Below are 57,671 nucleotides of genomic sequence, written 5' to 3' on the forward strand. Positions count from 1 at the left end.
TACAGCGCTTTGCGCTGTATCGGTGGACAGTAGGAAAAGATCCCCCCTTGCCCCCCTTAAAAAGGGGGGAATAGGAAAGTCCCCCTTTTTAAGGGGGATTTAGGGGGATCAAGATGTCCCACATAACAGCGAAAACTGCTGTAAGTAAACCAATGTCTAGGTCTAGCTAAACTTGCCGCTAGTAAATTTTCATCTCGAATCCCTAAACTTCCTCCATGCTGCTCAATTTGAGCCTCATGGATCGCTCGTACAACTTCCTCTGAAATCCATAGCGGTTCAGCCACTAAGCTAACTCCCGTAATGCTTTTCTATATTTCTGACTAATGACTTGATAAGCAGACATCGCTACATCAAAGTCTGCCTCACTAGAGGGTGTGGCTTCATCGGGTTTAGTGTCTTCAATTTCTGGACTCAGAGAGCGCAAAACCTCTAAGACTTCTGATAAACACTCATCAGGCAATTGGTTCACTAAGGCGATAATATCTTGGCGTATGGATTGAGTCATGTTACTTGATTTTGGAACTAATACTGTGGATACGATCATTATAGTAAACCTAAATGAGTTATGTAACGATTGCCCCTCATCCCCCTACCCCCTTCTCCCGCAGGAGAAGGGGATTGATGCCGAATAATTCTGACCCGATGAATATCGATTTAACTATTGAGTCTATGTAAATCCTATTGCCAAGAGCCTTGCTCGCAGTCTAACAAGCGATTTAAGATAGATAAATCATCTGGCTTATTTCCCTGGCGAATTTTGTCTTCCATACCCACATTCACTAACTCTAGCATTAAGCGAACGGCAAACGCTTCTTGCACTTCATCTTCTATGGTTTCTGGATCTACATCTTCCAAGTTTTCTAAATAAGACTTGAGATGATTCCATTCAAATTTTTCCATCAGTTGGTTAATCACATAAACTTGCTCCGGACGAGCAGTTTTCATTACTGTAGAGATGGGTTGTTTCAAGATTTCTTGAATTTCTGCCTCTGATGCCTGTTGTCGGAGCCAATTCTCGGAAGTGGATAGGGGTAAATCAATCGATTCATTGTCTACTTTGGCAAAGGCATGGGCTTCTATGTAGGAGATGCGACCATCTTGATTATAATCAGCAGAAGGTGCTTTTTCTCCCGTGCGCTTTTGACCGCTTAAGCCTGCAAAAAAGCTAGAACTATAATCTTTATAGTCGGCTTCATTCACTTCTGGAGTGCAACCAACAGAAGGCAGGGTTTCTACGGTAGCAAAAAAACCGCATCGCGTTTGCTGGGCGACTGGATTTTGAGGATTCCCACCTTCATAGATCATATTGGCAAAGGAGCCAGAATAGCATTGAGCCATCATGGTAACGACTGGCTTTTTAACGGGAATGAGATCTAAAAGTTGGGCAAATTCTTGGACGCTAACTTCCTGCCGATTCCACAATAGAAAGGTGTTATTTTCGGTATTTTCTTGATTTTTTAAGCCATGTCCGGTAAAATAGAGAAATAACCCTCGATCGATAGATTGAGCGAGAGGAGATTGGAGCCAAGTCACTAAGTTATTGAGAGTTGAAGACCCATCTAAAAAAGGAATTTGTGGGATTTTGAATTGTTCTCGCTCGCTCTCATCCAGATAACGGACAGTGGGCTGTCCATCATTGCCATTGGCAAAGAAAAAAGAAGCATCTTGTTCTGGGTTATAGCCCAAATGTTGCATAATCCGTTGAAAATAAAGGACATTTTTTTCTAAGGCAATTTCGTTGGTGGCAGGATTTGCACCGCCAGCAATGACAAGAAAATTGGGAGGTTGCTGCAAAGATTGGCAAGGAGTTGATGGAGGAGAAACGGGGAGAGCATGGGGGGAACTAATGGCCAGTGCGGATAAAGGGGTGAGGGTAGCGGACAATAGATGAGACCAAAACATAACCGGAAGCTCTGAGCAAATAACAAATGATTTCCATTGTGCCCAAAATTGTCCGGACTAGGAAAGCCGATCTCAGGAAGGAAGGAGCCAAACCCTGTAGCATAATAAAGGATGTGCTGAGAGAACTCGATTATGACCGATCGCCGATCGCCCTCAACCCCAGAAAATCCCTATTTCAAGCGCCTACAGCTTTATATCTACCTGACTCCAGTCGTCGGCTGCATTCCCGCTCTATGGACGCTCTATCGCAAAAACGGCGATCGCCAAACCCAACTCACCTGTCGATTAGCCGTCATTCTCGCCCTGAGTTGGGCGATCGCCATCAGCTTCCTCAACAGCAGCGCCAACAGCTCCGAATCCCTCCATCTCCCCCTACTCATCACCAGCAGCACCCTCACCTCCGGCTACTTCTTCCTTAACGTTTGGTTAATGATTCGCCTGTGGAGACACCAAAACATCCGCATTCCAGGGATTTCTGACCTCGGCGATCGCCTCCCCTAACCGGAACAAAAACCGACCCTAATCTTCAAGTGGTGTCAACCAGTGGTGAGAAACGCAATAATATGTAACAATTGCGGCTGAATCCCAAACGAGAAGACAGCAAACCCCTTCTCAATTCATCTCTAATTCAAGTGTGAGGAAATCCGTGTCCATCCATCAAACCTCTAATCGCAAGACAACCGCCAACTCTCACCCCCAACCCATCCCCAGACCCGTTGGCAGTGGTTTGCGATGGCTCTCCATTGGACTAGGACTAACTGGCATTGCCCTATTATCCGCCACCGCCGGGGCCCTATTAGCCGTCTCCTTAATTAGCACCCCCTTAATGCAAAGCAAGCTTACCCCAGAGCAAGCCGCCATTTTTGGCAAAGGAGAAAAGATTTCCTCCGGGAACAACCTGCAATTACCCGAACTTACCCGCCCCGTCAACATCATGATCCTAGGGGTCAAAGTCCTCACCTCAGACGTAGACACCCCCCCCGAAGAAATCGCCGATGTCGGATATCATGCCCTCGTCAACTCCTTTGAAGGACTCAGCGATACCATGCTCATGCTGCGGTTTGAACCCAGCACCCACAAAGTCACCCTGCTCTCCATTCCCCGCGACACCCGCACCTGGGTCGAAGGCCATGGTCTCGTCAAAATCAACGCCGCCAACTACCATGGAGGCCCAGCCCTCAGCGCCAGCTCCATCAGCGAACTACTCGGAGGAGTTGGCATTGACCGCTATGTTCGCATCAACGTTCAAGGAATTGAAAAACTCATCGATGCTTTGGGAGGAGTCACCGTCCATGTACCCAAAGACATGAAATACCAAGATGATAGCCAACACCTCTACATCAACCTCAAAGCCGGAACTCAACACCTAAACGGCTCCCAAGCCCTACAATTTTTGCGCTACCGCTACGACAACCTAGGCGACATTGGGCGCATTCAAAGGCAACAGATGTTTATGCGAGCCATGATTGAGCAAACCCTCAGCCCAGCCACCATCGCCAAATTACCGAAAATCCTTTCCATTGTTCGCTCCCATATTGACACCAATTTAAGCGTCGAAGAACTCCTCGCCCTAGCTAACTTTGCCGGTCAGACCGATCGCTCTAAAATGCAGATGTTACTCCTACCTGGACGATTTAGCGAACCCGAAGAATTCGATGCCAGTTACTGGGTTCCCCAATACAGTTCTATTGACGCGCTCATGGCCGAGCATTTTGATTTTGGCTATGACGGCTATGAAGACTATAGTGACTATAACGATTATCAGATCGATCCGACTCACTTGGCGATCGCCATCCAAGACACCACCGGCCAACTCGAATCCGTCGATCAACTCTACACATGGTTAGAAACCCAAGGCTACTATAACCTCTACGCCACTGACTCCTGGAGCGACCCCCTCACCACCACCCGCATCATTGCCCAAGACGGCAACATCGAAAGCGCCAGAGCCATTCGCAACGTCCTCGGATTCGGAGAAGTGCGAGTTGAAAGCACCGGAAATTTACAATCCGATGTCACCATTCAACTCGGTCAAGACTGGTTAACCCAAACAGCTCAACAACCTCTCCTCAACTCCACCCCCTCCTATAACTCCTATCCTGAATCCCAACCCCATTCAACTTGGTAATAGGGAGAGAGGGAGCATGATTGCCATTCCCCATTATCCATTACCTAGTGACCCATTACTGCTGTATTGTAATAAAGAGGTGAAAAACGACTGCCCAACTAATCAAACTCCTACGGAACTCTCTATGGCTATTGGATATCTTGCCTTTGTTCTTCATGCCCATCTTCCCTTTGTTCGTCATCCAGAAAGCGACTATGTATTAGAAGAAGAATGGCTCTACGAAGCCATTACTGAAACCTATATTCCCTTAATTCATGTTTTTGAAGGACTCAAACGAGATGGAGTAGACTTCAAACTCACCATGAGCTTAACTCCCCCCTTAGTCTCCATGCTCATGGACCCCCTCTTACAAGAACGCTATGACCATCATTTAGCCACCCTGCAAGAATTAATTGAAAAAGAAATCGATCGCTACAAATATCACGGACACCTAAAATATTTAGCGGAATTTTATGCTAAAGAATTCGCCAATACTCGTGCGACTTGGGAGAGATACCAAGGCAACTTAATCACCGCCTTCAAGCAATTTCAAGATAGTAACAATCTCGATATTATCACCTGCGGCGCAACCCATGGTTACTTCCCCTTAATGAGAATGCGCCCCGAAACCGTTTGGGCCCAAATTAAAGTCGCTTGCGATCATTATCAGGATGTCTTTGGCCAACTTCCTAGAGGAATTTGGTTACCCGAATGTGCCTATTATGAAGGGGTAGAAAAACTACTTGCCGATGCCGGATTGCGCTATTTTCTCATTGATGGCCATGGAATCATGTACGCTCGTCCCCGTCCCCGCTTTGGAACCTACGCCCCCATTTTTACCGAAACTGGAGTTGCCGCTTTTGGCCGAGATCATGAATCTTCCCAACAAGTTTGGTCATCCCAAGTCGGTTATCCTGGAGCGCCAGAATATCGAGAATTTTATAAAGATTTGGGATGGGAAGCCGAATATGAATATATTAAACCCTATATTTTGCCCAATGGACAACGGAAAAATATAGGTATTAAATATCATAAAATTACCGGCCGTGGCTCAGGCTTATCAGAAAAAGAACTCTACGATCCTTATTGGGCAAGGGAAAAAACCGCCGAACATGCGGCAAACTTTATGTTTAATCGGGAATATCAGGTACAACATCTGTACCAGATTATGCAACGTCCCCCGATTATTTTATCCCCCTATGATGCCGAATTATTTGGTCATTGGTGGTATGAAGGGCCCTGGTTTTTAGATTATATCTATCGCAAAACCTGGTTCGACCAAAACACCTATGCCATGACCCATTTATCCGATTACTTAAATGCCTATCCTACCCAACAAGTGTGTCGTCCAGCTCAGTCAAGTTGGGGGTATAAAGGCTTTCATGAATATTGGTTGAATGAAACCAATAGTTGGATTTATCCCCATTTACACAAGACTGCCGATCGCATGGTAGAACTGAGTATACGCGAAGGAGGCGATCGCCTAGAAGAAAGAGCCATTAACCAATGTGCCAGGGAACTCCTCTTAGCGCAATCCTCTGATTGGGCGTTTATCATGCGAAGCGGAACCATGGTTCCCTATGCCAACCGGCGCACCAAATCCCACTTAATGCGCTTTAATAAACTCTATGACGATGTAATCGCCGGAACCGTTGATAGCGGTTGGCTCGAAAAAGTCGAGCATATGGACAATATATTTCCCAACATCGATTACCGAGTGTATCGACCGAGGTAGAAAAAGTCCCCCTTATTTAAGCAGGGGGATCGAGAATTTTTAATTCATATGAGGCGTTAAAATGACTCATTTGACTCTAGACCTAGAAACCGTCAACTTGACGGATGATCAATATTATCAGTTGTGCATCAAAAATAAGCATCTTCGCTTGGAATGTAATGCTCATGGAGATTTAGTGATTATGCCTCCCGCAGGTGATGAAACCAGTAATCGTAATGCGGGAATCACCGCTCAACTGTGGTTATGGAATGAAGACCAAGAATTAGGTGTAGTCTTTGACTCTTCAGCCGGTTTTACCTTGCCGAACGGGGCAAAACGATCTCCCGATACCTCTTGGATTCCCCTAGAAAAATGGGAAAAAATCCCGTCAGAAGAACGGGAAAAATTTAGTAAGATTTGTCCTGATTTTGTCGTCGAGTTAATGTCCCCCAGCGATTCATTGAAAACGACCCAAGAAAAAATGCAAGAATATTTGCATAATGGAGCCAAATTGGGTTGGCTGATCGATCGCAAGCAAAAACGAGTAGAGATTTATCGACCCGATCGCGATGTAGAAACCTTAGACCATCCTTCTGAGTTGTCAGGAGAAACTGTATTACCCGGATTTGTCTTGAAATTAGCCAAAATTTGGTAAATCCCTATTCCCCCATCAAACCATCATCTTCAGTTCATCAGAAGCCTGATTGAGTTGCTCCGTTTCCTGGCGGGTTTGGCGAATGGCAACAACCACCTGTTGAGCGCTATGATTGAGGTCATTCATGGTTTTGACAATATCTTGAACAGCGATCGCCTGTTGTTGGATATTCAGAGCAATCTGCTGATTACTAATCACCATATTATTCACCGCTTCCGTCACCCCCGAAAACGCTTGAGAGGATTGTTTGGCAATCGTCAGACTCGCTTGTACCCGTTCCGTTCCCTCCCCCGTCGCTTTAGCAGTAGCTTCTACCGCGCTTTGAATTTCGATCACCAAATGGTTGATTTTATCCGCAGAAGTCTTACTCTGATCCGCCAACTTCCGAATTTCCGCCGCCACCACTGCAAACCCCTTACCCGACTCTCCTGCTCGCACCGCTTCCACCGATGCATTCAAAGCCAACATATTCGTCTGATTCGCAATATTACTCACCACTTGGGAAATCGTCCCAATTTGATTATTTTGCTCCCTTAAGCGGGACATTTGAGTGGCTATTTTCTCCACCTTCTGTTGAACTTCGATCATCCCTTGCAACGTTTCCTCCACCGCTTGATTCCCAGTTTCTGCCACCGTTAAAGCTTCTTGTGCTGCCACAGATGCATTTTTAGCTTGATAGGTACAGTTTTGGGAAGAAACCCCCAACTCTTCCACCGTTGTCGTCGTTGAATTCACCGATCGCGCCTGAGTATTGACCGTTTCTTCTTGTTCAGTTACCGTATGCAAAATCTCTAGAGTCGATTGGGTAATGAGATTAGACGTTCGATGAATTGAACGAGAAATACCCTGAGCAATTAAGCCCACAAAAACAGCCGCCAGTCCTCCCAAACCAATGGATAATAAAAGGAGTCCATTTAACAACAAACCTAAAGAGTCGTCAATTAATTCTTGTTCAGAAACGACTAAACTTTCATACATATTATGAAGATTTGTATTAATTTGCTTGAAGTTTTCATGAATCAGTTTCCCACTCTGGTTAATAAACAGTGAGGTGGCTTGTCCCCGTTGTTGCTGTTGGACTAAATTTGCCATCTGATTGCTAATTTGGTCATAGTTAGCAATTTGTTCACTGACTTCTTTCACGTTCTGTTTGAGTTGACTAATTTGGCTCCATTCTGTATCACTGAACCGGGATTGAAACGGTTCTATATTCTGATAAATGATCTCTAAGTCATTCAGGGTTTGCTCAAAAAAACGTTCCCCTTCTCGATCGTAGTCTAAAAAAAATGGTTCTGGTTGGATCAAATAACCTCTGATCGCGTTAGACATTTGTAAATGAGCGATTTGTAGATGATGAACCTTGTCCGTCAAATCAGACGAAAAATTAAGTCTTTGGAAATTAACAGCGATTTGCTGTGCAACCCCCGATCCCCACAATGTTGCAATGATTAAGGCAGCTACCGGAAGCAAATACCCTAATAAAATTTTGTGTTGTACTTTGAGCCGATTCGATTTCTGCTTCATGGGGAGGACTCCTGTAGATAAGATTTAGAGAGGTCTGGATAAAAGTTTCTCACGACTGGCTTGAAGATGCATAGGAGAAACAGAATCAGCCGGATTTTTCTTCAAGACTTCCTGAAAACAGTTTATAGCCGATTGAAATTCTTGTTGATTGAGCGCTTGTAGGCCTTGTTCAAATAGATCTTTGGTTTGGACAATTTCCGGGTCTAAGATTTGGGTTTTTGTGCCTAGAATTTCGTATAAATAAATTCCTTGTTGTTTGCCGCGAGGAATGGCAAAATCGATGCAGCGCAGGAGAAAATAATCGGGATCGGGATACTGTTGCTGTATGGCATCAATTACGGCTTTACTGGCGATCGCCGGGCAACCGTAGACTTTTGTCAATCCCTCAATCCGTGCTGCTGTATTCACCACATCCCCAATCACCGTAGAATCCATACGGTTATTGCCTCCCAGAGTCCCCACAATGCCCACTCCTGTATGCAAACCAATCCCGATTTGAATTGGCTCTTGCAGTCCCAAAACTTGACGATTTTGGTTAAACTCCTGCAACCGTTGACGCATCATCACTGCGGCTTTCAGCGCATCGCTACTATGGTGATGGGGGCGATCGAACACGGCCATAATCGCATCGCCTAGAAACTTATCAATAAACCCCTGATGGCTAGAAATGGCTTCACTCATCTGAGTAAAAAACACATTTAACCAAGCAAAAGTTTGTTGAGCAGCTTGGTTTTCCGCAATTTGAGTAAAATCGCGAATATCACAAAACAAAATCGTTAACTCTTCTTCTGTCCCATTCCCCAATTGAATCGAGTCTAACCCCTGGGGCGCAATGCGTCGCAAATATTGTTCTGGGACAAATAAATGAAACTTTTCCGAGAGATTCTCATTAATATTCCAAGCGGCTGACAACTGTTTTTGATTGCGTTCTTTGTTTTCTTGGTTAGCCTTATTTTGACGCAACTGGGACAAGCGTAAAATACTCGATATCTTTGTTAACAATAGCTCCGTATCAATGGGCTTGGTAATATAATCATCCCCCATCAAGTCCAGCGCCCTTAACCGAGAATCATCATCATCAAGGGCAGTCAAAAAAATAATCGGAACCCCTTGCAGAACTTCATCCTCGCGCAATCGACGACAGACTTCATACCCATCCATCCCCGGCATCATAATATCTAACAGAATCAAATCCGGATGCATCTGAGCCGCTAAACTCAAGGCCTGCTCGCCGGAACTCGCTGTTTGGATTTGATAGCCTTCGAGATCGAGTAACTCTTCCAGGAAAAAAATATTACTCGGATCGTCATCGACAATCAAAATGTGTTGAACAGGATTTTGCATCTGTTAGTTCCCAACCTGCCGCGCCAGAATTCTGTTGCAGCCTAGTAAATGCGATGCCCCCAACTGGTGGATCAGCTTCTGACTGAGGAAACTAACCCCTCCTACTCTTAATTATTAACGATCCATTCTCTACAATCAACAATTACAGCACTCCCATTACTCATTACTCATTACTCCTTGTGCTGAACCTGGTGAATCATGTCCACTACCTCCTCAAACTCCAGAGGTTTACTCAAATAGCCATCCGCTCCCGCTTGCAGACACTGCTCGCGATCGCCAGCCATTGCCATCGCTGTCACCACAATTACCGGAACCTCTTTCCACAGGGGATGGGCCTTCAAGCGCCGCACCAACTCCAAACCATCCACTTCTGGCAACTGTACATCCATCAAGATTAATTCGGGTAAATTTTGCTGCGTCACCAACGAAGACTCAATGGTATGTACCATCATTTGACCATCACTAATCAACTCCACGCTGTAGCCTTCCAACTCCAGGATCTCAGAAATCAAGGCTTGATTATAGGGTTGGTCTTCTACAACTAACACTCGCTTCCCATTCACAGCTTTAGGAGGATCGCCCACCGGATGTGCATTGTGTTCCGAGTCGCTATCTTCCGTATATAAACGACTCATCCCTGTCAGGGGTAACCAGACGCGAAATATACTGCCTTTTCCCTCTTGAGACTCAAAAGAGAGAGTTCCGCCATGGAGTTCAGCCAGTCGCTTAGTCAGGGAAAGACCTAAACCGGTTCCTTCATGACGACGGGTTAAAGACGAGTCAATTTGTTGAAAGGGACGGAAGAGGAGATGCTGTCGATCTTCAGGAATACCAATGCCCGTATCTTGGACTTCTAGACACAGATAGGGGGTACTCTGGTTAATGGGAGAGCGATCGCAGCGATGTTCTTGAGCCAATTCTTGCCCATAACCTAATCGACCCTTGAGTTTAATTTCCCCCTTTTCTGGGGTAAACTTCACTGCATTCGAGAGCAAGTTGACCAAAATTTGGCGGATACGCCGTTCATCGAGCAAAGCCTGATCTAAGCGATAATCCAGTTCTAGGGAAAGAATTTGCCGTTTTTTATCCGCACGGGGTTGGATCATCTTTAGGCAATCTGTACAGAGCTGATGAATTTCCAAAATTTGGAGATCCAGTTCTGTCTTACCCGCCTCTATTTTCGATAAGTCCAGGATTTCATTAATCAGAGAGAGCAAATGTTTCCCGCTAGAGGCGATCGCCTTCACATGATTTTGTTGCCGCTCATTCAGTTGACCAGAGCGCTGCCGCAGCAATAAATCCGAGAAGCCTAAAATACTATTGAGCGGCGTTCGCAATTCGTGGGACATCGAAGCCAGAAACTCCGATTTCAGTTGCGATGCTCGTTCTAAATCTTGATTAATTTCATGCAGTTTTTCTTGTGCTGTTGCCCGTTCAATGGCCACCCCCAACGTCCGACAGGCTGCTTTGAGCATATCCTGTTGGGGAGACATTTGAAGTTCATGCAGATTCTTTGATTCTAAGGTTAACACCCCAATTACCCGACCATCAGAGGTGGGAATGGGAAAAATCCCCACTTGGCGAATTGCTGGATTGCGGAAAATTTCTAGGGCTTGGGGATGGTGACAGTAGTCTTGAATAAATAAAGGTTCTCCAGTCCGCACGACTTCCCAGAGCAGACCTTGACCTTGGGGAACCCCTTGTTGTAACAAAGATTCCATTTCTGTGACCACGGGTTCACCGCAACTGGCGATAAACTGACCGGCAATATTATTGGTTAAGGGGCCGGCCAGTTGTTCTTCTCCTTCCCCGCTAATCACTTTTATGTCCCCAAAAGCCGAGTCCATGGTTTCTACTAGGTAATTGAGGGCATATTTACCCATTTCTTTCAGAGATACTGAGGTTTGCAGCCGTTCATTGAGACCGAGCAGGAATCGTAGACGCTTGACCTCTGCATTTAAGCTCGATTGCATCAGAGCCGCATGTTTGAGGGCTTGGCGATCGCCCGTTACATCGCGGAAAATCAGTAACCTTCCTTGATTTGAGGTAATAGTCGTTGAGATTTCTAGATGAATGCCATTGGACTGTTCCACTTCAATGGCTCCATTAGTTGCTGCTGCGCTGATGAGTCTCGATTTGAGTTCTTGGCATTGCTCTACAGTCCAGTATCCTTGCTGGATCAGGTTACTAATGACTGTTTCCAGATGGGGTTGTTTTTGGAGAGATTGGGGATCGACTTCCCACAGTTGAGCCAGTTTTTGGTTAAACAAGACCAAATGATGGGAAGCGTCAAATAGGGCGATCGCATTGTCCACTTGGGACAAAATTAATTCCTGTTCTTCTTGGAGACGCTTTAGATCCATAGGGTTGGGTTTTGGGGCAACGGGTTTGGGAGATACAAGCATGGTATTTTCTACCCAATGTACTCAACTGATGCTATACATATTCACATAATTTAACATTTTCTTGGGTGAGGGCAATCTAGGGGCGATCGCGATCTCGATCACACCCATAGTTTTACAAAACTTCATAAAACCATAAACTTAGCAACTAAAATTAGTGATTTTTTATATCAATTCCCTAAAAATTTAAGAAAACATCAATACCAAATTAAACAACCAAAAGCTTGTCAAAAAAGGCTTAATAAAATTTACTGAAAATCTTTATAAAATTTTGGAATTTTTATCTCATTAAGCGCTTCAATAGAAACTATAAGAGAACCCAACATTCAACACAGACGTATGCAATCTTCAGTCGCCCCTCCCACCTCAGACCCAAAAAACACCGCCTCTAAACCTGCGGCCAAAGACAAACGCTTCAAAGCCCTAGATGTGACCATGAAGCGCAATCAATATCGCCAAGATGCCCTGATTGAAATTCTGCACAAAGCCCAAGGAGCCTTTGGTTATCTCGAAGAAGAAGTCCTAGAATACATCGCCCGCAGTCTCAAACTCCCCCTGAGTCGAGTCTACGGAGTCGCCACCTTCTACCATCTCTTCTCCCTCAAACCCTCTGGCGCTCATACCTGCGTCGTGTGCATGGGAACCGCCTGCTACGTCAAAGGAGGAGACAAAGTATTAGCCGCCCTAGAAGACCATACCGGCGTTCATTCCGGAGAAACCACCCCCGATGGTCAAGTTTCCTTGGTTACCGCCCGGTGTATCGGAGCCTGCGGCATCGCTCCAGCCGTAGTCTTCGATGGTCAAGTCGCTCCCCAACAAACCCCAGAATCCGTGATTGAGCGGATCAAAGGCTGGCAAGAGTAGAGGGATGGGGAGATAGGGGGATGGGGAGATAGGGGGATAGGGGGATAGGGAGATGGGGAGGATGGAAACTATTCCCTCTTGCCTCTTGCCTTTTGCCTCTTGCCCCTCGCCTTTTGCCCCTTGCCCCTTGCCTACTCCCTCACAAAAACCAATTACGGAGAACATCATATGGAATTTAGCGAACTGCAAGAACTCGCCGAACAAGAGAAACAAGCCCAGAAACCCACCAGAGTCCATTGTTGTACCTCAACGGGATGCCAAGCCGCGCAATCTTTAGCCGTTAAAAAAGGCATGGAACAAGCCGTTAAAGACCAAGGCTTAGAAGAGGAGGTGCAGATTGTTGGCGTAGGCTGCATGGGATTTTGCGGTCAAGGGCCCATTGTTCAGATCGATTCAGAAAACTCAGAAGCAGCCGATGGACTTTACTACGAAAAAGTCACCCCAGAGCAGAGCCACTCCATTATCGAAGGCTTAAAAGGAGGAGCTGTGACCGCCCATCAAGGCGATCCCAATCATCCTTTCTTTAGTCGTCAATTCCCAATTGTGCGGGAATATAGCGGTAAAATCGACCCCGAAAAAATTGGGGATTACCTCGCCATGGGCGGCTATCAGTCCCTGTATCATGCCGTCTACGAAATGTCTCCAGAAGACGTGATCGCAGAGATTACCAAAGCGGGACTGCGGGGACGGGGGGGAGCCGGTTATCCCACCGGCTTAAAGTGGGCCACGATCGCCAAAATGCCCCCCGGCCAAAAATACGTCATCTGTAACGCTGATGAAGGCGATCCAGGAGCATTCATGGATCGCTCAGTTTTAGAGAGCGACCCCCATCGTATTTTAGAAGGAATGGCGATCGCCGGATACGCCGTCGGAGCCAACCAAGGCTACATCTACGTCCGCGCCGAATATCCCCTCGCCATCAGCCGCCTAGAAAAAGCCATCCGACAAGCCAAACGCCAAGGCTTCCTCGGCTCCGGCATCCTCGGTTCATCCATAGACTTTAACATCGACATCCGCGTAGGCGCTGGAGCCTTTGTTTGTGGAGAAGAAACCGCCCTCATCGCCTCCATCGACGGCGGACGCGGTGTCCCCCGTCCCCGTCCCCCCTATCCCGCCGTTTCCGGACTCTGGGAAAAACCCACCCTCATTAACAACGTCGAAACCCTAGGGAACATCGCCCCCATTATCCGCAACGGTGCAGACTGGTTTGCCGGGATTGGCACAGAAAAGAGCAAAGGAACCAAAATCTTCTCCCTCACCGGCAAAGTGTGCAACAACGGCTTAATTGAAGTTCCCATGGGGATTACCTTACGGGAAATTGTCGAAGTCATGGGTGGTGGAGTGCCCGATGGCGGCCAAGTGAAAGCCGTGCAAACCGGCGGCCCCTCTGGCGGTTGTATTCCCGCCGAATATATGGATACCCCGGTAGACTACGACTCCCTAACTAAACTCGGTTCCATGATGGGTTCAGGAGGGATGGTCGTCATGGATGACTCGACTAACATGGTACAAGTCGCCCAGTTCTACATGGAATTTTGTCAGGAAGAGTCCTGTGGTAAATGCATTCCCTGCCGCACCGGAACCGTGCAAATGCACGAACTGTTAACCAAAGTGATTAAAGGAAAAGCCAAACCTGAAGACCTGGAAAAACTCGAACAGCTCTGTCAGATGGTGCGGGTAACCAGCTTATGCGGGTTAGGCATGAGTGCGCCCAACCCCGTTTTGAGTACCTTGCGCTATTTCAAATCTGAGTATGAGGAATTCTTAGCCCTGACCCATTGAGGAATGTATAGATCCCCCCAACCCCCCTTAAAAAGGGGGGCAGTAGAGAAAGTCCTGTAAGTCTCAATTAACCAATTCCCTGTTGCCTCATTAAGGAGTGAAATTAGTTTATGTTTTGCGAACAATGCGAACAAACCGCCAGTGGTCAAGGATGTCACCAATGGGGCGCTTGTGGGAAAAGTCCAGCCGTCAATGGCGTGCAAGATCTGTTGGTGTATTGTCTGAGAAGCTTGGCTCCCGTTGCTCTCAAAGCGAAAGAGTTAGGATTATCGACCCTAGAAGTCGATCGCTTTACCTGTGAAGCGCTGTTTACTACCATGACGAATGTCAACTTTGACAAACGCTATTTTGCCAATTTAATCCGTCATGCGATCGCCCTGCGGGAAGACCTCAAAGATCAAATTGCCCAATCTACAAGCGTTGAGTGGCCCGAAATTGCCGAATATCAACCCGACTTTACCGAGAGCTTAGTCGAACAAGGAGAAAACCTCACCGCTCGCTTGCTAGAGTCCGCCAAAGGCAACCCCGATATCTTTGCCCTCAAACTCCTGGTACTCTACGGAGCCAAAGGGATGGCCTCCTATGCCTTCCACGCCTACGAACTCGGTCAAGAAGACCCAGAAGTTTACCAGTTTTGCCATCAAGCCTTACATGCGATCGATCGCGATAACTTGAGTTTAGAGGAGTGGGTAGCCCTAGCCCTGAAAGTAGGAGAAATGAACCTCAAAGCCATGGCTTGCTTAGATGCCGGTCATACCCAAACCTACGGTCATCCGGTTCCCACGACTGTTCCGCTCAACTCCAAACCGGGTCAAGCGATCCTAGTTTCCGGTCACGACATTAAGCAACTGGCGGCACTACTGGAACAAACCTTAGACAGTGGTATTACCGTTTATACCCATGGCGAACTGCTCCCGGCCCATGGCTATCCCCAGCTCAAAGAGCGATATCCCCATCTGTACGGTCACTATGGCACAGCCTGGCAAAATCAAACCCGCGACTTTGCCAAATTCCCCGGCCCGGTGGTCATTACCACCAACTGCCTGATGCCTCCCCATGAAACCTATGAGGAACATCTGTATACTGTCGGCCCGGTAGGTTTTCCTGGCATTATCCATTTACCTACCATCGATGACACGGTGGACTATAGTTTGGTGATTTCCAGAGCCAAAACCATGAAAGGCTTTACGGAAGAAACTGAACCGCGTCAGGTGATGACGGGATTTGCTCGCAATGCCGTCTTAAGCGTGAGTGACACCATCATTGATGCAGTGAAACAGGGCAAAATTCGCCATTTCTTCCTGGTGGGGGGTTGTGACGGGGCGAAACCCGATCGCAACTACTATACGGAATTTGTGGAACAAGTGCCCCAAGATTGTGTGGTGATGACCCTCGCTTGTGGCAAATTCCGCTTCTTTGACCAGCAACTGGGAACCATTGGCGATATTCCCCGCTTATTGGATGTGGGCCAATGTAATGATGCCTATTCTGCCATTCAAATTGCCTTGGGACTGGCGAATGCTTTTGAGATGGATGTGAATCAACTGCCCTTATCTATGGTGTTGTCTTGGTACGAGCAAAAGGCGATCGCCGTCTTACTGACTTTACTCTATTTGGGAATTAAGGACATCCGCCTAGGGCCCACCCTACCCGCGTTCTTGACTCCCAATGTGTTTAAGTTGCTTGCGGATACCTATAACCTGCAACCCATTTCTACCCCAGAGGCAGATCTGGCAGCCTGTTTAGCAGGGTAGGGGGATGGGGGGATGGGGAGACACGGGGATCAACAGATTACCTATTCCCCATTCCCCATTCCCCATTCCCTATTACCCATGCCCTAATTTTGGAGAATACTATGTCTGTAAAAACCCTAACCATTGATGGAATTGATGTGGCCATTGAAGAAGGTTCAACCCTTCTTGATGCAGCCAAAGAAGCAGGGGTTGAGATCCCGACCCTATGTCATTTAGAAGGAGTTTCGGATGTGGGCGCTTGTCGCCTCTGCTTGGTGGAAGTGAAAGGGATTCCTAAGTTACTTCCCGCTTGCGTGACTGAAGTCTCTGAAGGCATGGAGGTCAATACGCAAACCGACACCCTGAAAGAGTATCGGCGCATGACCGTTGAGTTGCTGTTTGCAGAAGGCAATCATATGTGTGCTTTTTGTGTCGCTAATGGCAACTGTGAACTTCAGGATGTGGCGATCGCCGTCGGTATGGATCATTCCCGCTTTGAGTATCGCTTCCCCAACCGCGAGGTGGATATCTCCCATTCCCTATTTGGTATCGATCACAACCGGTGTATTCTCTGTACTCGTTGCGTGCGAGTCTGCGATCAGATAGAAGGGGCCCATGTCTGGGATGTTTCTGGACGGGGAGGTACAGCTAAAATCATCTCTGGTTTAAATCAACCTTGGGGTGAAGTGAATGCTTGCACCTCCTGTGGTAAATGTGTCAATACTTGTCCTACGGGGTCAATTTTCCGCAAGGGAACGACTACCGCAGAGAAAGAAAGCGATCGCGAGAAACTAGAGTTCCTAGTCAACGCTCGCACTAAACACCAATGGACAAGATAGGTTCAATTAAAAATTAAAAATTAAAAATTAAAAATGATTGAACCTTGTGCAAGTTCCTCGGTTGGTGAGTGTGGATTCGAGTAAATTACAGGAGAGAAGAACATGGCAAAGATTAGAATGGCAACGGTTTGGCTGGCAGGATGTTCGGGCTGCCATATGTCCTTTTTGGACTTAGATGAATTCCTATTTGATATCGCTGAAAAAGTCGATATTGTTTATTCCCCCGTTGGCTCAGATATTAAGGAATATCCAGAAAATGTAGATGTCTGTTTAGTCGAAGGAGCGATCGCCAATGAGGAAAACCTAGAACTCGCCCTCAAAGTGCGCGAAAGAACCAAGATGGTGATTTCCTTTGGAGATTGTGCCGTTACCGCCAATGTTCCTGCCATGCGGAATATGTTAGGGGGGACGGAACCGGTACTGAAGCGCTGTTATTTGGAATTGGGAGATACTACCCCCCAACTGCCCAATGAACCCGGAATTGTGCCAGTATTACTCGATCAAGTCCGCCCCCTCCATGAAATGGTTAAAGTGGATTTGTTTATTCCCGGATGTCCTCCTCCTGCCGATCGCATCAAAGCGGCGATCGCACCTTTATTAGAAGGGAAAACTCCAGTCATGGAAGGACGGGAAATGCTGAAATTTGGCTAAACCATCCCAAAAGCTCGATCCCCCCAACCCCCCTTAAAAAAGGGGGGCAGTCAAAAAAGTCCCCCTTATTAAGGGGGATTTAGGGGGATCATTTATAGACCAACCCAAAACCCTGTAGGGGCGGGTTAATCCAGATTTAGGCATCCCACCCAGGTTTGAAGTAAACCCGCCCTAACCCCATTCATCCCCACCCCAAACTCAGAAAAAGGAGAACACCAAAAATGAGTAAAAAAGTCGTTATCGATCCCGTAACCCGTATTGAAGGTCATGCCAAAATATCCATCTTCTTAGATGATGCCGGAGAAGTAGAAAACGCTCAATTTCATGTGGTCGAATTTCGCGGATTTGAGAAATTCTGTGAAGGCAGACCCATGTTTGAAATGGCGGGAATTACGGCGCGAATTTGTGGTATTTGTCCCGTGAGTCACCTGTTAGCCTCCGCAAAAACAGGGGATAAAATATTAGCCGTACAAGTGCCTCCAGCCGGTGAAAAACTGCGACGGATGATGAACTTGGCCCAGCTAACCCAATCCCATGCCCTGAGCTTTTTCCATCTCAGTAGCCCCGATTTCCTCTTGGGTTGGGAGAGCGATCCAGCGACTCGAAATGTATTCGGTTTAATGGCAGCCGATCCCGATTTGGCGCGGGAAGGGATTCGCCTGCGGCAGTTTGGACAAAATATCATTGAACTGTTAGGGGCGAGAAAAATTCACTCGGCTTGGGCAGTTCCGGGTGGGGTGCGATCGCCTCTTTCGGAAGAAGGTCGCGCTTGGATCAAAGACCGCCTACCGGAGTCTCGCACCGTCACAGAGAAAGCTTTGAGTTTGTTTAAGCGCCTATTGGATAGCGAGTTAACCACAGAAGCAGAAGTTTTTGGTAAGTTCTCCTCCCTGTTTATGGGCTTAGTTGGGGCTGATGGCAGTTGGGAGCATTATGGCGGCCATCTGCGCTTTATTGACAGTGAGGGCAATATCGTTGCTGATAATTTGAGCGAGGATGATTATCAAGACTTTATCGGCGAAGCGGTGGAAAATTGGTCTTATCTGAAATTCCCCTATTACAAACCCCTGGGATATCCCGATGGTATTTATCGGGTTGGGCCTTTGGCAAGGTTGAATGTGTGCGATCGCGTGGGAACGCCGAATGCTGACCGAGAATTGCAAGAAATGCGCGATCGCGCCGGTGGACGAGTTGCCACATCTTCCTTCTATTACCACTATGCTCGCTTGATTGAAATTCTCGCTTGTCTGGAAAAACTCGAAGAATTAGTTGACGATCCTGATATCGTTTCTTCTCGCTGTCGTGCCACGGGAGGCATTAATAAACTCGAAGGAGTCGGAGTCAGTGAAGCGCCCAGAGGAACCCTTTTTCATCACTATAAAGTGAATGAACAGGGCTTAATTGAGAAGGTTAATCTGATTATTGCCACCGGTCAAAATAACCTGGCGATGAACAAAACCGTAACTCAAATTGCCAAACATTATATCCATGGCAATGAGATCCCCGAAGCCATGCTCAACCGCACAGAAGCCGGTATTCGTGCCTACGATCCCTGTCTGAGCTGCTCTACCCATGCGATCGGTCAAATGCCCTTGCATCTAGAGTTAGTCCGACCCGATGGTAGCATTGCCCACCGGCTTTATCGCGATTAAATTCTAGCGCTGGTCAGAAACCGAGTTTCTCTTGTCTGTTATTCGATCGCGGGGGGTGTGCCCTCTCCCTATATCCCTCTCCCACAGGAGAAGCGCCGTCCTGAGCGCAGCAGAAGGAGGGGTAGGGGGATGAGGGCAATATTTTTGGTAAATTGAGAAGCGCATAACCTACGGAGCAGCCGTTATGGGTGAGTCATTACCAACCAAGAAACCAAAACCAGCGATCGCCTGGACGATCTCGATACTCTGGCTGATCGCCATCGGCTTCATTGCCGTACTCTGGAACTTGGGCAATATGGGTTTAGTGGATGAAACCGAACCCCTGTTTGCTGAAGCAGCGCGGCAAATGACCGTTACGGGAGATTGGATCACGCCCTATTTTAATGGTGAAACCCGGTTTGATAAGCCGCCCCTGATCTATTGGTTAATGGCACTCTCTTATCAGGCGATCGCCGTCAACCCTTGGGCAGTGCGCCTCCCTTCCGCTCTAGCTGCCCTATTCCTGAGCGGGTTTGGATTCTACACCCTGCGCCGCTTCGGTCGTTCCCCAGGACAAACCCAACCCTTTTGGATCGCCGGTTGCATTGGCGGAACCCTGATCGTACTTAATGTGCAAACCATTGCCTGGGCGCGGATGGGAGTCTCGGACATGCTCCTGAGTGCCTGCATGGGTTCGGCTCTGTTTGCCTTCTTCTTTGCCTACGCCACCCCAGAACAGCCCGCTAAACGAAACTGGTATCAAGCCTTTTATATCTTCTCCGCTCTAGCAGTCCTCACCAAAGGCCCTGTGGGTATCGTCTTGCCCGGCTTAATCATTCTCTGCTTTTTAGCCTATATGGGCAACCTGAAACTCGTCTTAGGGGAAATGAACCTGAAGATGGGTTTACTGCTGTTTTTTGGCTTGACACTCCCTTGGTATATCCTGGTGACTTGGGCGAATGGTTGGGACTTTATCAACTCGTTCTTTGGCTATCACAACATCGAGCGCTTTACGAGTGTTGTGAATAATCACTCTGCTCCCTGGTATTTCTACATTCCCACGATTTTTGTGGGCTTTTTCCCTTGGTCGGTTTATCTGCCGGTGGCACTGTTCAAAACCCGATTTTGGCAGCGTCGCGCCTGGTTACGGCAACCTCGCAGTCACCATTTACCGATCTTTGCGTTCTTCTGGTTAATCTGTATTTTTGGCTTCTTTACCATTGCTGTCACGAAACTGCCTAGCTATGTTCTTCCCCTGATGCCCGCTTGTGGTATTCTCGTGGCTCTGGTTTGGAGCGAACCGGCAGCCGGAAACCCGAAAGCCTCCAATCCTGGGCTATTCTGGAGTGGTGTAGCCAATATTATCCTGTGTTTGGCGATCGCCGCGATCGCACCCTTCACGGTTCCCTTATTAGGTCATGATGCTGCTATGCCCAATTTGGGCATCACGTTGCAAGAGTCTGGCTTGCTCTGGCAAACTGCGGGACATTATGCGATTTTGGCGATCGCCCTGGCGATCGCCCTACTGGGGAAATGGTGGCGCGGTTTATGGACGGTTAATGCGATCGCCTTTGCCGCCTTTATGATCCTCCTGGTGACTCCCATTACTGCGATCGTCGATCAACAGCGACAACTTCCCCTACGGGAACTCGCCCAAACCGTCACCGAAATCCGACAACCGACCGAACCCCTCGTGATGATCGGTTTTTGGAAACCCAGCCTCACCTTTTATACCCAAAATACCGTTATTTACGGTCATCATTCCCAACAATCCCTCGTTACCCTTGGCCAACTGATCCAAGACCCGGAAACTCCCGACACCCTGCTCATTTTAGGAGAGGTCAAAACCTTCAACAGCATGAAATTTACACCCGAACAGTATCAAATTCTAGACCAACAAGGGGTCTATCAACTGGTGCGAATTAGTAAAGCCGAAGTGATTAATACCCTCAATAAGAATATCCAAAATGCCAGCGTCTTAATGGCTAATTAAGATAGCCAGAATATTCTCTTTATATGTTATGGTAATAAGGACTAATTTTTAAAAAAACCTAGTAAAAATGGTTGCCGTAATATCAGAACATATTCAGATTCTCCCTGGACTCTGTGGTGGCCAGCCTCATATTGCTGGTCACCGGATAAAAGTCCAAGATATTGTAATTTGGCATGATGATATGGGCATGAGTCCTGATGAGATTGTCTATCATTATCCGTCAATTACTTTAGCTGATGTCTATGCCGCTTTGACCTATTATCACGATCATCGCGAAGAAATTAGGCAACAAATTCGCTCAGATCAAGCATGGGTTCGCCAAATACAAGAGCAGAATCCCTCAGTCCTGAAAGAAAAATTAAAGAATCGTAATGCCCCAGGAAATTCAGTTTCATTTGGATGAAAATGTTAGTTATGCAGTGGCTGAAGGTCTACGACGGCGAGGAATTGATGTAACGACTTCACCCCAAGCTGAACTCATGGGTTGTTCAGATGAGGAGCATATTGCTTTTGCAGTGAAACAAGATCGAGTTATTTTCACTCAAGATGCAGATTTTTTGCGGCTTGATAGAGCAGGAATAAATCATAAAGGAATTGTGTACTGCCAACAAAATAGTCGTTCTATTGGTGAAATCGTGCGTAGTTTGATTTTAATTTGGGAGTATTTAGATACAGAAGATATAGATGGAAAAGTTGAATTTATTTGACGCTGTGCAAATAAAACCTCCACCGTCATTTTATGATTGCCTATGATAAAGGACAATGATGTGCGAAGGTAGGCGAATGGGTCAGCAGAGAACAACACACATAAGCCGATGGATGAGTCGGGCGCTCTTAAGTATAATCGCGGTTTTTCTCGTTACTTTGAGCGCTTCTTCTCATACAGCCAAACCCTCCAGTTATGCTCTCAGTCTGGAAGCGCCCTTTAATCAAATCGGGTTTTATCCTACGGTGCAATCGGTCGATTCTCCCTACTATCGCAGCACGGGAGAATGGTTAGGGCGGTTGATTTTGCCCTCTCGTGAAGACTTAGAAACCATTACTCCCACTTCGTCAATTCCCGATTGGACTTGGATTGAGTTGTATCATACGCCACCGGAGGCGAAGGCTTGGGAAGGGAAAACGGTGCGCTTAGAATGGCGGGACGATCCGAGGGTTGCTGAGTATGTAGAAACGGTTACTACGGATGTGCAATTGAGCGATCGCGCCCTAGAAAGCTATCATAACGGCAATGTCATCCCCACCCGTCTCAATAATCGCAGCCAAGTTGGCCCCCTCCAATCCCTGGCCGGAGCGCGTTCCCAAGACGATCTAATCGTCCGTCTCCATGAAGTGAATTTTGTCTCTAATCCTCCAGATTCAGCCGTTTTGCAAATCGCTCTAGAACCGATTCAAGTCACGGGACGCTTTTACGGCTTAGTGAAAATACTTGAACCCCTTCCTTCAACTTGTGCCGAAAATCAGCCTTGTCCTACTGAAAGGTACAGAGTCCAACATTACAATCCAGCCACGGGAAACTTTGACGGCCCGGAGGGACAAGTTCGTATTCCCCAGCAACCCCAGGATAATAATGGTCGCTGGTTATCCACTCCCCAAGGTATCGAAAACTCTCCTGCGGGCAAGAAAGGATGGTATATCTATGGAGCTAGGGACGAACAAGGACAATTTATTGTACAAGGAATTAGGCCGCGATCGCTCCTTGAACTCTATCCCGATCGCATCCTGCTCGGAACCCAAACCAGCCTCGACTATATCCGACACTACAACTGGAAAGACACCCCAGAGCGCAAAGGAACCACCCAAAGTATCCTCCTCTCTCCCAGTGCCACCCGTCCAGAACAAGCCGTGCAATACTGGAACGAAGGAGATTATGCGATCGTCATGCACCTCTTTGGCGGAATTGGTGGCGAAAACGGAGAAACCATCACTGCCGGAACCGTCACCGGTCATTTTGCCTACGGAATTGCCCAAGTTGTCCGCGACCCCTTCACCCAAGAGCTAGAATTTGACATCCTCTATCAGCAAGTATACGCCCACAATCCCAACGCCATTATCTCCGGAACCCACACTTGGACAAACTATATGGGAAATCTGCAACGGGGATGGTTAGGCACTCGCCCCGTTTCCGATGTCCTGATTAAACTCGATGCCTTAACCCAAAACTATAATTTTGACGGTGAAATCATCTCCCCCATCCGCGAATTTTGGATACAACTGCAAATCATGATGGCTCGGTATCGCACCGGAGACGGAACCGGAGTTGCACGAGTCACCCCAGCCACCTCCTGCGTGCAAGATTCCAGCCAAGCCCTCTACATCACCATTGAGCAAATTAAACAACAAATGCTCGATAACCCCAAAATTGTCACCTGGTTACGCGCTCATCCTAACGACCCCCAAACCCAACGTTTATCAGAATTAGTGAAATTAGGAGAAAACCTAGTTAACCTTCTCGCTCCTCAAGGCGTTGTTCGCGAAGATTGGAAACAAAACGCCCAATTTTTATCCGGAGTTAATGCTCGCAATGGATTTATCACCGATCAAGATTTATTCAATGCCCTATTAAGTTGGCAAACCTTACTCCCTCGCCAAGCCTACGATCGCATGGCTAAACTATTCTTAGATCGAGGATCGCAACTATGGTTTTTACGCACCAATCAAGTGGGAGGATGGGACAGCACCATAGAACCGGTTGCCCCTACGGGAATTTTAGGCCAATTTCCCATCCTTTCCACCCTAGCCAGTCGGGTTTTACTCTCCTTAGCTCGGCCCACCTGGCGAGATGGGGGGATCTTAATTTTAATGTTGGGCGGATATGCTTTTATTGCCATAGCATTAACCTGGTTGTATAGCTTTTGGCAATGGCTCAAGGGCGCATCTTTCCGGCAATCTTGGCATCAAGTGGGGGCAGCTTTTTTGAGAACGGGTCAATCTCCACCCAGTTTCTGGAAACGCTTAAAGATTCTGATGATTCCAGTAGCTCTAGAAGAGTTGATTTTCCGGGTGTTGTTGCTTCCCCATCCCACGGACTGGATACCCACTCAAGAAAGGTGGTTATTCGCCTTAGTCAGCCTGATTCTTTATCTGTTTTATCAGGTGCTTAGGATTTGTTTCGGGTCTCAACTCCCCTTAAAACTTGTGCCAGTTGTCTTGCTCTTGAGTGCCACGTTAGGAGCGGTGTGTATTCTCACGTATGATCTAACGGGTTCATTTTGGGTGATTTGGGTGTTGCATGGATTAATTCGACTTAATCCATTTCAGCTCCAGCGCAAAGGGCTATAATTAAAAATCTAGGGAGCCAGCTATAGTCAATTTAAATAAAAATGAGATATTATGTAATATCAAATCTATTTATTTACGCTTGCTGTTCTCTGTAGGGGCGGGTTATATCAAGTTCGCTTATTCATGTCCGCGAAGCGGAAATACCCTAATTAAAAATCCAGGGAGCAAGATGCTCCCACTCCAGTCATATCAAAGAATTCGAGGAGTGCGGGCATCTTGCCCGCTTCTTAACTCCAGTCATATCAAAGAATTCGAGGAGTGCGGGCATCTTGCCCGCTTCTTAACAAATTTTCATGTCCGCTTGCGGAAACCCGCCCTCCCCCCCCACCAGGTCTCTAAAGTACACAGAAAGTAGCAACTATTTAAGGATTTGATATACAGCGCTTTACGCGGTAATGAGGTGCAGTAGTAAAAGATCCCCCCTAACCCCCCTTAATAAGGGGGGAATAAGAAAGTCCCCCTTTTTTAAGGGGGATTTTCCGCAAGCGGACATGAAAGGGGGATCAAAGTGTACCGCATAGCAGAGCCAACTGCTGTAAGTCAAGGTGTAAGGTGGGCAGTGCCTACTTGTTGGTGTCTCACTGTTAATTGAATCAACTATAAAATCTAGGGAGTGAGACGCTCCCACTCCAATAATACAGTCCGCAGGACAAACATCTTGCTCGCTCATTGTTTGCTCTACAAAGGAAAATTTTCCTGTAAGAAAGCTTCAGCCTGAGCGCGGTTTGTGAGTTCTCCATCTAAGGTCATCTCTAGCAGTTGATCCAAAATTACTTTAAATTGACGACCGGGTTTATAGCCCAATTGTTTTAAGTCATTCCCATTCAAAATGGGCTTGACTTGGGCGAATTTCCACAAATATAACCAGATCTTGTGCCGGAGAAGTCGGGGACTTTGTACCATGACTAAAATTAATGTGGGGAAGCGATAGGGCTGGAGAGTATTAACGATTTGGCTGGGGGATTCACAGGTGGGTAAATGGGAGAAAATGTCGATTTTTGCGGTTTCTAAATCCTTGAGGCGTTCGATACTTTCGGCAGGGAGTTGGAAACCGGAAGCAACTGGATAGCGGTATTCGGGGGCAAGATAGGCAATCATGACTTCGAGCAATAATTGCCAAGGGGGGCATAGTCCAGGGGGTTTAAATCGGTGTAAACATCGGTCTACTAAACTCAGTTGTTTCCAGAGTTGGGGAGTGAGTTCTAAGCTGGAGTGAATGCATTTAAGTGCGTCTAAATTTCCGAGCATTTGAATGGCTCTTTGCCAATAGTTGGCTTCTAGGATGTAGTTGAGTTCGTTTTTGAGCCGGGTTTGGAGGGCTGGCGCTCGGTTATTTTCGGCGATAGAGAGATCATACACGCCACTGGCGATCGCATAACGAATATAGCCTTCGGTTTGTCCTTCTAAGCGAAACCCCAACCGCACGGCAAACCGCACAGCGCGATAAATGCGGGTGGGGTCTTCAATAAAGCTATTAGCATGTAATACGCGGATTAACTGGGCTTCTAAGTCTAAAATACCCCCAAAGAAATCTAATACTTCACCAATGCGGGGAGGCGTTAGGCGCAAGGCTAGGGCATTAATGGTGAAGTCACGACGGTATAAATCTTGGCGAATTGAGCTGGCTTCTACCTCCGGATTAGCCGCAGGATAGGGATAAAATTCTGTCCTTGCTGTAGCAATATCAACCCAAAGATTGCCTAATTCTGGGTGTTTATGCCAGAGCAAGGCGGCCGTTTGGAATTGCCCGTGGATTTGCAAGCGAGCGCCCGGATATTTTTGCTGTAGGACTTTGGCTAACTCCACTCCAGCTCCTGGTTGGGCGGCGCGATGGTAGCCATCCACCACTAGATCGACATCCTGAAGGTCAATGGTGGTATCGGCATCTGCGAGGAGTAAATCCCGCACTCCTCCACCCACCAAGTATAAATGCCAACCTCTTTGTTCCGCCGCTAGGGCGGCTTGTCGCAAGACTTCCTGTAAGGTGTAGCTCAAACTCTCCCGTACCATTTGCTTCATGGTTTCTGGCAAATAGCAGGATTTGAGGCGATTGACTTGTATTTGTGACCCGACTTGCTGCCCGGTTTCCTGAAGATGAAATTGGCGCAAGACATCACTACGGGTGACAATTCCTACTAAATTGTCCTCTTCTAATACGGGTAAGCGACCAATATCATAGGTGACCATTAAGGCCTCAATTTCTGGCAGTTGGGTTTCTGGGGTGATGGTTTTCAGATGGGGAGTCATGTAGCCTTTGACGGGAGCATGGGAAAAGCCATGATGGAGGGCAATATCGAGGTCACGACGGGAAATAATGCCGACGAGTTGTCCTTGGGGATTGACAACGGATAATCCGGAGTGACCATAGCGTAATAAAATACGCTGGGCTTGGGCGATCGTTGTTTCTGGTAAGATGGTTCGCACGGGGGAAGACATCAACTCCCGCGCAGTGGGTGCAGTGGGCACTTGCTCTTTGAGGTTTTGCACCAGCTCGGCAAAAATAGGTTCAATGTTGGTTCCTCGCAGGGTGAGGGAGGCAGCTTGAGCATGACCCCCTCCTCCGAGGGGGGCAAACAGGCGCTGGAGATTGAGGGGAGGATGGGAAGAAGAACGACATTTACGACGGGAGCGACCAATGACGGTGAGTCGTTTTTCTGCTCCTACTGGATACCATGTACCGAAGAGTAGGGCATCGGTATGGGTTAATCCCATGAGTTGGGTGGCCACACTGGATAATCCGGGTATAAATTCTGCTGTGGGTAAGAGAACCCAGGATAATTGATAGCCTTGTTGGGTCAGGGTTTGCAGTTGCTCTAGGGCGAGGGTGAGCAGGTCTTGCAGTTGGGGGGATAATCCGGGTTCTACATATTCTCCGATTACGGCTAAACTGGCTCCTTGGGTCATTAACCAGGCTAGGGCGAGGGCATCTCTGGGGGTGCTGGAGTCATAGGTGAGGGAACCGGTATCGACATGAATGCCTAGGGCCATGACGGTGGCTTCTGCGGGGGTGAGTTCTAGGGAGGGCAGGGCTTGCAGACGCTCGACAATGAGGGTGGTGGTTGCGCCGACGGGTTCGAGGATGGAGTGGGTGAGGGGAAGGTCGGTCGGGGTGTCGAGATGATGGTCGTAGAGTTCGATGTGTTGCAGATGGGGTAAGTCGAACCAATCAGAGACGGGCCCGAGGCGATCGCGTTGTTGGGTATCGACTACGATTAAACTGCGGATGTTTTCCACATTCACCGAGCGGCGCTCAATTAAGGCATACTCATCCCGATAGAAGGCTAAGAATTCTCTAACGGTGGGATGACATCCCCCTGTCAGCACCACCTGAGCGCCCGGTTTGAGCCGCGTTAACCCTACTGCTGCCCCTAATGCATCGAAGTCTGCGGTGGTATGGCATAAAATTAAATCCATAACGCTACTTGGTGGTCATGGTATGCACACCATCCCAGGACTCTGGCGGAGGATTATCTAAATACACCTGAGCGCGTTCTAAGTGAATATTAATGGCTTTATCTGTAGGATCAATCATTTGCGCTTGCTCAAAATAGTCGAGTGCCTGGCTAAAGTCCCGATGGATATAGGCAGAGCGCCCTAAATGGTATAACTCTAGAAGCTGTTTCTGCTGGGAGTCTAGAGCTACATCCTTATCACCCAGCACTTGATAGATACTGACGGCTTCATTTTTGCCTTTGACTCGAATTTTATCCAGTTCTCTGACCCAAAGGCGATCGCCACACAACTTATAAGTATTCTCGCTAATAATAATATCACAGCCATATTCCTTCGTCACACCTTCCAAGCGAGCGCTCAAATTCACCCCATCCCCAATCACCGTATAATCCATCCGCTTACGGGAGCCAATATTTCCCGATACCACTTCCCCGGAACTAATACCAATCCCAATGCGAATATGGGGTTGATTTTCCATAAATGTACTATTATTAAAAATCTGCAATCTGCGGCGCATATCTAAAGCCGATTTCACCGCCATCCAGGGATGATTCATTAGGGGAAGCGGCGCACCAAACACTGCCATTAAAGCATCCCCAATAAACTTATCTAAGGTTCCTTTGCAATTGAAGACCGCTTCAACCATTGTTTCAAAATACTGATTGAGTAAGGTCACCACTTCCTGAGCGCCTAAATTCTCCGTTAGGGTTGTATATCCCCGAATATCTGAAAACAAAATCGTCACATCTTTTCGTTCTCCAATCATCAAAGAATCATTATCCAAAGCCATCACCTGATCTACCACATCAGGATTCATATACCGATACATGGTAGTTTTCATTCGCTTCTCTTGACTAATATCTTCTAACACCACCAATCCCCCCCTGACTTGACCACGAGGATTCGTCAGAGGATTAACAGTTAAATTAATGCTGCGCTCCACTTTCCCCACTTCTTCAGCCGGAATTTTAGCTTCTTTGGGATCGTTCCAGGGAATAAAAAAATCGGGATTTTGGGGGTCTTTAATCGCTAAATTAACCCGAATTACATCTGTATTAATCGGATAAATGCCCACTTTCAAATCTTGTTCAGGGATATATTGTTTCGTGCCATTTTTTAAGCTATCTTCAATTCGCATCCTTAAATTTTCAATAGGGACAACTTCCCAAACTTTACGCCCAATCAGTTTAGATTCCCAGAGCTGAATCTGAGCTTTTGTCTCTTCTGAATTCCAATAACAACCGAGTAATTCTAAAGCAGCTTCATTAAGAGTGACGATTGTGCCTTGCATATCTGTGGAGATTACAGCATCTGATAAGCTCTCTAAAATGTCTTTTTGATATTGTTTTTCTAGGAGAACACTTTCAAAGAGTTGGGCATTTTCCAGCGCCATACCAGCCTGAATATTAAAGGCTTGCATGAATTCTTCATCAGAGCTGGTAAAACTTCCCTGTTCTTTATTAATCAGTTGGGTAACACCAATCAATTTTTTGGCCGAATTAAACACGGGCATACATAAAATATTGCGGGTATGATAACCCGATCGCTTATCGGTACTCGGATCGAATCTCGGATCTTCATAGGCATTGGGAATATTTAGGAGTTCTCCGGTCGAAGCCACATAACCCGCAATTCCCTTATTTGTGGGAATCCGGATTTCCATGAGGGTTTTGCCATCCGCTTTAGCAATTTTTGTCCAGAGTTCTTGATTTTCTTTACTGAGTAAAAAGAGGGTGCTGCGGTCAGCTTTCATCAAATCTCGTGCTTGTTCCATCACCGATTTTAAGGTCAATTCCACATCTAAACTTTGACCGAGGGTTTGAGTGGCTTTTAAGAGGGCTTCGGCTCCCCGTTGATTGCGAGCCGCAAGATAAAAGGATTGACAAGTTTCTAGGATAATTCCAATCGATTCGGAAAAATCTTTAAAGATTTCTTCATCCTCAGCCGAAAAGGGTAATCCTCCGGCTTTATTCGAGAGTTGCACCACTGCTACGACTTTCCCTTTACTGCTAGTAATGGGCATACAGAGAAGGCTTTTGGTTTGATAATTGGTTTGTTTATCGAGTTCGGGTTGAAATAGGGGATGATTGGGGGCATCTTCAACATTTAAGCATTGTCCTGTGATGGCCACATGACCCGCCATACCGATATGGAGGGGAAAGCGGATTTCAATGGGCTTTTCGGCATCCGGTTGATTAATTTTTGACCACAACTGCCCTTTATCTTCATTGACTAAGAAAATTAGGGTGCGATCGGCTTGTAAAATTTGCCCAATTTTCAGGGTGAGAGCATCTAGAATCTGTTCCAACATGGCTTCTAGGGCTTCATTGTTGATCAACTCGATCGCCCTTAAAAATTGCTGGAACTCAGCCGTGATAAAATCAAGTAAACAAATAAACTCTTTAACCGGGAGGTCTTTCACCCTTGCGGTTAAAGCCCCCATCATGTTCACTTGAGCAAGAGTAGCCAGAACGCTGCCAGTGTTGGGTAAGGTCATAGGAATGCCAAGCTACGGGATCTAACTTCTTATTGTATGTTAACTAGATTTGTCCATCCCGATCTGCCTCCTCCTGGGATATTCTGATCCAAGAGTATCATAAAGTACGATTTTCATGCTTTAACTGGGGTTTGCGTCACGGGCAGAATGACTCGTACTTCTGTGCCTTGGCCAATTTGGGAAAACAGGCGAATATCCCCGTTATGCTGTTGAATAATTTGATAACTAATGGATAGTCCTAACCCAGTGCCCGAACCGACGGGTTTAGTGGTGAAAAATGGATTGAAGACTTGGGCTTGAATGTCTTGGGGAATGCCAGCTCCGTTATCGGTAATGGTGACTTGCACTTGGCGATCGTTTAAGCAAAAAGTGGAGATGATAATATGGGGAGGCTCAATGTCTTGAGGATTTTGGAGAGCATCAATTGCATTACCGATCAGATGCATCCAGACTTGATTGAGTTGGGCAGGATAGCACTCAATAAGAGGTAAATTTTGATAGTTCTTAGTAACGGTAATTGTCGATTGAAAACGATGGTCTAACATCACGAGGGTACTGTCTAGACCTTCATGAAGATCTACGGTTTTTACGTCAGATTCATCTAAGCGGGAGAAGTTTCTGAGGGAAATTACGAGATTTTTAATCCGTTCCGAGCCTTGCTTCATGGAACCGATCATTTGGGGTAAATCTTGTTCTAGAAAGGGTAAATCAATCTCACAGATATACTGGTCAATTTCTGGATCGGGCTGGGGATAATGTTGTTGATAAAGATGTAATAGTTCTAATAAATCTTGGCTATAGATTTCGGTATGGCGGAGGTTGCCATAAATAAAGTTGACGGGATTATTAATTTCATGGGCGAGTCCAGCGACCATCTGACCTAAGCTGGACATTTTTTCGGTTTGAATGAGTTGGGTTTGGGTCTGTTGCAGTTGGGCTAAGGTTTGGTTGAGTTGTTGGTTTTTAGATTTGAGGCGCTTTTCTGAGTTTTGCAGTTGTTCGGCGATCTGTTGGCGTTGGATAATTTCGATGTTGAGGGTTTGGTTAGTGTTTTCTAGGTGATGATAGGTGTGAATATAATCAAGGATGAGTCCGGTTAAGGGAACAAGATAGGCAATAATTTTGAGAAAGTGAGCGATATTAAAGTGGTTATCGAAGAGGGAAGTCGAACCAAAGGCCATGTGGAGTTGGGTGGCAACATTGGGTAAGGTGCTAATAATGAGGGCGTGGGAAAAGAGGCTCGGATATTGGTGGTAGAAGTGGGGATAAATCCAAAGTCCACCGATGAGAAAGAGGAGTAGGGGAATGAGATCCCAAGGCCGGGTGAAGAGAGCGCCGGGATACATGGTTTCTGGCAGGGTGCTTTGGGTGGCGCAAAGATAGATGATTTGGTAAGCAATGAGACCAAAGATGAGGCTCAATATGATGACAATGGGGAATTTACGTTGCCAGCGTTGGGCTGTGGGAAGGAGCAATAGGCAGACTCCGATTAGGGTAATGATGGCGTTGAATAGGCGGCAGATAGCCCAGGTGAAGGGGATGAGGTTGTGGTTGTCGGCAACGGCGGAAATGAGGCGATCGGCGGCTAGGGTATGGAAGGCATCCATGACTCCGGCGAAGAAGAGGGTGATGCCTAGGATGGGGGTGGTTACGTCCTGTTGAATTTTGAAGTGGGCGAAGGCGAGGATGGTGGTAAAGATGGCGGTGCAAAAGGCACTCCATTCTAAGATGGTATGGGTAAAACTGCCGGATAGGGTGTGGTGTAGGGTGTCGGTGAGTTGGTTGGGGGTGAGGTTAGCGGCGGCTTCGAGATCTAGGGCTGGGGCGTAAGTGCCAAAGTCTACTCCGATGAGGTTGAGGGTGATGGGGAGTAGGCAAATACTGAGTATGGCGATCGCCAGTGAGCGAGGAAGTTGTAAGGGTTGTTGTGAGGTTTGGGTTGGGGAAACTAGGGATTTTGATCCCCAGATGAGTTGGAAAAATTGGCTGAGAGAATGAATGAGATAATGGGTTTTAAGCAAGATTTGAGCCTATTCTTGGGCAATAGCAGGAACTTGGGAGCTGTCTGGTATTGATAGATGCATCCTGGAAGAGCTGACGAATGCAAACCTGAGCATGTCAGAAGAAATTACAGGAAATCTTGACATTTGTCAAAGAGAGGAGAATACTCAAGCCTACAAAGAGAACCCAAATTATGAAGTAGCTAGGGTTACAAAGTCTGGCTAGAAGTGCAATATCAAGAATTTCCTATTTGAAGAGATCCATCAAGATTTGGGCGGGTTTGGCAAATCGATTGAGTTGCTCGTAAGCTTCGATGAGCCGTTCCCCTTCTACTTCCACATCTGGTGTCGGATAGTTTTGCAGGGTTTCGAGTAAGGTGATTTCCCCATCATTACTGGCTGATAAAATCAAGGCTGCGCGGAGGGCTTGAGTATTTGAACTCTGGGAAGGAGTATGGACAATTTCCGCGACGCGATCCAAAATTTTGCGCCCAATGGTGCTATTTAAAACTCTATCGAGAAATAAAATATCTATGGTAATGGGAGCGGTTAAGAGGGTACGCAACTCTTCTGGATTTTGTCCTAGGGTTTGTAAGTTGCGTTTGAGAGCGGGGGTCATTTCTCCGGTGTCTGCAAAGGTGGTGAGTTCAGCGACGGAGAGCGATCGCCGAAAGACGGAATATTTAAACACGATGCGCTCTGCACTCCAACTGGGAAGGGAGATCAGGGGAGAGAAGAAGGCGATCGCTAAAAGGGTTATCCAGGTTTTCATCGGTAAAATGGGATTAAAGTCTTAGGTCTTTACGACAAATTTAACTTGCCTTGAGTTTCTGCTTATTTTTTCAGAAACAAAATCGCGCCTGCTAATACCAGTCCCATCCCTAAATAACGGGCTATTGTCATCGGACGGGGGTCAAGTCCGATGCCATAGCTATCCAATAAGGAACCGAGAAAAAATTGTACGGCTAAACTTAAGGAAAAGGTCGCCAATAAACCCACCCGCGAGACACAATAAGCAATGCCACCTACAATCACTAAACCACAGATTCCTGGCAGAATCGCATAGCCGGGTAAGAGCGTGTAGTTACTCCAGGTATAGCCTGCAAATAGGGTACGCAAGAGAGCGATCGCTAAAATCAGCAACCCCCCACCCCCATAGGTGATTACAATATTATCAAACACACCTAACTTCTGTTCTAAAATGCCCATAGCTTGAGCTTGTACCGTTACCGAAACACCTACGGCAACGACAACTAATAACGTGATAAATTGGGTCATAATGAGCCGATCCTTCCGACCGGATTAACTAGAAATTTCTGTGATTTCAATCACCCGCTCTTGCAGGTCTTTCACTAAAAAATTTAGAGGTTTATTGCGACGAATTTTATTTTTTACTCCTCGCAATTGTACCCGCATTAACACCTGTTCGAGACAATCATGATCGAAACAAACATGGCGTTGGCGGTTATTATGACCCAAACTTGCGCCTGAAATTACATGCAGTTGGGCATTTTTCTTTAATTGATACCAAAGTCCTTCTGGGACTTCTTTTTGCACCGTTTGCGTTATTCCTGGAGACAGATAGAGGGGATCTAAGCCAGTTGTTCCCAAGGTTTGCTCATAATTATAATAATAATGAAGGGGTACATCAGCTTCGGGTAATTGCAGTACATCCTCGTATAATCCTCTAGCAATCTCTAAATCAGATACCATAATCGTATAAACTTTAGGGGCACTACTGAGGAACATCCACATGGCTCCAGCATAGGCCATGAGCAACATGACCATAATTCCCTGGGTGGAAAAGAGGGAATCAATAGGTAAGAATGAAAACATGGAACCGAGTACAGGAATCTGCAAACCTGGGATTAATTGTGTTTCTAAGACCATGGACTCAAAATCAGGGCAATGTTATTTAAGAATAATGGCATCAAGGGGAAGCTATCCCACTTGTGCCCATTATTCTAGCAACTTTGGGCTAAATCGGAAGAGGAGTCAACGGTGGTGTGGTTAGCTTTGGCTATGGGAAATTCTCGGTTTCATTGGGGAATTGGCGATCGCCACGCCTTGCTCTGCCGTTGGGATACCGAACTTTTATCCGTAGATGAAATTCAGCTCATAATCCCTGAACTAGAACAGGGAAAGATTCCAGAGCTACTTTTACAAAATTGCCCCCTCAAGGATGATTATTTGGGGGAAACTTTTAATACTCTGACTCTCCGGATTGCATCAGTAATTCCCGAAATTACGCCCATCTGGAGATCCTATTCCCAAACCCATATCATTGAATTAGCCGATCTACCCCTCAAGGGAGTCTATCCCACCTTGGGCATCGATCGCGCTTTAGCCGTTCTCGGTGCAGGAACAAAATGGGGATGGCCGGTTTTAGTCATCGATGGGGGAACTGCGCTCACTCTAACTGGAGCTAATGGCGATCGCCATTTAATCGGAGGAGCCATCTTACCCGGACTAGGACTGCAAACCCGTCTATTAGCCCAACATACCCGCACCTTACCCCAAATCAGCCTATCGGAGCAACTGCCCAAACGCTGGAGTTTGGAGACGCAAGAGGCGATCGCCAGTGGTATTCTCTATACCCTCTTAGCCGGTTTACACGATTTTATCCAAAATTGGCATACCCAATATCCCCAAACTCCCATCATTCTCACCGGTGGAGACGGAAAATACTTAACTCAACTCCTCACCCAACAGTATCCCTCATTACATTCTCATCTCCATTATGATCCCGATTTAATCTTCCTGGGTATCGCAAAAACAGCCCCTGAACGCGGATTATACGGATGAAAAGATGAACACGGATGGGGTATAATCAAAAAATCCGTGTAATCCTATCATCCGCATAATCCGCGTCCCCATGGAGTTAAAGTACCAAGACATCACTCAAAAAATAATCGGTGCATCATTTGAAGTCCACAACTTCCTTGGCAACGGGTTTCAAGAAGTCATTTATCAAAGAGCTTTAGCCTACGAATTAACACAAGCAGGGTTGAGTTTTGAGCGGGAAATAGAACAACATATCTACTATAAGAATCTACCCAACCCGATTGGGACACGCCGCGCTGATTTTGTGGTAGAACATAAGGTATTGGTGGAATTGAAAGCAACTATTCAGCTTGAAGGTGTGCATTTTGCTCAGGCTTTGAATTATCTGAAAGTCTATAAGTTAGAAGTGGGATTGTTGATTAATTTTGGCTCTAAAAGTTTGACGTTTAAACGATTAATTCGTACTCCAAGCTAAGAAATTAAGTATAAATACAGAGTGTGGACGCGGCGGGAAAAGTTGACTAAAATGGCCAACAATCTTTTCTCCTCACGGCTATGAAACGGATTAAACGGACGACTCTCCATTATCAAGATGATCGCTCGGATAAGATTTATGAGGTGGATTTGCTCTCGGCGGGTGATGATGGCTATATCGTCAATTTTCGCTATGGTCGTCGGGGAGGTAATCTGAAAGAGGGGACGAAAACTTCTAAACCGGTATCTTTGCCGGATGCGGAAGTGATTTTTGATAAGTTAGTTAAGGATAAAACGAAGAAGGGCTATCAGGATGTTACGGCTGCGGCTGAACCTGTTGCAAGTCGTGAGGAGATGACGCGGGACGATCGCATCTTATCCTATCTCGAAGGCAGTCCACCGGACAATTGGCCCCTTGAGCGTATCATTTGGCGGGCGGGAGAGTTGCAACTGAGTGCCGCAACTCCGCATCTGATTAAGCTTTTGGGGACGGGGGAACCGTTGCGAGATTATTGTATTGCCTATGCTTTGGGACAATTGGGAAATTCCGAAGCGCTGCCGGTATTGAAGCAGTTGGAGGAGAATGCATCAACGCCGGATTTTGTCAAGCGAATTGCGTTTGAGTCCATGTGGAAGTTGGGGGATGCTCGGACAAGGGAGGAGTTGCAGCAAAGGGCGCACGATCGCCTACCGACTATTCTACAAGAGGCGATCGCCACCGGAAACCCCGACACTCTCAGGGAAACCCTACAAACCTATCTCGATACCAAAGATTATCAACCCTTTCAAGCCTTACAAACCCTCTATCAAACTCACCTGGACATCACTCGTCCAGCCTTACACCAGTTTATCCGCACCGCCCCCCTCGCGCCTCCGAGTTTTAAACCTCTACGCCATCTATTTAAAATGGCAGAATATCGCCAAGATGCCGATTTTTTTGGCATTTTAGCCTGGCGGTTTGAGACGGGAAAAGCCTTTTATCATAAGGAACCCTACGCTATCCGCTTGCCCGATGGCAACTATTTACATCGATATGAGTGGCAACGTAACCGAGAAACCAAACGCTACGAACTCGTGCGAGATAACTTGATCGAAGAACAACAACGCCCCGATGCTCGCCTCGCTTATAATCAAGATACCCGCGATTATCTGCGAAGACGGGTATGGCGCACGCTGAGAAAATTAGGAGAACAAGGAGATTTAGACTATATTAATTTGGCGGTAAGAGTGCTGTTAGCCTACTCGGATGGGGATGCACAAAAGGTTCGAGAAAAGGTCTCGTATCAATGGACGCGAGATTGGCAAAGCATTGAGATTAAAAGATATTGGGATAAATATGCGGGTTATTTCTCCTTCAATCATATCCTTTACAACAATAGTCCTCGCTATCATTGGCGGTTTGGCTGGAAAGCGTGGAAATGCTCAGGGGACTATAAACCGGGAGATGCTCCGCCAGAAGTTAGAGAGGAAGCTTTTCCGGAACTTTGGAATCAGCGCCCGGATGCTTTGCTGGAATTACTATTAAAAAGTCACTGTCATCCGGTGCATGAGTTTGCGGTGAAAGCATTGCAGGATAATCCGGACTTTTGCCAGCAGATACCGGTGCAGGATTTAGTGGGATTATTGAGTCAATCCTATGATGAAACGACAGAGTTTGCCTTTAATTGGGCGCGGCAACGGTATACTCCAGAAAATCCCGATTTTGATTTAGTTGTTGCCTTATTAAACTGTGGTTTTGCCCCGGCTCGCACGCAAGCGCAAGAGTGGATAGACGCAAACCCAGATGTATTTGTGGCTTCGGCTGAATTCCTGTGTCAGTTGCTCCTGAGTCCCCATCTGGAAATTCAAGAGTTTTCGCGTCAGTTGCTGCGATCGCACCCCATCCCGGAAAATAGAACTAAAATTATCATCGGCTACATCATCTCTGAACTCATTAGCCTCACTACCGGAGACGCAGTAGCAGCCATATCTGATACGCTCCTGCTACTCTTTGCCACTCCCCTACAAACCATTAGTTTACAAGTTATTCTCGACCTCCTCCAGCATCCGGTTGCCGAAGTGCAAACCCTGGGTGCAAGACTGCTGCACAACCATGAAACTCCAGCAACGGAGCTTCCGGTGAGCATTATCGAGTCGTTAATTGCGTCACCGGAAGAAGCTATCCGTACAATTGGGGTAGAGATTTTTGGTCAATTGGGCGATCGCCAACTGCGAGAAGACTACCGAGATGCTATCATAGCCATGGCTGTCAGTGCGATTCCCGATCTACGCCAATCCATTCAGCCTGTGATTTACCGTCTCGCCAACGGTCATCCTGATTTTAGCTTCCCCCTAGCCACAGAATTAATCAACTTTCTCCTCACTCCAGAATCCCACGAAGGCGTTCACAAAGACCTGTTTTCCCTGCTCCATCTCCATCTTCCCGGATGGAAGGGCGAAATTTCCCCAGAGTTAACCTCAAGTTTGCTCAAGTCTAAGTCTGGCTTTGCTCAACAACTCAGTGGCGTTATCCTGGATGCAAACGTCCATCGCTGGGCGAAACACTGGTCAATTGCTGAAATTGTGCGCTTGGCGAGTCATGAAGTGTTAACAGTCAGGCAAGCCTCTTGGACAATGATAGAGCATAACCGCGATCGCATCAAAGCCTCCGAAGCCGAAAAATTAGCCGCCATCCGCATATTAGAAGCCAAATGGGAGGACTCGCGCAACTTTGCCCAAGACTTTTTCCAGCGCCAGTTTACCGATAGCGACTGGACTCCAGAAGTCATGGTTCTCCTCTGCGACAGTATCCGCGAAGACGTGCGCGAATTTGGCCGTCAGTTGGTTACCCGCACGTTCAAGGAACCCCAGGGGCAAGATTATTTACTTAAGTTTAGCGAACATCCCAGCACCGATATGCAAGCCTTCGCGAGCCAATATTTGCACAATCACGCCACCGACAACCCAGAGCAGTTAGAACATCTTAAACCCTATTTTATCACAGTTTTATCTCAAGTGAATCGGGGCCGGATGGCGAAACAGAAAGTCTTTCAGTTCTTGGAACAGGAAGCCCTGAAAAGTGAAGCCGCAGCCCAGGTGATTGCCGAAGTGCTAACTCGGCAGTCAGCGACAATGGCGATCGCCGATAAAGCCCAGTGTCTACAATTAATGTTACGCTTACACCAGCACTATCCCCACATCCCCCTGCCCATTGAAGTCAAACCGGTGACAGAAATCCGACGTTAATCATCATTTTATTCAAAATTTGAGGTCAACCTTATGGAATTTGCCTATTCATACCACGGCAGCACAGCCGTTAACAACCAGGGAAATAATACCCAAATGTCTTTTTCCCCCGACACCAAACGCCCCCCCACCTATTTTATCGGCGAATTGGGCAAAAGTGTCGCTTTTCGAGAAGCCATTAGCGCCTTACATGATGTCGTTGTCTCTGATTTGCGCTACCAACCCAAGGACAACGAAGACTATAAAGAATGGGCACAAAAACAAGAAGATCTAGAATGGCAATCTTTTGCCGTACAGAAAGCAGAAGTCGCTGCCCAAATGAGCGCCATTCGTGAAGAACTCACTCAAATTGGTTCTCGCAGTTATAAACGGTGGAAGCCCTATTATGATGCGAGAGAAAAGTTTCGTCGCTATGTCTGGAAAAAACAACTCGATTTCTATTTTGTCTTCGATCCTGTGATTACGGTTCATCCCGATGAACTCTTTTTTGAATGCTTCAGCCAAGATGAATCCAGTTACGGCAGACTGGGGGCAAGCTACGACGTATTTAAGAATATTAATGAATTCGCCTGCGGTACGACCAATATCGACTATTCTGCCGCCCTTTATGATGAATTTCAAAAAATCAGAAGCTACAAAACCACCCAATTTCAGGTCGATCCTTCTGGGTTTGAAGTGCAAACCACCCACGAAGAGACATTCAAAGAAGTAAAAATCGATTTACCGGAGAGTTGGGTGAGAGGCTTTTTACAGGTAAGTTCTGCCATGTCACTTCCGGCAACTACCTTTGATTTACACCCCATGGATATCCACAATATCTGCCTGATTCTCCGACGCAACAAAGAGAAAAAGGGGCCGCGTAGTTTACGCTATATCCTGGAACCGGGACAACCGATTAAAGTGGTGTTCGATCCTTGGAATAAAGAGGTCATTTGTTGGCGATCGCCCTATACTGGTAATAATAGCCAAGAAATCCGCGTCTGGGGTCGTCGCCGTATCCATATTTTAGAGCGCTTAATTCCCATTGCCCAAAAATTCACCGTTCATCTTTTGGGTACAGGAATGCCATCTTTCTACGTCGCTGATTTAGGCGATATGTCCTTTACATTAGGCCTATCGGGATGGACAGCCAATGACTGGTCAAGTTCCGGCAACTTTGACCTCATGGCTCCCCGCGCCGATGTCGATGAATGGACACAAAAAATAATCTTTGATGCCCTCAGAGAAACTTGGGCAGAAACCCCAGCAAGTCTGGCTCAACGGTTAGGATTAAGTCAAACAGCCGTATTAGGAGCCTTGGGAGCCTATACCCAAGCCGGACGCGCCATTTATGACCTGAATAAACAAGTCTATCGCCTCAGAGAATTGAGCCGCGAACCCTTACCCATGGAGCGCCTACGCTTTGCCAATGAGCGGGAGGAAAAAGCGACTCGTTTCTTAAGTGAAAATCAAGTGCAAGTGGGCAGCGTAACGGATTCTGGCGGCGCTTTACTTCTCCAAGGAACCGTTCGTGAAAAAGGAAAAACCTACGCGCCCAACTTGACAATTGATCGAGATGAGCGTATACTTAAAGCTGAATGTACTTGCAATTGGCATCAGCAAAATAAGCTGTATAAAGGCCCTTGCGAACATATCTTGGCATTACGGATGCATCACGCCCGTTTGTGTCAATAAGATAACCTAAAATCACACGATCTAACCGTTGGCAAACAGCCTTGCAATCTGGGCGGTGCATCGCCGCTCTTGCGCTTAGTCTATCCATGCATCACTAGCCTGCTCGTGACTGTACGGTTCTCAGGCTAGGGTGTATATTTCAGTTTGACTTCTTAGAAGTAAATGAAACACCCTAGCCTGGAACCGCTTGAGTTGAGCAGTCTAGTCCGAGGAGTTTACGAAGGGGCAACCAATGGCTTTAGGTCGTGTAGTTTATGGTTTTTTAGATTAAAGGTAGGGGCAAAAAATGTTTCACCCCTACGTTCAATGTAATATCAAATCCGCTTGTTCATGTCCGCGAAGCAGAAATACACTCATTAAGGAGCTAGGGAGCGAGACGCTCCCACTCCTTAATCTTAAAGGTTTTGGGAGTGCGGGCATCTTGCCCGCTAGTTATACCCATTTCTCCCCGCTAGTTATACCCATGTACCGGATTTAATATTATTTTTTACTAATTCCTGCGGAAGCGATCGCCCAACCCCAGTAGAGATTAAGGTAAGCTATGAATATCACATCACACGACTCTACCCATGTCTGACTCTAACGCCATCCACGAAACAACCCTCACCCTCCAGCTCAACCCCCAATATTATCAACTCCTCGAAGAAGCCGCCACCTTAACTGGATTAAGCGTAAGCGATTATATTATACATCATGCTCTGAGTTCGGCGATCGCCCACACCGCCCTGTACCGCTCATCCCAGTCACCCCAACCCAAACCAGACACTGAACCCACTGAATCACCAGAATCTGAACCCACACCAGACCCCCTAGCCGCTATCCTCGACAATAATACTCAAGACCTTCATAACCTCGCCAAAGGCATCCTATCGACCCTAGCGTGGTCATCCTCAGAAATCCTGCAAAAAAGCCAAAACTCCAAATAATATCAAGTCCGGTTTCCGCAAGCGGACATGAAAATGTGTTAAGAAGCGGGCAAGATGCCCGCACTCCTCGAATTCTTTGATATGACTGGAGTGGGAGCATCTTACTCCCTGGATTTTTAATTAGGGTATTTCCGCTTCGCGGACATGAATAAGCGAACTTGATATAACTCCCGTAGGGGCTAAATCTGTTCGCCCCTACATCAGGTCTCACGTTAGCCAGAAACCTCCGTTAAACGCTCCACCGGAGAAACCAAAGCCTCACCATTAGACCCATTCACGCTCACATCCAAATTCCCGTGATACGCATCAATCAACAACTGTTTCAAGTCCGTAATCAAGGGATAGCGAGGATTTGCGCCCGTACATTGGTCATCAAACGCCTGATCCGCCACCTGATCGATTTGGGCAAAAAACGCCCCTTCATCCTCCTTAATCACCTCCTTAATACTAGAGGGAATCCCCACCTTACCCTTCAAATCTTCCACCGCTTGAATCAGCAGAGAAACCTTCTCATCTTCCGTCTCTCCCCCTAAATTCAGATAATCTGCAATCCGAGAATAGCGCCAGCGAGCATTAGGATATTTATACTGAGAAAACGTCGCTTGCTTAAAGGGTGCATCCGTAGCATTGTACCGAATCACATGGGAAATCATCAGCGCATTCGCCAACCCATGGGGAATCTGGAAAGTCCCCCCCAACTGGTGAGCAATCGAGTGACAAATGCCCAAAAAACCATTCGCAAACGCCATTCCCGCCATAGTCGAAGCATAATGCATTTTTTCCCGTGCTTTCGGCGCATCCGCTCCTTTTTCATAAGCATCCGGTAGATACTTGAAAATCAACCGAATGGCTTCCAGGGCCAATCCATTCGTATACTCAGACGCTAACACGGAAACATAGGCTTCCATCGCATGGGTTAAAGCATCAATCCCCCCAAAAGCCGTTAAACTCTTGGGCATATTTAACACCAATTCCGGATCGACGATCGCCATATTTGGCGTTAAAGCATAATCCGCCAGAGGATACTTAATATGATTGCGGCGATCGGTCACCACCGCAAACGGAGTCACCTCCGAACCCGTACCCGAAGTCGTCGGAATCGCCACCAGGATTGCCTTCTCACCCAAAGGCGGCAGCTCATACACCCGCTTCCGGATATCCATAAACCGCATCGCCAACCCCTCAAACTCAATCTCTGGATGCTCATACAACAACCACATAATCTTCGCCGCATCCATCGGAGACCCACCCCCAATAGCAATAATCACATCCGGGTTAAACGTCTTCATCAACGTCAACCCTCGGTTCACCGTATCCAAAGACGGATCGGGTTCCACATCATAAAACACATCATACTTCAGGCCAATCTCTTCCAGGGCCTCCTCCAGAGCATTGGTGATGCCCAGATCGTACAGAGGCTTATCGGTAACAATAAACGCCCGCTCTTTGCCCGCCAACTCCCGAATCGCCACCGGCAGCGAACCATACTTAAAATACACCTTGGGCGGAATCCGGAACCAGAGCATATTTTCCCGCCGTTCAGCCACTGTCTTAATATTCAACAGGTGCTTGGGTTCCACGTTCTCACTAATGGAGTTGCCGCCCCAGGTTCCGCATCCCAACGTCAAAGAAGGATCGAGGCGGAAATTGTAAATATCCCCGATCGCCCCCTGGGAAGACGGCGTATTAATCAACACCCGTGCCGCTTGCACCCGGTCTTCAAACCGCTTGATATGCTCCGCATTCGAGGTCGCCGTATACAACGCTGCCGTATGACCCCGACCCGCAAAGGCCACCAACCCCCGTGCTTTCTCCACCGCATCCTCAAAATCTTTTGCCCGATACATCGCTAAAATCGGGGACAACTTTTCATAAGAAAACGGCTCTTCCGGGCCAATTTTCTCCACTTCTGCCAAAATCACCCGCGTTTGTTCCGGCACTGAAAATCCGGCCAGTTCCGCCAATTTCTGCACCGGTTGTCCCACAATTTCCCCATTCAAGCGCCCATTCACCAACACCTTGCTGGCTAATTTTTCCCGCTCTTCCGGAGTGACAAAATAAGCGCCTCTAGCAATAAACTCTTCCCGCACTTCATCATACACTTTATCCTCCACAATCACCGACTGTTCGCTGGCGCAAATCATGCCATTATCAAACGTCTTACTCAAGATAATCGAAGACACCGCCATCTTAATATGAGCCGAAGCATCAATCAGCGCTGGGGTATTTCCAGCCCCCACACCCAAAGACGGATTCCCCGAAGAATAAGCCGCTTTCACCATTCCCGGCCCGCCTGTGGCCAAAATCAGCTTAATATCAGGATGTTGCATCAAAGCCTGAGACAAAGGAACCGTCGGCTCATCAATCCAACCAATAATCCCCTCTGGCGCACCCGCTTCTACTGCCGCTTCTAGGACAATTCTCGCCGCTTCAATCGTGCATTGTTTCGCCCGTGGATGGGGAGAAAAAATAATCGCATTTCGGGTTTTTAAGCTAATCAACGCCTTGAAGATAGCCGTTGATGTCGGATTCGTTGTTGGCACAATTCCCGCTAAAATTCCTACGGGTTCGGCTATTTTCTGAAATCCAAAGGACTTATCCTCTTCAATTACCCCACAAGTATTTTCTTGCTTATACTTGTTGTAAATAAATTCAGAGGCAAAATGATTCTTAATCACCTTATCTTCTGCTACGCCCATCCCCGTTTCTTCAACTGCCATTTTTGCTAAGGGAATCCGAGCCGCATTCGCCGCCAGAGCTGCTTTCTTGAAAATGTGATTCACCTGCTCCTGACTATAGGTTGCGTACTGCATTTGAGCCGTTTTCACACGACTAATTAGGGCTTCTAGTTCTTCCAGGTTCGTAATCTTAGTTTGCGTGACCATAGACTTACTCTCGTTGAATACTGCAATGGAAATTTCCCACAAGAGGGTTACTTCTATAACACCGGATCATCTTGGATTTGGGGGGAGATCTTTAGGAAGTCTTAAGCTTTATCGGTCTTAGCCCTATGTAGGCTTAAAGAAGCAGTGTGAGGAAAAAATAGGGAACTCTTTTGATATAATACTTAAGATTTTTCCTTTTATCCCCATGAAGCAGCATCAATTTTTTTATAGATTATCCTTAACCACTGCTTTAGCTCTATTCAGTCTAGGGATGAATCAGCCCTTAGCCCACAGTTCAGAAGGACAACCCCATCATTCTGGAGGTCATTCCCATGGACAGATTGAAATTGCACCTGGAGAACCGGTTCCCCAGGTGAATTTGATTATTCATCCCGACCCAAAAATGGGCTGGAATCTTGAAATGCAAGTGGAAAACTTCCAGTTTACTCCCCATCATTTATATCAAGAAAATAAACCTGGTGAAGGTCATGTCCATTTGTTTATCAATGGGGAAAAAGTAACTCGAATTTACGGCTCTTGGTATTATCTAAAGGAATTACCCCCTGGTAATCACGAAATCAAAGTAGTCTTGAGTAGTAACAATCATGAAGATTTTATCTTTCAAGGGCAAATGATTCAAGATACAGAAATGATTCGGGTTGACTAGGGATAATTGTCCTTACCGCTTATGCCAGCCTTGTTCTGCTTTCATCAGGACATAAGCCGTTACATTTTCAATTTCTTGGGGTTTCAGTCTCCCTTGAAAAGCAGGCATAGCATTTTTACCGTTATTGATTTGGCTAATAATTTTGTCAGCAGAAGCCATGCCATACTTTTCGAGGGCTTCTTTATTTAAGGTCTTGTTACCCATAATCACGTTGCCTCCCCTAGCATGACAGCCAGAACAAATCGCGTTGAAAATTTGTTCGCCTTGCTTGATATTGGCTGCTTGTGCCATGGGGGTGTTGAGATTGAATACTAAACTTATAATTAATAAAAAAGTTAAAAACAGATGTTTCACAAGAGTTATTTTAAATTTTGCCGTAAAAATATTTTTATTTAATAAAGTTAACAGGATGTTAGAAGTTAACATCCTGTTGAAAATGCCCTACCAGCCTTTTTCAGCTTGCTCTAAAACATAGGTAGCTACATCTTCAATTTGTGTTTCGTTCAATTTACCCAAGAAAGAAGGCATGGCAGCTTTACCTTTGGTTACCTGAGCAACAATTGCCTCTAGACTATTCATCCCATACTTGTCTAAATCGGCTTTACTCAAGGTTTTCTGGGGGTTAACCAAGTTTTTTCCACCCGCATGACAAGCCGCACAATTAGCAGAAAAGATGCTTGCACCAGCAGCAGCATCACCCGCTAGGGCTGGGGTGGACAGGGCAAAAGAAAAGATGGCGATCGCCGCAATAATCCAAGATAGCAGTTTTTTCAAAGCGTTCTCCGGTAATAAACCCAACAACATGAACAACAAACGGCTCTATTATACGGCAAGAGGGGAGTCCGGTAAAACCCCCCTCTGCATTTAGGTTGATTACGTTTTCTTAAGAAGCCACTTGAGCCGATCGCCGGGGACGGGTACGCCGATTCTTGAGCGGTACACCATCGCTTTGGGGCGCAGTTTTAGACCCATTCTCCTGGGGTTGCAGATCTCCCGGAGGATCTTCAGGGGTTTGCATCAACAAGACCAGCAAGGGGTTACTGCGTAATTCCCTTCTCAGCAGTCGATTGATATCATTCTCAACCTCCTGTTGCAAGCGGTCAAAGCTGACATCCAACTGTCCTTTACCAAAGGAGCGCACAAACTCCGACCAACGATTATCCAATGTCGTTTGCACCGATTGGGCGATCGCCTCTTCTAAATACTTCTGCTGTAGAGAAGTGACTACACCCCGTAAATGGACGAGGGGACGGTTGACTAATTTTCCTTCCCAATTCACACTAGCAGCCACCGTAATTACCCCATCTTCGGCTAACTGTTGTCTCTCTTTCAGCACTTGCTCATGGAGAATACCCGCGTTATCGACCAAAGCCACACCAGAAGTCACTTTGCCCGCAATCTGAAGCGAATCTTCAGTCAACTCGATAATATCGCCATTATCGACAATCACCATATTTTCTTCCGGAATGCCCATACTGCGAGCCGTTTGCCCATGTTTAATCAGCATCCGATGTTCCCCATGAACGGGGATAAAGAACTTCGGACGAGTTAAAGCCAACATCAGCTTATGGTCTTCTTGACAGCCATGGCCGGAAACATGAATCCCTTGATTTTTGCCATAGACCACATTCGCCCCTTGTTTCATCAATTGGTCGATGGTGTTGACTACCGCAATGGTATTACCGGGAATCGGGTTGGCCGAGAAGACCACAGTATCCCCCCGGCGAATTTTCACCTGCCGATGTTCTTGTTTAGCAATCCGGGTTAGAGCTGATAAGGGTTCTCCTTGAGAGCCAGTAGTCAGAATCAGCACTTTCTCATCCGGCAAATTGCGAACGGCATGGAGGGGTTGCAGCAGCTCGTCGGGGCATTTCACATAGCCCAAGTTACGAGCATGGGCAATCACATTCAGCATGGAGCGTCCTAAAACCGAGACTACTCGATTGTGTTTTTGCGCCAGTTGCAGAATAATATTAACCCGATGCACAGAGGAGGCAAAGGTCGTGACTAAAATTCGGCCCTCAGCTTGGGAAAATACCCGGTCGAGGTTGGGAATGGTGGAACTTTCCGATGGAGTAGATCCAGGTACTTCGGCATTGGTGGAGTCACTCATCAGGCACAATACGCCTTTTTCCCCATGTTCGGCGAGTTTCTGGAGGTCAAACAGTTCACCATCGACGGGGGTATGATCGATTTTGAAGTCCCCAGAATGGATGATGACTCCGATGGGGGTATGGATGGCAACGGTGAAACTGTCGGCCATCGAGTGGGTATTGCGGATAAATTCGACAACAAAGTTTTTACCCACCCTGACCATATCTCTAGGGGCCACGGTTCTCAATTCGGTGCGATCGCCCACTCCCGCTTCTTCGAGCTTACCTTCCAATAGGGCCATCGCCAACCGGGGGCCGTAAATCACGGGAATATCAAACTGTTTCAAATGATAGGCAATACCGCCAATATGGTCTTCATGGCCATGGGTGACAATCATGCCTTTGATGCGATCGCGATTTTCCCGCAAATAAGAGATATCGGGCAGGACAATATTGACCCCATGCATCCCATCTGTAGGAAAAGCCAGACCTGCATCGAGTAACATAATTTCATCTTCATATTCAAAGACACAGGTATTTTTACCAATTTCGTGCAGACCTCCCAGGGGAATAATTTTGATTGTAGATTTTTGATTTTTTCTAACCATAATGTTCAGGATTTAGGGTGATAGATTCATGCGTTGATTTTTCGGGAATACAGCCTTGAGTTGAGAGTCAACCTAAACACTTTTATCGTCTGGTGTCTCTCCTACAGAGGGTCATGAATCCCTAGGTTTGAGTGTAATTTACACTTTTGGGTTTAACGTTTTTAGATGCAATTTCCAACTGCACAGTTTCAGTTGAGACCTAACTGACTCAATACTTGTTTTAATTCTTCTTCAATGGCTACTGACGCTTTCACTAAAGGTAAACGCAAGTCTTGAACCGGCCATCCTTGAAGAGCTAAGGCGGCTTTCAGGGGAATGGGATTAGTCGTCAAAAACAGAGCCTTAAACAGGGGGAAAAGTTTTAAGTGAATGGCCGTTGCTTGTTGAGTTTTCCCCCTTTCAAAGCACTGAATCATTTCTTGCAAATCCTTACCCACCAGGTGAGAGGCTACGCTGACCACACCATTACCACCAACCGAAAGCAAGGGTAATGTAAGGGAATCATCTCCAGAATAAATGCCAAAGTTAGAGGGAACAAGTTGACGAATTCGACTGACTTGATCGAGTTGGCCACTCGCTTCTTTAATCCCAACAATATTGGGAATTTCTGCTAAACGGGCTACCGTTTCTGGCAGCAAGTTTTGCCCCGTCCGTCCGGGAATATTGTACAGCAAAAGAGGCAGATCTGGGCAAGCTGTGGCGATCGCCTTAAAATGCTCATAAAGCCCCTCTGCTGGGGGTTTATTGTAATAGGGAACCACTTGTAATGAGCCATCTAATCCCAAGGCCATCGCTTTTTGGGTTTCTGCAATCGCCTCAGCAGTCGAATTCGATCCCGTTCCTGCCACCACCTTGGTCTTATCGCCAACCGCTTGTTTCACCACCCGGAACAACTCATGTTCTTCTTCCCAGCTTAAGGTGGGAGACTCCCCTGTTGTTCCACAGATAACTAAGCCATCACTGCCGTTTTCCACCAAATGAACAGCCAATTCTTCAGCCACGCCATAATTCACGCTACCATCGGCTGAAAACGGCGTGATCATCGCTGTGATCACTCGTCCAAAATAACTCACCCTTTCTCTTCTCCTTTTTCTTCGATGCGCTTGATGATTTTTGAGTTCACTTTACTGACTTAATGCGACTTCACGGGGTTTAACCCAATCTCGTTCTACCAACAATTCAGCGATTTGAACCGCATTTAAGGCCGCTCCCTTACGGATTTGATCGCCACAGAGCCACAACTCCAACCCACAAGCATGGGATAAGTCTTGACGAATTCTACCCACCAATACCGGATCTTTACCCGTCGCATCCATGGGCATGGGGAAATAGTTAGCACTCCAATCTTCCACCAAGGTCACCCCTGGAGCCATTTTCAGGACTTCCCTGGCCTTTTCCACCGGGAAAGGTTGGCTAAATTCCAGATTAATCGCTTCTGAGTGGGCCCGCAGTACAGGCACGCGCACGCAGGTAGCAGACACTCGTAAACCTGGAGCTGAAAAGATTTTCTGGGTTTCATTCACCATTTTCATCTCTTCCTCACAATAGCCTTGGTCATTCAGGGGCGAATTATGGGGAAATAGATTAAAGGCCAGGGGATAGGGGAATAGTTCCGGTTGCGGAGCTTGGCCATTGAGAATTTGCTGGGCTTGCACTTTCAATTCTTCCATCGCCCTAGCCCCCGCACCACTGGCCGATTGATAGGTGGCCGCTACAATTCTTTGTACCGGTTGCACTTGATGTAAGGGCCAAACCGCTACAGTCATTAGAATCGTGGTGCAATTGGGATTTGCAATAATACCCTGATGAGTCCCGGCGGCTTCTGGATTCACCTCTGGAACCACTAGGGGCACTTCCGGAACCATGCGAAAAGCACTGGAGTTATCAATAACCACTGCACCGGCTGCCACCGCTTTCGGGGCCCAAGTTTTTGAAGTTGACCCCCCTGCTGAGGCGAGAACCAAATCTACTTGGTCAAAACATCCCTCTGCAACCGGTTCAACGGTCAGGGTTTCCCCACGAAAGCACAAGGTTCGTCCGGCTGACCGGGGAGAAGCCAACAGTTTTAGGCTCTCTAGGGGGAAATCACGGGATTCTAATAGGTCAAGCAACTCTGTTCCGACTGCGCCCGTGGCTCCCAGAATGGCAACTCGATAGGATTTTGGCAAAAGGTGATCCTCCTTGATCTTAAAAACTTTCTACTTTAGGGGTTGAGGTTGGGACTATCTGGATTTTCTTAAAACTTTCTGAATCGGGTGCGAGGTCAATCAATATTAATATATAGATCAAACTTTTATGTTTTTTGGGGGTTAGAACTTAGCTTACAGCACTTTCTGCTCTGATGAAAACCTCGATCTTCCAATATCACCCTTGAGCAGAGCGTATGGAATGCTTTGAAAATAGGGATTTTAAGGGAATAAACGGTGTATCGATGACCGATTACCGATCGCCCCTTACCAGCGCACTACCCTATCTGTTTCAGATTTTAGCAGGTCTAGGGGACTCTGAGTCAATTTCTGTTGACAACTTAAGACTTTCTTTGACAAGTTTTTGTCTTCCTTGGGGTTGAATTGTGAACCCCCTATTATATAATACCATTGCGTGGTGTGTCAGGAGCTTAACTCTCCCCTTCACCGCCCGTGGCTCAATTCCCATTCAGTATACAGATTTAGTGATGAAAGTTACCCAGGAAAAATTGCCCGCCAGTCAGATTGGTTTAGAAATTGAAGTGCCCGCTGAAACATCAAAGGCCGCCTATGAGCAGGTGATTAAGGAATTTAGCCGCTCGGTGAAGCTTCCTGGGTTTCGGAAAGGGAAAATTCCGCGCCATGTGCTGATCCAGCAATTGGGCAGCGAGAACCTGAAGGCCGCAGCAGTAGAAAAGTTAATTAAACAATCTGTTGATGAGGCGATCGCCCAAGAAAAACTAGAAACGATCGGCTCTCCCCAACTCACATCGGAGTTTGATAGCCTGGTGAGTCAATTTAAACCGGGTGAAAGCATAACCTTTAATGCGGCTGTGGATGTGCCCCCAGAGGTAAAATTAGGGGAATACAAAGGCTTAAGCGTCAAAGCCGAAGAAATCAAACCCGACCCAGAAGCAGTCAATGAAGTCTTAAAATCAGAACAAGAAAAACGGGCAACCCTAATTCCCATCGAAGATAGAGCCTGTCAGCTCAAAGATGTGGCCGTGGTAGATTTTGTCGGCCGTCGGGTGGCAGCAGAAGGGGAAGAGCTTCCGGAACCGGTAGAAATCCCTGGAGCAAGTGCCACGGACTTTCAATTAGAAATGGAATCAGACCGCTTTATCCCTGGATTTATTGATGGCATCGTAGGAATGAGCCAGGGAGAAACCAAAACCATTGCCGTAACCTTCCCCGATGAATATCCCCAGGAAGATATTGCGGGCAAACCGGCCGAGTTTGAAATTACCCTAAAAGAAATTAAAGAAAGGGAACTGCCAGAACTCGATGATGAATTTGCTGAAGAAATCAGTGAATTTGAAACCCTAGAAGCCCTGAAAGCCTCCTTAACCGAGCGGTTTGCCAAGGAAGCGGAGAATAAGACCAAAACGAATAAACATAAGGCCTTGGTAGAAGCCCTATTAGAAAAGGTCGAGATAGACTTGCCAGAAACCCTGATCGAGGAAACGGTAACTCAACAGCTAACCCAAATGGCGATGCAGTTGGCCAACCAAGGCATTGATATCAATAAAATTCTCACAGCCGATCGCGTGCCCCAACTGCGCCAAAACACCCGCCCAGAAGCTATTAAAGCCCTGAGAGAATCCTTGGCGATCGCCGAAATTGCCAAACAGGAATCTTTACAGGCCGATGAAGCGGAAATTAAAGCCAAAATGGAAGAACTGCTAAAAGCCTCTGAAGAGATCAAGGACGCTGACCCCGATCGCCTCAAAGACTATATTACCGAAGACCTAAATCGGGAAAAAGTTCTGGAATGGCTAGAAGCCAATGGCACAGTTGAATTAGTCCCCGAAGGGAGCCTCAAGTCAGAAGAAGAGACCCCAGAAGCAACAGAAGATGAAGCTCAAGCAACCGAATCTTCAACCTAGTTAAGCCGATAGCAACCCCAAAATCTCCCTCAGAAGAGCAAATCGAGCTAAATTTTTCTGCTCTTTGCCTGCCAGAATGGGGGAGATTAAGGCATAATAAACGCAGAGGTCAATTAGCCTGAACCTTTCGACCCAAATCAATTACTTTTAAATTGGAACTCAAACATCTGAGAAACCCCATGATACTCCGATCCCAATCCCAGCATCATTCCCCTAAGAGCTATAGCTCACAAGATGTGATCTCCTATCACCCCCAAGGCGTAATTCCCATGGTGGTAGAGCAGTCCGGTCGGGGAGAAAGGGCCTTTGATATCTATTCTCGACTCTTGCGAGAGCGGATTATCTTTTTGGGAACGGCGGTCGATGATATGGTGGCTGATTCAGTAGTCGCCCAACTTCTATTCCTAGAAGCAGAAGACCCAGAAAAAGACATTCAACTCTACATTAATTCCCCAGGGGGATCGGTGACCGCAGGGATGGCAATGTATGATACCATGCAGCAAATCCGTCCCGATGTAGTTACCATCTGTTATGGATTAGCCGCTAGTATGGGAGCCTTTCTGTTGACCGCAGGAGCAGCAGGAAAACGAATGTCTCTACCCAACTCCCGCATTATGATCCATCAACCCCTTGGAGGGGCCCAGGGACAAGCGGTTGATATCGAAATTCAGGCTAGAGAAATTCTGTATCATAAGAAAACTTTAAATGAATTATTGGCCCACCACACGGGTCAACCCCTAGAAAAAATTGCAGAAGATACAGAAAGAGACTTTTTCATGTCGGCTGAGGAAGCGAAAAACTATGGTCTCATTGACCAAGTGATTACCCAACCCCAGTCCCATCCATCCGAATCCCACCCCACTGTTTAATCAGAGGCCGCTTATGTCTAAATATGACTCCCATCTCAAATGTTCATTTTGTGGAAAATCCCAGGAACAAGTACGGAAGTTGATCGCGGGCCCAGGGGTCTACATTTGCGATGAATGTGTGGAACTCTGTAATGAAATTCTGGATGAAGAGCTGTTTGACTCCAGTTCCACAACCGCTCCTCCCAATCCCAAGCGAGGGGAACCGGCTCAGAAAAAACGGCGATCGCGCACAGCCAATTTAACCCTGGGCCAAATTCCTAAACCCAAAGAGATCAAAAATTATCTTGATGATAACGTCATTGGCCAGGAAGAAGCCAAAAAAGTGCTATCCGTGGCCGTATATAACCATTACAAGCGATTGAGTTTTATCCAGTCCAAAGCTAACGCCGGAGCGAATGGGGGGAAACCCAATCCAGAAGACAATATAGAACTGCAAAAATCGAATATTTTGCTCGTGGGGCCCACCGGATGTGGCAAAACCCTCCTGGCCCAAACCCTAGCAGATATGCTTGATGTCCCCTTTGCTGTAGCTGATGCAACAACACTAACGGAAGCGGGCTATGTAGGTGAGGATGTAGAAAACATTCTCCTGAGACTCTTACAAGTGGCAGACTTTGATGTGGAGGAAGCCCAACGGGGTATCATCTATATCGATGAAATTGATAAGATTGCCCGCAAGAGCGAGAATCCTTCCATTACCCGTGATGTATCTGGGGAAGGAGTCCAACAAGCCCTATTGAAAATGCTAGAGGGGACGATCGCCAATGTGCCCCCCCAAGGAGGTCGTAAACACCCCTATCAAGATTGTATCCAAATAGATACTAGCAATATCCTATTTATCTGTGGTGGAGCCTTCGTTGGCCTCGATAAAGTGGTCAGCCAACGCACCGGCAAAAAATCCATGGGCTTTATTCAACCGGGAGATAGCCAACCCAAGGAAAAACGGGCAGCCGATGTGCTGAAGGAATTAGAGCCAGAAGATTTAGTAAAATTTGGTATGATTCCGGAGTTTATCGGCCGCATTCCTGTAGTTGCTGTGGTCGATCCCTTAGATGAAGAAGCCTTGAAATGTATCCTGACTCAGCCCCGTAATGCCCTGGTTAAACAGTATCAAAAACTACTAAAAATGGATAACGTAGCCCTGGAATTTCGCCCAGATGCGACTGCGGCGATCGCCAGGGAAGCCTATCGCCGGAAAACCGGAGCCAGAGCCTTGCGAGGCATCGTCGAGGAACTGATGTTAGATGTGATGTATGAGCTGCCCTCACGCAAAGATGTGACGCGCTGCACGATCACCAAAGACATGGTAGAGAAGCGATCGACCGCCGAACTGCTACTGCATCCATCCTCCTTGCCCAAACCTGAATCTGCCTAAATCATGCCAGAAATAACAGTCCGTGGGGTTGACCACTATTATCAGTGGATAACCACAACCCCTAGTGCATCCCTTCCCCAAAAACCTGTCCTCATTTTCCTCCATGGTTGGGCTGGATCGGCTCGCTATTGGGAAAGCACCGCAGAAGCCTTTAAGGAAGAGTTCGACTGTCTACTTTATGACTTGCGGGGGTTTGGGCGCTCTCGACTGCCCCAAACCCCCGTAGACTTAAGTTACGCTCTAGAAGAATACGCCGAAGATCTGGCCGAACTGCTCAATCAACTGGGACTAAAACGGGTTTGGATCAATGCCCATTCTACGGGAGCCTCCATCGCCGTTCTCTTTGCCCAGAACTATCCAGAGCGGGTTGAAAAGCTGATCCTCACCTGTAGCGGCATTTTTGAATACGATCGCCCCTCCTTTGAAGCCTTCCATAAATTTGGGGGCTATGTGGTCAAATTCCGCCCCCCTTGGTTAGCCAAAATTCCCCTGGCCGATCGCTTCTTTATGGCTCGATTTCTCTGTCGTCCCATCCCCGACGAACAGCGTCAAGCCTTTCTGACTGACTTCTTGATCGCTGACTATGAAGCCGCATTAGGAACCATTTATACCTCCGTCAGCGAACACATGGCCAAAACCATGCCGATCGCCTTTTCCCAGCTCTCCATGCCCGTTTTACTGATCTCTGGGGAAAAAGACCAAATTATTCCTGCTCCCATGGGCAAAAAAGCGGCCGATTTAAATCCGAATATTCACTATCAAGTGATTGAAAAAACAGCCCATTTTCCCATGCTCGAAGATCCCCCCATTTACCTCTCCTGTGTGCGGGAGTTTATGGGCATAGGGGCTTAAAGCTGCATCTCCCCTACTCATCAAACTTTTGATGAGCCTCAATAAAACTCTGTACGCGATCGCGGTACTCTTTGAGTAAAGCGTCCACAATTTCTGGATCTTGACCATCAGCCACAATATCCACCAACGCTTCCCCCGCATCGGGCAAAATCAGTACCCAATGGCGACCATCCTTACAAAGAATTTTGACCCCATCGACCAACTGCAACTTTTCCTGATCGTGGGTTTCCACCAAATAGCGCATTACTGCCCCCTTCGCCGTCCAAGGACAGCGAATCGTCGTCATCTGATGGGCAATAGGCGGCAGTTTAGAGCGCATGGTTCCCAAAGAAATTTCCTGTAATTTCAACATCTCTATCAGCTTGGCTGTCGCAAACATGGCATCAAAACCGGGATGGAGTTGGGGGAAAATAAAGCCCATATCCCCACTGCCCCCTAACACGACATTGGGATTGGCATGACAAGCTTCCATCAAAGCGGCTGGATTAGCCTTCGTCCGAATCACCCGACCATCATGGCGATGGGCGATTTCTTCCACTGCACTCGAAGCATGGATAGGAACAACCACGGTTCCCCTCGGATGGGCGGTTAGGATCATTTGTATCATCAAAGCGGTGAGCATTTCCCCTCGGATCGCCGTTCCTCTTTCGTCAATTAAGACAAACTTTTCCCCATTAGAGGACACTTGTACCCCCATGGTCGCTTCTAGGGCAGCGACAACGCGACCGAGTTGATGAAGTAGCCCTTCTTGGTCTTCTAGAGAGAGGGGTTTGGGGTTTAAACTGGCATTGAGAACCACCGCATCACAGCCAAATTTAGCCAGCAGTTGGGGAAGAACTGCGCCACTGACGGCAAAGGCGTAGTCAATGACGACTTTGGAGGAAACGGTTTCAATCGCCTCTAAATTCAGATGTTTTTCAAAGGCATCCATGTAGATCTGTAGGGTTTCGGAGGCGTAGGTGACGTTGCCAATTTCATAAATGAGCGATCGCCGCATATCCTCTTTGAAAAAGCAGCCTTCAATTTTCTTTTCCTTGGATTTAGAAATATTAATCCCTTTATGGTTCAGAAATTCAATCAGTAAGGAACTCCCCCGTTCTGGGTGCAAGCGCACATGAATACCCCCTTCTACCCCTAGGGTGGGAATCACGGTGCGGACAATGGGAATAGCCTTATCTTCCAGGTTTTGCACATCTACTCCCACAGACATCAACCCAGCGACCAAAGAGCGAGTCACCATGCGGGAAATGCTGCGTTGATCGCGAGAGACGGTGACTTCCGATCCCGGTGGCAACGTCGAACCATAGGCTGCACCCAGTTTAACGGCTAATTCTGGGGTGATGTCAACATTGGCTAGTCCCGATACTCCCCGTTGGCCAAATAGGTTACGATGGCCCACATTGCCCCAAATCAGATTCAGATTTAAGATGGCTCCGGCTTCAATTCTTTTATGGGGCCAAACCCTGACTTGGGGAGAAACCCGTGCTTCTTCTCCTACGGTAGAGAGGGAACCGACAATGGCCCCTTCTAGAACATGAGCGCGACGGTCGATGCGGGTTCCGCGACCAATGACGCAGGCCCTTAGATGGCTTTCATCACCGATAAAGGCCCCATTCCAGATAATTGGCCGTTTGAGGGTAGCGTGGGAGCCAATGGTAACATTATCACCGATGATCGTTCCCGGTTCGATATGTACATAGCTACCAATGCGGCAGTTATGACCAATTAGCACTGGGGGTTCAATATTGACGGTGGGATCGATATAAGTATTCTCTCCGATCCATAAACTCGGCGATCGCTTGGGATAGGATACCTCTAGATTAACCCGTTTGGCCAGGGCGCTATATTGGCTTTCCCGATAAGCATCTAGATGGCCGATATCACACCAATACCCCTCGGCAATGTAGCCATAGAGGGGTTTACCTTGGGCTAATAGGAAAGGAAATAGGTCTTTAGAAAAATCGGCTTCTTCTTTGGGGGGCAAATAATCAAGAACTTCTGGTTCTAAGATATAAATTCCTGTGTTTACGGTATCTGAGAAGACTTCACTGCTAGAGGGTTTTTCTAGAAATCTCTGAATCCGACCATCTGGCCCCGTAATCACTACGCCAAATTCTAGGGGATTGGGGACACGGGTTAAGACTAGGGTGGCTATGGACTTTTTTTGATAGTGAAAGGCGATCGCCGCACTTAAATCGAAGTCCGTGATACAATCTCCACTAATCACTAGGAAAGTTGAGCGTAGTAATTCTCCTACATTTTTAACACATCCTGCGGTTCCTAGGGGTTGGTCTTCTTCGACCGCATAAGTCATTTGAATGCCGAACTCCCGCCCATCTTGGAAGTGATTCCGCATTACATCGGGTAAGTAGTAAAGTGTAGTAATAACTTCGTTAATCTGATGGTGTTTCAGTAGGCGAACAATATGCTCGGCGATCGGTCGGTTAAGGACAGGAACCATGGGCTTGGGAAGCTCACAGGTTAAAGGTCTTAGCCGGGTTCCTGAACCACCTGCCATTAGCACTGCTCTCATAAGATGCTCCTATAATGGGTAATAGGTAATAGGTGAATTAACTAAACTTAATGATAGTGACGATCAACACTTATACAATTTTGCTAAAACTGTAGCATACTCTCACTATCCTAAACAGATAGTGACTTAATGAACTTAATTGGGAGGGGTAACCAGATGAAGCTACTGATTATTTTGGGACTCGTCGGCTATGGGATCGGAGTTTGGAAGTTTTGGAAAGGGTATTCTCGCACCAATTTTACGCCGGAATTGCCCAATAAG

The 57,671-nt window shown here is 47.0% G+C and carries 43 protein-coding genes (1 of these 43 running past the window's edge); 25 read left to right on the forward strand and 18 right to left on the reverse strand.

Annotated features, from left to right (window positions below; translation table 11 throughout):
• Positions 1–283 precede the first annotated feature (283 nt).
• Together PMG71_RS10695 and PMG71_RS10700 are read right to left on the reverse strand one after the other, a co-directional pair.
• Entirely contained in the window at positions 284–505 is a 222-nt protein-coding gene (locus PMG71_RS10695; protein WP_283753668.1) for a hypothetical protein, read from the reverse strand.
• A 173-nt stretch (positions 506–678) separates the two neighbouring features.
• Positions 679–1,902, reverse strand: coding sequence for a hypothetical protein (locus PMG71_RS10700; RefSeq protein ID WP_283753669.1), 1,224 nt, complete (start codon positions 1,900–1,902; stop codon positions 679–681).
• A 132-nt stretch (positions 1,903–2,034) separates the two neighbouring features.
• Here PMG71_RS10700 and PMG71_RS10705 point away from each other — a divergent pair, with 132 nt between their 5' ends.
• The 4 genes from PMG71_RS10705 (at position 2,035) to PMG71_RS10720 (ending at position 6,378) form a co-directional block, all read left to right on the forward strand.
• A complete protein-coding gene (locus tag PMG71_RS10705) occupies positions 2,035–2,403 on the forward strand; it encodes a hypothetical protein (protein ID WP_283753670.1) in 369 nt (122 codons plus the stop codon).
• A 145-nt stretch (positions 2,404–2,548) separates the two neighbouring features.
• Positions 2,549–4,030, forward strand: a complete 1,482-nt coding sequence (locus PMG71_RS10710) for an LCP family protein (RefSeq protein ID WP_283753671.1) — start codon at positions 2,549–2,551, stop codon at positions 4,028–4,030.
• 124 nt (positions 4,031–4,154) lie between these two features.
• Entirely contained in the window at positions 4,155–5,744 is a 1,590-nt protein-coding gene (locus PMG71_RS10715) for a glycoside hydrolase family 57 protein (protein WP_283753672.1), read from the forward strand.
• A gap of 61 nt (positions 5,745–5,805) precedes the next feature.
• Positions 5,806–6,378 carry a Uma2 family endonuclease gene (locus PMG71_RS10720; RefSeq protein WP_283753673.1) on the forward strand — a complete coding sequence of 191 codons (573 nt, stop codon included), beginning with the start codon at positions 5,806–5,808 and terminating at the stop codon, positions 6,376–6,378.
• A gap of 15 nt (positions 6,379–6,393) precedes the next feature.
• On the opposite strand, the gene PMG71_RS10725 is transcribed toward PMG71_RS10720, so the two are convergent.
• The 3 genes from PMG71_RS10725 to PMG71_RS10735 all read right to left on the reverse strand — a co-directional run bounded on the left by PMG71_RS10725 (position 6,394) and on the right by PMG71_RS10735 (position 11,609).
• On the reverse strand, positions 6,394–7,902 hold the full coding sequence (locus PMG71_RS10725; protein ID WP_283753674.1) for a methyl-accepting chemotaxis protein: 1,509 nt from the start codon (positions 7,900–7,902) through the stop codon (positions 6,394–6,396).
• Between the two features lie 24 nt (positions 7,903–7,926).
• A complete protein-coding gene (locus PMG71_RS10730) occupies positions 7,927–9,246 on the reverse strand; it encodes an adenylate/guanylate cyclase domain-containing protein (RefSeq protein ID WP_283753675.1) in 1,320 nt (439 codons plus the stop codon).
• A gap of 170 nt (positions 9,247–9,416) precedes the next feature.
• Complete coding sequence (locus tag PMG71_RS10735; protein WP_347179250.1) at positions 9,417–11,609, reverse strand: hybrid sensor histidine kinase/response regulator; 2,193 nt, start codon at positions 11,607–11,609, stop codon at positions 9,417–9,419.
• Between the two features lie 378 nt (positions 11,610–11,987).
• Between PMG71_RS10735 and hoxE the strand changes: the two genes are divergently transcribed.
• From hoxE to PMG71_RS10785, 10 genes are all read left to right on the forward strand, one after another.
• On the forward strand, positions 11,988–12,512 hold the full coding sequence (gene hoxE, locus PMG71_RS10740) for a bidirectional hydrogenase complex protein HoxE (protein ID WP_283753677.1): 525 nt from the start codon (positions 11,988–11,990) through the stop codon (positions 12,510–12,512).
• Between the two features lie 168 nt (positions 12,513–12,680).
• Complete coding sequence (locus PMG71_RS10745) at positions 12,681–14,294, forward strand: NuoF family protein (RefSeq protein WP_283753678.1); 1,614 nt, start codon at positions 12,681–12,683, stop codon at positions 14,292–14,294.
• Positions 14,295–14,404: 110 nt separating this feature from the next.
• Entirely contained in the window at positions 14,405–16,048 is a 1,644-nt protein-coding gene (hcp, locus tag PMG71_RS10750) for a hydroxylamine reductase (protein ID WP_283753679.1), read from the forward strand.
• A gap of 101 nt (positions 16,049–16,149) precedes the next feature.
• Positions 16,150–16,866 (forward strand): bidirectional hydrogenase complex protein HoxU, encoded by a 717-nt coding sequence (gene hoxU / locus PMG71_RS10755; RefSeq protein WP_283753680.1) that lies wholly within the window; start codon positions 16,150–16,152, stop codon positions 16,864–16,866.
• 102 nt (positions 16,867–16,968) lie between these two features.
• Complete coding sequence (locus PMG71_RS10760; protein WP_283753681.1) at positions 16,969–17,517, forward strand: NADH-quinone oxidoreductase subunit B family protein; 549 nt, start codon at positions 16,969–16,971, stop codon at positions 17,515–17,517.
• A 221-nt stretch (positions 17,518–17,738) separates the two neighbouring features.
• Positions 17,739–19,169: a Ni/Fe hydrogenase subunit alpha gene (locus PMG71_RS10765; protein ID WP_283753682.1), complete on the forward strand. Its 1,431-nt coding sequence runs from the start codon at positions 17,739–17,741 to the stop codon at positions 19,167–19,169.
• Between the two features lie 184 nt (positions 19,170–19,353).
• Entirely contained in the window at positions 19,354–21,141 is a 1,788-nt protein-coding gene (locus PMG71_RS10770; RefSeq protein ID WP_283753683.1) for an ArnT family glycosyltransferase, read from the forward strand.
• Between the two features lie 67 nt (positions 21,142–21,208).
• The gene (locus PMG71_RS10775; protein WP_283753684.1) at positions 21,209–21,544 is read left to right on the forward strand and encodes a DUF433 domain-containing protein; all 336 of its coding nucleotides are present in this window, start codon (positions 21,209–21,211) and stop codon (positions 21,542–21,544) included.
• Entirely contained in the window at positions 21,513–21,848 is a 336-nt protein-coding gene (locus PMG71_RS10780; protein WP_283753685.1) for a DUF5615 family PIN-like protein, read from the forward strand. Before PMG71_RS10775 ends, PMG71_RS10780 begins: the two co-directional genes overlap by 32 nt.
• Before the next feature lie 157 nt (positions 21,849–22,005).
• Positions 22,006–24,423 carry a CPBP family glutamic-type intramembrane protease gene (locus PMG71_RS10785; protein ID WP_283753686.1) on the forward strand — a complete coding sequence of 806 codons (2,418 nt, stop codon included), beginning with the start codon at positions 22,006–22,008 and terminating at the stop codon, positions 24,421–24,423.
• A 678-nt stretch (positions 24,424–25,101) separates the two neighbouring features.
• On the opposite strand, the gene PMG71_RS10790 is transcribed toward PMG71_RS10785, so the two are convergent.
• From PMG71_RS10790 to PMG71_RS10815, 6 genes are all read right to left on the reverse strand, one after another.
• A complete protein-coding gene (locus tag PMG71_RS10790; protein WP_283753687.1) occupies positions 25,102–27,837 on the reverse strand; it encodes a CBS domain-containing protein in 2,736 nt (911 codons plus the stop codon).
• Between the two features lie 4 nt (positions 27,838–27,841).
• Positions 27,842–30,373, reverse strand: coding sequence for a GAF domain-containing protein (locus tag PMG71_RS10795; protein WP_283753688.1), 2,532 nt, complete (start codon positions 30,371–30,373; stop codon positions 27,842–27,844).
• Positions 30,374–30,486: 113 nt separating this feature from the next.
• Positions 30,487–32,394, reverse strand: coding sequence for an ATP-binding protein (locus PMG71_RS10800; protein ID WP_283753689.1), 1,908 nt, complete (start codon positions 32,392–32,394; stop codon positions 30,487–30,489).
• 226 nt (positions 32,395–32,620) lie between these two features.
• Positions 32,621–33,145, reverse strand: coding sequence for an alpha/beta hydrolase (locus PMG71_RS10805; protein WP_283753690.1), 525 nt, complete (start codon positions 33,143–33,145; stop codon positions 32,621–32,623).
• Between the two features lie 62 nt (positions 33,146–33,207).
• A complete protein-coding gene (locus PMG71_RS10810) occupies positions 33,208–33,651 on the reverse strand; it encodes a DMT family transporter (RefSeq protein WP_283753691.1) in 444 nt (147 codons plus the stop codon).
• Between the two features lie 24 nt (positions 33,652–33,675).
• Complete coding sequence (locus PMG71_RS10815) at positions 33,676–34,263, reverse strand: hypothetical protein (RefSeq protein ID WP_283753692.1); 588 nt, start codon at positions 34,261–34,263, stop codon at positions 33,676–33,678.
• Between the two features lie 111 nt (positions 34,264–34,374).
• Here PMG71_RS10815 and PMG71_RS10820 point away from each other — a divergent pair, with 111 nt between their 5' ends.
• The 5 genes from PMG71_RS10820 to PMG71_RS10840 all read left to right on the forward strand — a co-directional run bounded on the left by PMG71_RS10820 (position 34,375) and on the right by PMG71_RS10840 (position 41,456).
• Positions 34,375–35,178: a pantothenate kinase gene (locus PMG71_RS10820; protein ID WP_283753693.1), complete on the forward strand. Its 804-nt coding sequence runs from the start codon at positions 34,375–34,377 to the stop codon at positions 35,176–35,178.
• A gap of 70 nt (positions 35,179–35,248) precedes the next feature.
• Entirely contained in the window at positions 35,249–35,632 is a 384-nt protein-coding gene (locus tag PMG71_RS10825; RefSeq protein ID WP_283753694.1) for a GxxExxY protein, read from the forward strand.
• Positions 35,633–35,712: 80 nt separating this feature from the next.
• Positions 35,713–38,856, forward strand: coding sequence for a WGR domain-containing protein (locus tag PMG71_RS10830; RefSeq protein ID WP_283753695.1), 3,144 nt, complete (start codon positions 35,713–35,715; stop codon positions 38,854–38,856).
• A 33-nt stretch (positions 38,857–38,889) separates the two neighbouring features.
• Positions 38,890–40,530, forward strand: coding sequence for an SWIM zinc finger family protein (locus PMG71_RS10835; protein WP_283753696.1), 1,641 nt, complete (start codon positions 38,890–38,892; stop codon positions 40,528–40,530).
• 569 nt (positions 40,531–41,099) lie between these two features.
• On the forward strand, positions 41,100–41,456 hold the full coding sequence (locus tag PMG71_RS10840) for a type II toxin -antitoxin system TacA 1-like antitoxin (RefSeq protein WP_283753697.1): 357 nt from the start codon (positions 41,100–41,102) through the stop codon (positions 41,454–41,456).
• A 212-nt stretch (positions 41,457–41,668) separates the two neighbouring features.
• On the opposite strand, the gene adhE is transcribed toward PMG71_RS10840, so the two are convergent.
• Positions 41,669–44,341, reverse strand: coding sequence for a bifunctional acetaldehyde-CoA/alcohol dehydrogenase (adhE, locus tag PMG71_RS10845; protein ID WP_283753698.1), 2,673 nt, complete (start codon positions 44,339–44,341; stop codon positions 41,669–41,671).
• Between the two features lie 205 nt (positions 44,342–44,546).
• Between adhE and PMG71_RS10850 the strand changes: the two genes are divergently transcribed.
• A complete protein-coding gene (locus tag PMG71_RS10850; protein ID WP_283753699.1) occupies positions 44,547–45,008 on the forward strand; it encodes a hypothetical protein in 462 nt (153 codons plus the stop codon).
• A gap of 12 nt (positions 45,009–45,020) precedes the next feature.
• On the opposite strand, the gene petJ (PMG71_RS10855) is transcribed toward PMG71_RS10850, so the two are convergent.
• The 5 genes from petJ (PMG71_RS10855) to PMG71_RS10875 form a co-directional block, all read right to left on the reverse strand.
• Entirely contained in the window at positions 45,021–45,362 is a 342-nt protein-coding gene (gene petJ / locus PMG71_RS10855; protein WP_347179247.1) for a cytochrome c6 PetJ, read from the reverse strand.
• An 87-nt stretch (positions 45,363–45,449) separates the two neighbouring features.
• Positions 45,450–45,782 (reverse strand): cytochrome c6 PetJ, encoded by a 333-nt coding sequence (gene petJ, locus PMG71_RS10860; RefSeq protein WP_283753701.1) that lies wholly within the window; start codon positions 45,780–45,782, stop codon positions 45,450–45,452.
• 109 nt (positions 45,783–45,891) lie between these two features.
• A complete protein-coding gene (locus tag PMG71_RS10865) occupies positions 45,892–47,709 on the reverse strand; it encodes a ribonuclease J (RefSeq protein WP_283753702.1) in 1,818 nt (605 codons plus the stop codon).
• A gap of 188 nt (positions 47,710–47,897) precedes the next feature.
• Positions 47,898–48,782, reverse strand: coding sequence for a 4-hydroxy-tetrahydrodipicolinate synthase (dapA, locus tag PMG71_RS10870; protein WP_347179248.1), 885 nt, complete (start codon positions 48,780–48,782; stop codon positions 47,898–47,900).
• Positions 48,783–48,833: 51 nt separating this feature from the next.
• The gene (locus tag PMG71_RS10875) at positions 48,834–49,877 is read right to left on the reverse strand and encodes an aspartate-semialdehyde dehydrogenase (RefSeq protein WP_283753704.1); all 1,044 of its coding nucleotides are present in this window, start codon (positions 49,875–49,877) and stop codon (positions 48,834–48,836) included.
• Positions 49,878–50,383: 506 nt separating this feature from the next.
• Between PMG71_RS10875 and tig the strand changes: the two genes are divergently transcribed.
• The 4 genes from tig to PMG71_RS10895 all read left to right on the forward strand — a co-directional run bounded on the left by tig (position 50,384) and on the right by PMG71_RS10895 (position 54,877).
• Positions 50,384–51,781, forward strand: a complete 1,398-nt coding sequence (gene tig / locus PMG71_RS10880; protein ID WP_430541005.1) for a trigger factor — start codon at positions 50,384–50,386, stop codon at positions 51,779–51,781.
• A gap of 182 nt (positions 51,782–51,963) precedes the next feature.
• Complete coding sequence (gene clpP / locus PMG71_RS10885) at positions 51,964–52,650, forward strand: ATP-dependent Clp endopeptidase proteolytic subunit ClpP (protein WP_347179252.1); 687 nt, start codon at positions 51,964–51,966, stop codon at positions 52,648–52,650.
• Between the two features lie 13 nt (positions 52,651–52,663).
• Entirely contained in the window at positions 52,664–54,025 is a 1,362-nt protein-coding gene (gene clpX, locus PMG71_RS10890; RefSeq protein ID WP_283753707.1) for an ATP-dependent protease ATP-binding subunit ClpX, read from the forward strand.
• A 3-nt stretch (positions 54,026–54,028) separates the two neighbouring features.
• Positions 54,029–54,877, forward strand: coding sequence for an alpha/beta fold hydrolase (locus tag PMG71_RS10895; protein WP_283753708.1), 849 nt, complete (start codon positions 54,029–54,031; stop codon positions 54,875–54,877).
• 13 nt (positions 54,878–54,890) lie between these two features.
• Here PMG71_RS10895 and PMG71_RS10900 read toward each other — a convergent pair whose 3' ends face one another.
• Entirely contained in the window at positions 54,891–57,410 is a 2,520-nt protein-coding gene (locus PMG71_RS10900; RefSeq protein ID WP_283753709.1) for a mannose-1-phosphate guanyltransferase, read from the reverse strand.
• Between the two features lie 156 nt (positions 57,411–57,566).
• Here PMG71_RS10900 and PMG71_RS10905 point away from each other — a divergent pair, with 156 nt between their 5' ends.
• On the forward strand, positions 57,567–57,671 hold the 5' portion of the coding sequence (locus tag PMG71_RS10905; RefSeq protein WP_283753710.1) for a hypothetical protein. Its footprint extends 78 nt past the window's final position; the window shows 105 of its 183 coding nt (coding positions 1–105); it begins with the start codon at positions 57,567–57,569; the stop codon falls past the right edge of the window.

It is taken from the genome of Roseofilum acuticapitatum BLCC-M154, assembly GCF_030068475.1.
GTDB classification, from domain to species: Bacteria; Cyanobacteriota; Cyanobacteriia; order Cyanobacteriales; family Desertifilaceae; genus Roseofilum; species Roseofilum acuticapitatum.

What these genes read in the sequence shown, in the direction of transcription:
- PMG71_RS10695 (WP_283753668.1), bottom strand. Translation starts at nt 505, where the DNA reads ATGACTCAATCCATACGCCAAGATATTATCGCCTTAGTGAACCAATTG.
- PMG71_RS10700 (WP_283753669.1), bottom strand. Translation starts at nt 1,902, where the DNA reads ATGTTTTGGTCTCATCTATTGTCCGCTACCCTCACCCCTTTATCCGCA.
- PMG71_RS10705 (WP_283753670.1), top strand. Translation starts at nt 2,035, where the DNA reads ATGACCGATCGCCGATCGCCCTCAACCCCAGAAAATCCCTATTTCAAG.
- PMG71_RS10715 (WP_283753672.1), top strand. Translation starts at nt 4,155, where the DNA reads ATGGCTATTGGATATCTTGCCTTTGTTCTTCATGCCCATCTTCCCTTT.
- PMG71_RS10720 (WP_283753673.1), top strand. Translation starts at nt 5,806, where the DNA reads ATGACTCATTTGACTCTAGACCTAGAAACCGTCAACTTGACGGATGAT.
- PMG71_RS10725 (WP_283753674.1), bottom strand. Translation starts at nt 7,902, where the DNA reads ATGAAGCAGAAATCGAATCGGCTCAAAGTACAACACAAAATTTTATTA.
- PMG71_RS10730 (WP_283753675.1), bottom strand. Translation starts at nt 9,246, where the DNA reads ATGCAAAATCCTGTTCAACACATTTTGATTGTCGATGACGATCCGAGT.
- PMG71_RS10735 (WP_347179250.1), bottom strand. Translation starts at nt 11,609, where the DNA reads ATGGATCTAAAGCGTCTCCAAGAAGAACAGGAATTAATTTTGTCCCAA.
- hoxE (WP_283753677.1), top strand. Translation starts at nt 11,988, where the DNA reads ATGCAATCTTCAGTCGCCCCTCCCACCTCAGACCCAAAAAACACCGCC.
- PMG71_RS10745 (WP_283753678.1), top strand. Translation starts at nt 12,681, where the DNA reads ATGGAATTTAGCGAACTGCAAGAACTCGCCGAACAAGAGAAACAAGCC.
- hcp (WP_283753679.1), top strand. Translation starts at nt 14,405, where the DNA reads ATGTTTTGCGAACAATGCGAACAAACCGCCAGTGGTCAAGGATGTCAC.
- hoxU (WP_283753680.1), top strand. Translation starts at nt 16,150, where the DNA reads ATGTCTGTAAAAACCCTAACCATTGATGGAATTGATGTGGCCATTGAA.
- PMG71_RS10760 (WP_283753681.1), top strand. Translation starts at nt 16,969, where the DNA reads ATGGCAAAGATTAGAATGGCAACGGTTTGGCTGGCAGGATGTTCGGGC.
- PMG71_RS10765 (WP_283753682.1), top strand. Translation starts at nt 17,739, where the DNA reads ATGAGTAAAAAAGTCGTTATCGATCCCGTAACCCGTATTGAAGGTCAT.
- PMG71_RS10770 (WP_283753683.1), top strand. Translation starts at nt 19,354, where the DNA reads ATGGGTGAGTCATTACCAACCAAGAAACCAAAACCAGCGATCGCCTGG.
- PMG71_RS10775 (WP_283753684.1), top strand. Translation starts at nt 21,209, where the DNA reads ATGGTTGCCGTAATATCAGAACATATTCAGATTCTCCCTGGACTCTGT.
- PMG71_RS10780 (WP_283753685.1), top strand. Translation starts at nt 21,513, where the DNA reads ATGCCCCAGGAAATTCAGTTTCATTTGGATGAAAATGTTAGTTATGCA.
- PMG71_RS10790 (WP_283753687.1), bottom strand. Translation starts at nt 27,837, where the DNA reads ATGGATTTAATTTTATGCCATACCACCGCAGACTTCGATGCATTAGGG.
- PMG71_RS10795 (WP_283753688.1), bottom strand. Translation starts at nt 30,373, where the DNA reads ATGACCTTACCCAACACTGGCAGCGTTCTGGCTACTCTTGCTCAAGTG.
- PMG71_RS10805 (WP_283753690.1), bottom strand. Translation starts at nt 33,145, where the DNA reads ATGAAAACCTGGATAACCCTTTTAGCGATCGCCTTCTTCTCTCCCCTG.
- PMG71_RS10810 (WP_283753691.1), bottom strand. Translation starts at nt 33,651, where the DNA reads ATGACCCAATTTATCACGTTATTAGTTGTCGTTGCCGTAGGTGTTTCG.
- PMG71_RS10815 (WP_283753692.1), bottom strand. Translation starts at nt 34,263, where the DNA reads ATGGTCTTAGAAACACAATTAATCCCAGGTTTGCAGATTCCTGTACTC.
- PMG71_RS10825 (WP_283753694.1), top strand. Translation starts at nt 35,249, where the DNA reads ATGGAGTTAAAGTACCAAGACATCACTCAAAAAATAATCGGTGCATCA.
- PMG71_RS10830 (WP_283753695.1), top strand. Translation starts at nt 35,713, where the DNA reads ATGAAACGGATTAAACGGACGACTCTCCATTATCAAGATGATCGCTCG.
- PMG71_RS10835 (WP_283753696.1), top strand. Translation starts at nt 38,890, where the DNA reads ATGGAATTTGCCTATTCATACCACGGCAGCACAGCCGTTAACAACCAG.
- PMG71_RS10840 (WP_283753697.1), top strand. Translation starts at nt 41,100, where the DNA reads ATGTCTGACTCTAACGCCATCCACGAAACAACCCTCACCCTCCAGCTC.
- adhE (WP_283753698.1), bottom strand. Translation starts at nt 44,341, where the DNA reads ATGGTCACGCAAACTAAGATTACGAACCTGGAAGAACTAGAAGCCCTA.
- PMG71_RS10850 (WP_283753699.1), top strand. Translation starts at nt 44,547, where the DNA reads ATGAAGCAGCATCAATTTTTTTATAGATTATCCTTAACCACTGCTTTA.
- PMG71_RS10865 (WP_283753702.1), bottom strand. Translation starts at nt 47,709, where the DNA reads ATGGTTAGAAAAAATCAAAAATCTACAATCAAAATTATTCCCCTGGGA.
- tig (WP_430541005.1), top strand. Translation starts at nt 50,384, where the DNA reads ATGAAAGTTACCCAGGAAAAATTGCCCGCCAGTCAGATTGGTTTAGAA.
- clpX (WP_283753707.1), top strand. Translation starts at nt 52,664, where the DNA reads ATGTCTAAATATGACTCCCATCTCAAATGTTCATTTTGTGGAAAATCC.
- PMG71_RS10895 (WP_283753708.1), top strand. Translation starts at nt 54,029, where the DNA reads ATGCCAGAAATAACAGTCCGTGGGGTTGACCACTATTATCAGTGGATA.
- PMG71_RS10900 (WP_283753709.1), bottom strand. Translation starts at nt 57,410, where the DNA reads ATGAGAGCAGTGCTAATGGCAGGTGGTTCAGGAACCCGGCTAAGACCT.